The organism is Burkholderia sp. Bp9143, assembly GCF_003853645.1.
GTDB lineage: Bacteria > Pseudomonadota > Gammaproteobacteria > Burkholderiales > Burkholderiaceae > Burkholderia.
In genome coordinates, this window is sequence record NZ_QTPO01000005.1 from 114,763 (window position 1) to 171,729 (window position 56,967).

The 56,967-nt window shown below is 66.8% G+C and carries 52 protein-coding genes and 1 tRNA gene (1 of these 53 only partly in view); 23 read left to right on the forward strand and 30 right to left on the reverse strand.

Going from position 1 to position 56,967, the window contains the following annotated elements:
* Together DIE23_RS05260 and DIE23_RS05265 are read right to left on the reverse strand one after the other, a co-directional pair.
* On the reverse strand, nt 1–1,820 hold the 5' portion of the coding sequence (locus tag DIE23_RS05260) for a glycosyl transferase family protein (protein ID WP_124611224.1). It extends 139 nt beyond the left edge of the window; 1,820 of the gene's 1,959 nt are visible here — the first part of the coding sequence; the start codon lies at nt 1,818–1,820; its stop codon lies beyond the left edge, outside the window.
* A gap of 137 nt (nt 1,821–1,957) precedes the next feature.
* A complete protein-coding gene (locus tag DIE23_RS05265; protein WP_124611136.1) occupies nt 1,958–2,320 on the reverse strand; it encodes a hypothetical protein in 363 nt (120 codons plus the stop codon).
* A gap of 344 nt (nt 2,321–2,664) precedes the next feature.
* On the opposite strand from DIE23_RS05265, the gene DIE23_RS05270 reads away from it, so the two are divergent.
* From DIE23_RS05270 to DIE23_RS05280, 3 genes are all read left to right on the forward strand, one after another.
* On the forward strand, nt 2,665–2,970 hold the full coding sequence (locus DIE23_RS05270; protein WP_260435977.1) for a hypothetical protein: 306 nt from the start codon (nt 2,665–2,667) through the stop codon (nt 2,968–2,970).
* Between the two features lie 12 nt (nt 2,971–2,982).
* Entirely contained in the window at nt 2,983–4,626 is a 1,644-nt protein-coding gene (locus DIE23_RS05275) for a DUF2334 domain-containing protein (RefSeq protein WP_124611137.1), read from the forward strand.
* Between the two features lie 106 nt (nt 4,627–4,732).
* On the forward strand, nt 4,733–5,704 hold the full coding sequence (locus tag DIE23_RS05280; RefSeq protein WP_124611138.1) for a hypothetical protein: 972 nt from the start codon (nt 4,733–4,735) through the stop codon (nt 5,702–5,704).
* 179 nt (nt 5,705–5,883) lie between these two features.
* Here the strand turns inward: DIE23_RS05280 and DIE23_RS05285 are convergent, their stop codons facing one another.
* Nucleotides 5,884–6,546 carry a glutathione S-transferase family protein gene (locus DIE23_RS05285; RefSeq protein ID WP_124611139.1) on the reverse strand — a complete coding sequence of 221 codons (663 nt, stop codon included), beginning with the start codon at nt 6,544–6,546 and terminating at the stop codon, nt 5,884–5,886.
* A gap of 313 nt (nt 6,547–6,859) precedes the next feature.
* Between DIE23_RS05285 and DIE23_RS05290 the strand changes: the two genes are divergently transcribed.
* The gene (locus DIE23_RS05290; protein WP_124611140.1) at nt 6,860–8,218 is read left to right on the forward strand and encodes a polyhydroxyalkanoate depolymerase; all 1,359 of its coding nucleotides are present in this window, start codon (nt 6,860–6,862) and stop codon (nt 8,216–8,218) included.
* Between the two features lie 123 nt (nt 8,219–8,341).
* Here the strand turns inward: DIE23_RS05290 and DIE23_RS05295 are convergent, their stop codons facing one another.
* From DIE23_RS05295 to DIE23_RS05315, 7 genes are all read right to left on the reverse strand, one after another.
* The gene (locus DIE23_RS05295) at nt 8,342–8,803 is read right to left on the reverse strand and encodes a DUF3761 domain-containing protein (protein ID WP_124611141.1); all 462 of its coding nucleotides are present in this window, start codon (nt 8,801–8,803) and stop codon (nt 8,342–8,344) included.
* 67 nt (nt 8,804–8,870) lie between these two features.
* A complete protein-coding gene (locus DIE23_RS39395; protein WP_167359252.1) occupies nt 8,871–9,008 on the reverse strand; it encodes an HHHH-motif protein in 138 nt (45 codons plus the stop codon).
* Between the two features lie 259 nt (nt 9,009–9,267).
* On the reverse strand, nt 9,268–9,405 hold the full coding sequence (locus tag DIE23_RS39400; RefSeq protein ID WP_185646386.1) for a hypothetical protein: 138 nt from the start codon (nt 9,403–9,405) through the stop codon (nt 9,268–9,270).
* A gap of 54 nt (nt 9,406–9,459) precedes the next feature.
* On the reverse strand, nt 9,460–10,227 hold the full coding sequence (locus DIE23_RS05300) for an ABC transporter ATP-binding protein (RefSeq protein WP_124611142.1): 768 nt from the start codon (nt 10,225–10,227) through the stop codon (nt 9,460–9,462).
* A 20-nt stretch (nt 10,228–10,247) separates the two neighbouring features.
* Nucleotides 10,248–10,961 (reverse strand): ABC transporter permease, encoded by a 714-nt coding sequence (locus DIE23_RS05305; protein ID WP_124611143.1) that lies wholly within the window; start codon nt 10,959–10,961, stop codon nt 10,248–10,250.
* Nucleotides 10,958–11,647, reverse strand: coding sequence for an ABC transporter permease (locus DIE23_RS05310; RefSeq protein WP_124611144.1), 690 nt, complete (start codon nt 11,645–11,647; stop codon nt 10,958–10,960). Before DIE23_RS05310 ends, DIE23_RS05305 begins: the two co-directional genes overlap by 4 nt.
* Before the next feature lie 175 nt (nt 11,648–11,822).
* The gene (locus DIE23_RS05315) at nt 11,823–12,596 is read right to left on the reverse strand and encodes an ABC transporter substrate-binding protein (RefSeq protein ID WP_124611145.1); all 774 of its coding nucleotides are present in this window, start codon (nt 12,594–12,596) and stop codon (nt 11,823–11,825) included.
* Nucleotides 12,597–13,089: 493 nt separating this feature from the next.
* Between DIE23_RS05315 and hutC the strand changes: the two genes are divergently transcribed.
* Complete coding sequence (gene hutC, locus DIE23_RS05320) at nt 13,090–13,785, forward strand: histidine utilization repressor (RefSeq protein ID WP_124611146.1); 696 nt, start codon at nt 13,090–13,092, stop codon at nt 13,783–13,785.
* Between the two features lie 11 nt (nt 13,786–13,796).
* Here hutC and DIE23_RS05325 read toward each other — a convergent pair whose 3' ends face one another.
* Nucleotides 13,797–15,038 carry a glycosyltransferase gene (locus tag DIE23_RS05325; protein ID WP_124611147.1) on the reverse strand — a complete coding sequence of 414 codons (1,242 nt, stop codon included), beginning with the start codon at nt 15,036–15,038 and terminating at the stop codon, nt 13,797–13,799.
* Nucleotides 15,039–15,132: 94 nt separating this feature from the next.
* On the opposite strand from DIE23_RS05325, the gene DIE23_RS05330 reads away from it, so the two are divergent.
* The gene (locus tag DIE23_RS05330; RefSeq protein WP_124611148.1) at nt 15,133–15,753 is read left to right on the forward strand and encodes a TetR/AcrR family transcriptional regulator; all 621 of its coding nucleotides are present in this window, start codon (nt 15,133–15,135) and stop codon (nt 15,751–15,753) included.
* A gap of 105 nt (nt 15,754–15,858) precedes the next feature.
* Here the strand turns inward: DIE23_RS05330 and DIE23_RS05335 are convergent, their stop codons facing one another.
* Nucleotides 15,859–16,473 (reverse strand): TetR family transcriptional regulator, encoded by a 615-nt coding sequence (locus DIE23_RS05335; protein ID WP_124611149.1) that lies wholly within the window; start codon nt 16,471–16,473, stop codon nt 15,859–15,861.
* Nucleotides 16,474–16,841: 368 nt separating this feature from the next.
* Between DIE23_RS05335 and DIE23_RS05340 the strand changes: the two genes are divergently transcribed.
* From DIE23_RS05340 to DIE23_RS05350, 3 genes are all read left to right on the forward strand, one after another.
* Nucleotides 16,842–17,504, forward strand: a complete 663-nt coding sequence (locus DIE23_RS05340; protein WP_124611150.1) for a DUF3313 domain-containing protein — start codon at nt 16,842–16,844, stop codon at nt 17,502–17,504.
* Nucleotides 17,479–19,122 carry an intermembrane transport protein PqiB gene (locus DIE23_RS05345; protein WP_124611151.1) on the forward strand — a complete coding sequence of 548 codons (1,644 nt, stop codon included), beginning with the start codon at nt 17,479–17,481 and terminating at the stop codon, nt 19,120–19,122. Before DIE23_RS05340 ends, DIE23_RS05345 begins: the two co-directional genes overlap by 26 nt.
* Before the next feature lie 179 nt (nt 19,123–19,301).
* Entirely contained in the window at nt 19,302–19,655 is a 354-nt protein-coding gene (locus tag DIE23_RS05350; protein WP_124611152.1) for a hypothetical protein, read from the forward strand.
* 57 nt (nt 19,656–19,712) lie between these two features.
* Here the strand turns inward: DIE23_RS05350 and DIE23_RS05355 are convergent, their stop codons facing one another.
* From DIE23_RS05355 to DIE23_RS05370, 4 genes are all read right to left on the reverse strand, one after another.
* Entirely contained in the window at nt 19,713–20,555 is an 843-nt protein-coding gene (locus tag DIE23_RS05355; RefSeq protein ID WP_124611153.1) for an alpha/beta fold hydrolase, read from the reverse strand.
* Between the two features lie 111 nt (nt 20,556–20,666).
* The gene (locus tag DIE23_RS05360; protein ID WP_124611154.1) at nt 20,667–21,584 is read right to left on the reverse strand and encodes a LysR family transcriptional regulator; all 918 of its coding nucleotides are present in this window, start codon (nt 21,582–21,584) and stop codon (nt 20,667–20,669) included.
* 266 nt (nt 21,585–21,850) lie between these two features.
* On the reverse strand, nt 21,851–22,096 hold the full coding sequence (locus tag DIE23_RS05365; protein WP_006761486.1) for a DUF3717 domain-containing protein: 246 nt from the start codon (nt 22,094–22,096) through the stop codon (nt 21,851–21,853).
* Between the two features lie 263 nt (nt 22,097–22,359).
* Nucleotides 22,360–23,895 carry an amino acid permease gene (locus DIE23_RS05370; RefSeq protein WP_124611155.1) on the reverse strand — a complete coding sequence of 512 codons (1,536 nt, stop codon included), beginning with the start codon at nt 23,893–23,895 and terminating at the stop codon, nt 22,360–22,362.
* Nucleotides 23,896–24,481: 586 nt separating this feature from the next.
* Here DIE23_RS05370 and DIE23_RS05375 point away from each other — a divergent pair.
* The 4 genes from DIE23_RS05375 (at nt 24,482) to DIE23_RS05390 (ending at nt 29,589) form a co-directional block, all read left to right on the forward strand.
* Entirely contained in the window at nt 24,482–26,014 is a 1,533-nt protein-coding gene (locus tag DIE23_RS05375; protein WP_124611156.1) for a diguanylate cyclase, read from the forward strand.
* 150 nt (nt 26,015–26,164) lie between these two features.
* Complete coding sequence (locus DIE23_RS05380; RefSeq protein ID WP_124611157.1) at nt 26,165–27,232, forward strand: FUSC family protein; 1,068 nt, start codon at nt 26,165–26,167, stop codon at nt 27,230–27,232.
* Nucleotides 27,233–27,561: 329 nt separating this feature from the next.
* Nucleotides 27,562–28,899 carry an argininosuccinate synthase gene (gene argG, locus DIE23_RS05385; RefSeq protein ID WP_124611158.1) on the forward strand — a complete coding sequence of 446 codons (1,338 nt, stop codon included), beginning with the start codon at nt 27,562–27,564 and terminating at the stop codon, nt 28,897–28,899.
* Between the two features lie 204 nt (nt 28,900–29,103).
* Nucleotides 29,104–29,589, forward strand: a complete 486-nt coding sequence (locus DIE23_RS05390; protein WP_124611159.1) for a shikimate kinase — start codon at nt 29,104–29,106, stop codon at nt 29,587–29,589.
* On the opposite strand, the gene DIE23_RS05395 is transcribed toward DIE23_RS05390, so the two are convergent.
* Both DIE23_RS05395 and DIE23_RS05400 read right to left on the reverse strand, forming a co-directional pair.
* The gene (locus DIE23_RS05395; RefSeq protein WP_124611160.1) at nt 29,583–30,893 is read right to left on the reverse strand and encodes an MFS transporter; all 1,311 of its coding nucleotides are present in this window, start codon (nt 30,891–30,893) and stop codon (nt 29,583–29,585) included. The two genes, DIE23_RS05390 and DIE23_RS05395, sit on opposite strands and share 7 nt — an antisense overlap.
* Before the next feature lie 193 nt (nt 30,894–31,086).
* Entirely contained in the window at nt 31,087–32,169 is a 1,083-nt protein-coding gene (locus DIE23_RS05400; RefSeq protein ID WP_124611161.1) for a tartrate dehydrogenase, read from the reverse strand.
* Between the two features lie 108 nt (nt 32,170–32,277).
* On the opposite strand from DIE23_RS05400, the gene DIE23_RS05405 reads away from it, so the two are divergent.
* The 3 genes from DIE23_RS05405 to DIE23_RS05415 all read left to right on the forward strand — a co-directional run bounded on the left by DIE23_RS05405 (nt 32,278) and on the right by DIE23_RS05415 (nt 34,712).
* Nucleotides 32,278–33,186 carry a LysR substrate-binding domain-containing protein gene (locus tag DIE23_RS05405; RefSeq protein WP_124611162.1) on the forward strand — a complete coding sequence of 303 codons (909 nt, stop codon included), beginning with the start codon at nt 32,278–32,280 and terminating at the stop codon, nt 33,184–33,186.
* Nucleotides 33,187–33,311: 125 nt separating this feature from the next.
* Nucleotides 33,312–33,938: a LysE family translocator gene (locus tag DIE23_RS05410; protein WP_124611163.1), complete on the forward strand. Its 627-nt coding sequence runs from the start codon at nt 33,312–33,314 to the stop codon at nt 33,936–33,938.
* A gap of 12 nt (nt 33,939–33,950) precedes the next feature.
* Complete coding sequence (locus DIE23_RS05415) at nt 33,951–34,712, forward strand: bifunctional 2-polyprenyl-6-hydroxyphenol methylase/3-demethylubiquinol 3-O-methyltransferase UbiG (RefSeq protein WP_124611164.1); 762 nt, start codon at nt 33,951–33,953, stop codon at nt 34,710–34,712.
* A gap of 20 nt (nt 34,713–34,732) precedes the next feature.
* Here the strand turns inward: DIE23_RS05415 and rtcR are convergent, their stop codons facing one another.
* Entirely contained in the window at nt 34,733–36,349 is a 1,617-nt protein-coding gene (gene rtcR / locus DIE23_RS05420; RefSeq protein ID WP_124611165.1) for an RNA repair transcriptional activator RtcR, read from the reverse strand.
* Nucleotides 36,350–36,685: 336 nt separating this feature from the next.
* On the opposite strand from rtcR, the gene DIE23_RS39405 reads away from it, so the two are divergent.
* The 4 genes from DIE23_RS39405 to DIE23_RS05435 all read left to right on the forward strand — a co-directional run bounded on the left by DIE23_RS39405 (nt 36,686) and on the right by DIE23_RS05435 (nt 40,837).
* A tRNA-Arg gene (locus DIE23_RS39405) sits at nt 36,686–36,758 on the forward strand.
* 258 nt (nt 36,759–37,016) lie between these two features.
* Nucleotides 37,017–38,156: a slipin family protein gene (locus DIE23_RS05425; protein WP_124611166.1), complete on the forward strand. Its 1,140-nt coding sequence runs from the start codon at nt 37,017–37,019 to the stop codon at nt 38,154–38,156.
* A 60-nt stretch (nt 38,157–38,216) separates the two neighbouring features.
* The gene (locus DIE23_RS05430) at nt 38,217–39,440 is read left to right on the forward strand and encodes an RtcB family protein (protein ID WP_124611167.1); all 1,224 of its coding nucleotides are present in this window, start codon (nt 38,217–38,219) and stop codon (nt 39,438–39,440) included.
* A gap of 242 nt (nt 39,441–39,682) precedes the next feature.
* Entirely contained in the window at nt 39,683–40,837 is a 1,155-nt protein-coding gene (locus tag DIE23_RS05435; RefSeq protein WP_124611168.1) for a DUF1176 domain-containing protein, read from the forward strand.
* 19 nt (nt 40,838–40,856) lie between these two features.
* Here DIE23_RS05435 and DIE23_RS05440 read toward each other — a convergent pair whose 3' ends face one another.
* Nucleotides 40,857–41,525 (reverse strand): O-methyltransferase, encoded by a 669-nt coding sequence (locus DIE23_RS05440; RefSeq protein WP_124611169.1) that lies wholly within the window; start codon nt 41,523–41,525, stop codon nt 40,857–40,859.
* 133 nt (nt 41,526–41,658) lie between these two features.
* On the opposite strand from DIE23_RS05440, the gene DIE23_RS05445 reads away from it, so the two are divergent.
* Nucleotides 41,659–42,954, forward strand: coding sequence for an O-acetylhomoserine aminocarboxypropyltransferase/cysteine synthase family protein (locus DIE23_RS05445; RefSeq protein WP_124611170.1), 1,296 nt, complete (start codon nt 41,659–41,661; stop codon nt 42,952–42,954).
* A 272-nt stretch (nt 42,955–43,226) separates the two neighbouring features.
* On the opposite strand, the gene DIE23_RS05450 is transcribed toward DIE23_RS05445, so the two are convergent.
* Together DIE23_RS05450 and DIE23_RS05455 are read right to left on the reverse strand one after the other, a co-directional pair.
* Complete coding sequence (locus tag DIE23_RS05450; RefSeq protein ID WP_124611171.1) at nt 43,227–43,733, reverse strand: hypothetical protein; 507 nt, start codon at nt 43,731–43,733, stop codon at nt 43,227–43,229.
* Between the two features lie 23 nt (nt 43,734–43,756).
* Complete coding sequence (locus DIE23_RS05455; protein ID WP_260435981.1) at nt 43,757–44,101, reverse strand: DUF4148 domain-containing protein; 345 nt, start codon at nt 44,099–44,101, stop codon at nt 43,757–43,759.
* 241 nt (nt 44,102–44,342) lie between these two features.
* Here DIE23_RS05455 and DIE23_RS05460 point away from each other — a divergent pair, with 241 nt between their 5' ends.
* On the forward strand, nt 44,343–45,503 hold the full coding sequence (locus DIE23_RS05460; RefSeq protein ID WP_124611172.1) for a porin: 1,161 nt from the start codon (nt 44,343–44,345) through the stop codon (nt 45,501–45,503).
* Between the two features lie 204 nt (nt 45,504–45,707).
* On the opposite strand, the gene DIE23_RS05465 is transcribed toward DIE23_RS05460, so the two are convergent.
* Nucleotides 45,708–45,947: a hypothetical protein gene (locus DIE23_RS05465; protein WP_260435978.1), complete on the reverse strand. Its 240-nt coding sequence runs from the start codon at nt 45,945–45,947 to the stop codon at nt 45,708–45,710.
* Between the two features lie 294 nt (nt 45,948–46,241).
* Between DIE23_RS05465 and DIE23_RS05470 the strand changes: the two genes are divergently transcribed.
* Nucleotides 46,242–46,526, forward strand: coding sequence for a DUF4148 domain-containing protein (locus DIE23_RS05470; protein WP_124611228.1), 285 nt, complete (start codon nt 46,242–46,244; stop codon nt 46,524–46,526).
* 97 nt (nt 46,527–46,623) lie between these two features.
* On the opposite strand, the gene DIE23_RS05475 is transcribed toward DIE23_RS05470, so the two are convergent.
* The 7 genes from DIE23_RS05475 to pnuC form a co-directional block, all read right to left on the reverse strand.
* Nucleotides 46,624–48,051 (reverse strand): heavy metal sensor histidine kinase, encoded by a 1,428-nt coding sequence (locus DIE23_RS05475; protein ID WP_124611173.1) that lies wholly within the window; start codon nt 48,049–48,051, stop codon nt 46,624–46,626.
* The gene (gene irlR / locus DIE23_RS05480) at nt 48,048–48,731 is read right to left on the reverse strand and encodes a heavy metal response regulator transcription factor IrlR (RefSeq protein ID WP_124611174.1); all 684 of its coding nucleotides are present in this window, start codon (nt 48,729–48,731) and stop codon (nt 48,048–48,050) included. The genes DIE23_RS05475 and irlR overlap by 4 nt, the downstream gene beginning before the upstream one ends.
* The gene (locus DIE23_RS05485) at nt 48,731–51,943 is read right to left on the reverse strand and encodes an efflux RND transporter permease subunit (RefSeq protein ID WP_124611175.1); all 3,213 of its coding nucleotides are present in this window, start codon (nt 51,941–51,943) and stop codon (nt 48,731–48,733) included. Before DIE23_RS05485 ends, irlR begins: the two co-directional genes overlap by 1 nt.
* A gap of 137 nt (nt 51,944–52,080) precedes the next feature.
* Nucleotides 52,081–53,544: an efflux RND transporter periplasmic adaptor subunit gene (locus tag DIE23_RS05490; RefSeq protein WP_124611176.1), complete on the reverse strand. Its 1,464-nt coding sequence runs from the start codon at nt 53,542–53,544 to the stop codon at nt 52,081–52,083.
* Nucleotides 53,545–53,570: 26 nt separating this feature from the next.
* Nucleotides 53,571–54,878: a TolC family protein gene (locus DIE23_RS05495; protein ID WP_124611177.1), complete on the reverse strand. Its 1,308-nt coding sequence runs from the start codon at nt 54,876–54,878 to the stop codon at nt 53,571–53,573.
* 242 nt (nt 54,879–55,120) lie between these two features.
* The gene (locus DIE23_RS05500) at nt 55,121–56,311 is read right to left on the reverse strand and encodes a phosphotransferase enzyme family protein (protein WP_124611178.1); all 1,191 of its coding nucleotides are present in this window, start codon (nt 56,309–56,311) and stop codon (nt 55,121–55,123) included.
* Nucleotides 56,312–56,347: 36 nt separating this feature from the next.
* Nucleotides 56,348–56,959, reverse strand: coding sequence for a nicotinamide riboside transporter PnuC (gene pnuC / locus DIE23_RS05505; RefSeq protein WP_124611179.1), 612 nt, complete (start codon nt 56,957–56,959; stop codon nt 56,348–56,350).
* Between the last annotated feature and the right edge of the window lie 8 nt (nt 56,960–56,967).

A 56,967-nucleotide genomic window follows, 5' to 3' on the forward strand; every position in this document is an offset into this window, starting at 1 on the left:
TAGGCAACGTTCGATCGGGCTCCCCGCCGCACGACATCCTGTTCGTCCTGCGTGAGCGGCCGCCCGACCGCGATGTTCAGCGTCCCGTCATCCGAGGTTGAAAACGGAACGGCCAGGTATGCGTACTGCAGCTCGAATGCCAGCGAGTCCGCGAAGTGGCCCACCGCGATGTTGCCCAGGCTCACCCGGGGCAGCTCCGCCTGCTCGGCGATGGCATCGGCCAGCGATTCGGCGGATAGCGCGCTGCCTTCGAGCAACAGTTCGCCCAGCCGCTTGCCGCATGTCAGTTGTTTCTCGAGGCTGGCCTGCAACTGCTCCAGCGTGACCACGCCCCAGCCGACCAGGAGTTCACCGATCTTGAGGCGCGCCTTGCCGAGCGCTTCGTTCGACAGGTAGGTGTGACTGGTCTTGTCCCATGCAATCGGCTTGCCGCTCACCAGGTGGCCGATATAGATGCGCCAGGCCCGGCAGACCGCGTAGAAATTGATCAGGTTGTTGACGAGCATCCTCGGGATCGAGAGCAGCCCCTGGACCGGACCGTTCAGCTTGCTGACGAAGTGGTAGCGTTGCACGGCCCGGACGCACAGCATGACGGTATTCACCCATAGCAACGGCGCGACCCATGCGCCGATGGTGACGAGGCGCGCGCCGACGGGGATCACATGGCCGGCTCTCTGAAGGGCGGCAAGCAACAGGAAGTTGATCAGCACTCCATAGGCAATGACCGAAAACAGCGACGTCACGATGCCCTTGCGATCGTGGAAGAACATGTAGCGGGTGAGGAGGTCGCCCTTCCAGCCGAGTTGCTCCCAGCCCTGGAAGGCGATGCCGACGATCCAGCGCGCGCGCTGCCGGTATGCGGCGCGAAACGTCTCCGGAAAATACTCGCGCGTGGCCAGCAGGTTTTGACTGGCGCCTCCACGCTCTGAATGCCCGCCGCCGGCATCGCGTGCGACATCCGAGAGCGGAAAGCGGGCAAAGGTTTCCTTCATGCCGAGGTCTCTCAACCGGAAGCTGAAGTCGTAGTCCTCGGTCAGGGAACTGGTGTTGAACGGAGCGCCGCCACGGGCCTTCGTCGCTGCCTCGATCGAGCGCCGGCTGTAGCACGATGCAACGCCCGCGCCCGGAACGATACCGGTCAGGCGGGCCCGCACCGGCACGTCCTTCTGGTGCGTTTCGCTGAAATCGTCGAGATAGCAGCCCGCCACGAACTCGTTCCATTTCCGCGGCAATGACAGGACCGGAAGCTGGACCAGGTCGCTGTCCGCCACCGCATGGTTGAGGTACTTGAGTTCAATCGGATGAACGACATCTTCGCAGTCGTGCATGACGACGCCCGCGAACCGAATATGGTGGACTTCTTCGTAGCGCAGGATCGCTTCGACGATCCAGTTCAGGCAATCGGCCTTGCAGGTCGGCCCGTCGTTCATGACCGTCGCACGCGTCACCCGCCCCGGGTACCTGCGCACCATCCGCTCGACTTCCGCCGTGGTTTCCGCGTCGTTGTGATAGGTTCCGACGAAGATGACATAGCGCTCGTACTCGATGGTCGCCAGGGTGTTCTCGATCATCTTGGCGATCACGTCGTACTCTTTCCATGCCGGCACCATGAGTGCCAGATGGCGCTCCTCCAGCGCGCGCAGCATGCCGACATCGATGGTCTGCGATTTCTCGCGACGCAGGATTCGCCCGATTTCGAATGACCAATAACAAGCGTCCAGCGTAAGGTCATCCAGCGTGCTGACCAGGATGACGATGGCGGTCACAATGGCGACGAAGTTGAATGCATACAAATATGCACTCCATATCATATTATCCATTTCCGCGGCTTTCTCTTGTATGTGCTTCTTCCCCGTCATACCAACGCAAGACGAAACGCTCCCCGTCCCCGTCGACCCCGTCACGTCCACTCCGCGGCTGACGCCACATCAATTCATGTCGCACTCGAAATAATCGATCAGGTATCGAGCGCTATTGATACGACCACGTAGCAGCACCAGGAATGCAACGTGCCGAGTGGATGACTTTTGAGAGCCGGTTTCCCCCGCTTGCTTGCCCCCGTCCCTGCATTCGCCAACGCGTTCAGCCATTCCTGATCCTGCGTCTCGCGGTGCTCCCCGGGCACCGTCTTCTCGACGCACCTCGCTTCAAGCAAGTCGCGCGCCATCATCGCGCCACCCTTGAGCCTTCCGGGCTCCGCGCATGCGCTATACGCAATCGGTGAATCGATCCGAGCCAAATGTTTCAATGCTGAAACGCGGTCGGGCGATCCGCTGAAAGGTGTTTGGCAGGTGCGCTGCAGCGCATCGGTTACCGCCATCGGCGGGGCGTCACGCAATTCCGGCGGTGACTGGCTTTCCGTGAACCGGCCTTGCGGGCTTTACGCGTGCCGGATTAAATTCGGCGACCCAGGCGGCGTTGCATGCGTGAAACGTTTATCGAAACAATTTTTGACTGCCGTAACGCGCCGATTTCGGCGTCGCGGCCAGGTGCACATTTGCGGCGGATGGTACGAATCTAGCTTGAAAGCAAAGCCATCCGGTTTTTCATTTTTTTATCCGATATCAAGCACGCAATAAATCACGACATAACACCCCGATTTTAAAGGGGGAATTCGCCGTGCTCGTCTCGTTAACGAGATGAACGCAATTTGCATATCAAAGGATGAAAATCATGCCTGCGCGTCGCAATCAATCTTTTCGAAACGGGTTAATCACCGCCGGGATACTCGTCGCATTGACTTCCACGCTCGTCGTCACCGTCGCGGTTCGGGACACGAGCGCGCAGCAGGCGAACACGCCGTCCATCGGCAAGGTCAAGCCCCCGCCATTGCCGAACGGTTCTGCTCACGTCAACGTGAAACCCGGCATGTCCGACGAGGATTGGGAAAAGGCCTACAAGGAGACGGGACGCCCCAAGTTCGACAGGAAGTCCGTCAAGAACGCCAATGGCAACGTGGAACGTGACTAGGGAGAAACGGCCATGAAAAAGATCTTGATCGTCATTGCCCTGCTCGCCGGACTCGCACAAATGACCTTGCCGGGCACAGCGCACGCGCAGGCCACCACGGCCCATACGCTCGTGCTCTACGACAATCCGGCCAACGACCCGTATTCGAAGCTCGGCCTGATATACAGCATCATGTTGAGGAACCTGCTTGGCCACTTCAATACGACGGTCGATCTGGTTCCGATACAGAACTATACGTCCGGCATGGTCGCAAACCACGACGTCACGTTCTACATCGGCGACTACTACAACAACCCGATTCCGACGGCATTCATGAGCGACGTGATGACCGCCACGAAGACGGTGGTCTGGTTCAAGTACAACTTGTGGCAGCTCGCGTGGAACACGGCCTATACGTTCAACCAGACCTACGGGTTCGGCTTTCAAGGCCTTGCCGGGATGAACGCGACGCCTTCGTCGAGCAATCCGAATCCCGGCTTCTACGACACGGTCACGTACAAGAACCTGTCGATGGTCAAGTATTACGCGTATAACGCATCGACCGGCGCCATCAACGCGGACCCGGATGTCGGGCTGACCCAGGTCATCGATGCCACCAAGGCGCAGGTGCTCGTCACCATCAAGAACAGCCAGAGCGGTGCAACCGCGCCATACGTCATGCGCTCAGGCAAGTTCTGGTACTTCGCGGACATGCCGTTCTCCTATATCGGACCGACGGATCGATATCTGGTGATATGCGACATGCTGCACGACATCCTGCAAACCAATGCACCGGTGAATCATCGAGCGCTCGTGCGTCTCGAGGATCTCGACGCGTATACGACGACGAGTTCGATGAAGCAGCTCTCGGACTACCTGTACTCGAAGAGGATCAAGTTCACGATGGCGACCATCCCGCTGTATACGGATCCGAACGGCTTTTACAACGGCGGCGTGTCGGAGACGATCCATCTCGCGCAGGCAACTGGCCTCAAGAGTGCGTTGAACTATGCACTCTTGCGCGGCGGCTCGATCGTGATGCACGGCTACACGCACCAGTACGACTCGACACCGAACCTTCTGAACGCAGTCAGCGGCAGCGACTTCGAGTTCTGGTATGCGGTGCAGAATCGTCCGGTCGATGAGGACTCCGTGCAATGGGCGAAAGGCAGAATGGCCGATGGCCTGCTCGAGTTCACGCTCAACGGCTACAAGATAGTCGGCTGGGCCGCGCCGCAGTATCAGATGTCGCCGAAGGCAGCTGCGGCCACGGCGCAGACGTTCCCGACCACGTTCCAGCGGGCCGTCTACTACACGTCGACCAATCCGCAAATCGGAACGGGGGCGGCCAACCAGGACTTTTCGGCCGGGCAGTTTTTCCCGTACATCATCAACTCCGATTACTACGGGCAGCGGATCATTCCCGAGAACCTGGGCAGCGTCCAGTACAACATCTGCAATATCGACCCGTTCTCGTGCATCACGTACACGTGGCAGCAACTCATCACCAACGCCACGTATGGCCTGGCGGTGCGGGACGGCTTCGCGTCGTTCTTCTTCCATCCGTACTGGCTTGAACCCGATCTTCGATTGCCGGCTTACCAGGACTTCCAGAGTCTCGTGACCGGCATCACGAATCTCGGCTACACGTGGGTAGACGGCACGACGGCGAAGTGACGCGGGCTGACGGCAGCCTCGTGCGACCCGCAGCGGCAACGCGGGTCGCACGTTTGCGTTTGATCGGCTACGATGACGCGGGGGAAATGCTTCCGGGGAGGTCGCGATGATCACGTACGCCATCCCGGCCTTGCGCAGGCTCCAACAGCGTCTGGGCTGGTTCCGACAGGCCCGCCGGCCGCGCCGGCGCTCGCACGCGTCGCGTTCTTTCCGCGCGGCGACGCTCGCGGTCGTCGGTGCATCGCTTGCCATGGCCGCGTGTAGCTGGACGGCGCACGACGTCTACGCTGACGGAATCGTCTGGCAGGTGGACAACACGACGACGAATCCCGTCGGAAACTGGCAACAGCTCGGCGTGCACGATCTGTTGATCCAGTGGGTCGTCGTCGACGATACCGCGTACGTTGCCAACACCCGCATCCGTCCCGCGGCGCACCTTCCCGACTGGGAACGCATCGGTCGCGAGCCGTGGGCCAGAAACGTCATCCTGGGCCTGGCCGGCTACCAGGACGAAGCGCGGGCACGCACCCATCTGTCGACACTCGCGGATCAGTCCGTGGAAGTCGCACGCGTACCTGTCCCGTTGCATGTCACCGGCTACTACTTTCCGGTCGAAATCGATCCGACCTGGCAGGACGCGCCCAAGCTTGCCGAGATCCTGAAGGGGCTGCCGCGCCCGCTGTGGGTGAGCGTCTACGACCAGACCAACATCGGCGGAAAGGCACTGGCGGACTGGCTCGCGTCGTGGCTGCCTTCGGATGTCGGGGTGTTCTTCCAGGACGGCTGCGGCGTATATGCGCGCGAAGCATACGTCGCTCGCACCTATCTCGATGCGCTGGTTGCGCGCCTGGGAAAACGACGCGTGCGGATGATCGCCGAGGCCTTCCGGCCAGCCGAGCATGGTGGATTCCGTGCGGCCAGCGCCGAAGAATTGAGCAAGCAGCTAGCGGCTTATCGGGGCAATCCGGTCTACCTGTTCGATGGCCCGCACTATGTATCGGACAAGCTCACCCGTGAACTCGTCACCAGACCGGCCGAGCCGCCGGCGGTCGAGCCCGCCAGAACGAGTAGCCCCTGATCGTGGCTGCACCGGAGCGCCAACGCAGACGGCAAACCCCAGGCCGGCTGCCGTTCGGTAGAAAAACAAAACGCCCCGCCGAAACGGCGAGGCGCAATGCGGATCGCTCGGCCGCATCGGCGGTTCGTTTCGATGCGCGCGCCTGTCGTCCGGTTGAAAGCACGAACAGGCCTTGTGCGTCAGAACTCCATGTCGAGTTCGTCGATGTCTTCATGCTCCGCTTTCGCGGCCTCGATCCACTCCGCAACGAACGGATGCGCGAGCATGCGCATGCAGTACTCGGCGATATCGGGCTCGAGTTTCACGTCGTAGGTCAGGAATCGCGTGACGACCGGCGCGTACATCGCATCGGCGACGCCGATCTGTTCGCCGAACAGCCAGGGGCCGCCATACGCGGCCAGGCACTCGCGCCAGATCGTCACGATGCGCTCGATGTCGTGCTGCGCACGCGACCAGATCCGGAAACCCGGAAAATGCGCACGCAGGTTCATCGGCAGCGCGGAGCGCAGCGCGCTGAAACCGGAATGCATCTCGCCGCAGATCGACCGGCAATGCGCGCGCGCACGCCGGTCGCCGGGCAGCAGCCGCGCCTGCGGCCGGATTTCGTTCAGGTATTCGGCGATCGCGAGCGTGTCCCACACCGTGCTGCCGTCGTGCGTCAGGCACGGCACGAGAATCGACGGCGACAGCAGCAGCAGCTCCGCGCGCGACGCCGCATCGATCGGCACGCTGACCGTCTCGAACGCGAGCCCGCTCAGCTTCGCGAGCAGCCAGCCGCGCATCGACCACGACGAGTAATTGCGGCTGCTGATGGTCAACGTCGTCTGTCCGGTAGATTCCATGTCGCTCCCCTGCCGATTGCCGTTCGTGCCCCTGCACCGAAAACGCGCGCCGCACCATGCGAACCGCACCACGCCTGTGCGACGCGTTCGCCGATCTGGCGCAACGACGCACGGTACTGCGGCACGGCCTGCGGGCCGAACCGCGGCGGCAGCGCATCGCGTTCGGTCGTCCGGCTGCACGCGCCGCATGAATCGCCGCGCGTATCGCCAGGCATACCGCCGCGTTCGCGAACCGCGTGCAACGTGCGTGCCAGCCGCACGCTGGCACACGGCTTGCCTCGCTCAACTCAACGTGACGCAACGAGCAACGGTCATGAATCTGCTTGCCTATCCGTTCTACCAATGGTCTGCCGAATGCCTGCGCCCGGCGCGCGCATGGGCGGCCGCCACACGCGCGACGATGTCGCTGTGGCCGCCCGCCACGTCGACGCCGACGGGCCGCATGGTCGACGCGCTGTGCGAACTGCTCGAATGCTGCGCGTTCTCGCACCGGCGTCCGCCGTTCGGCATCGCATCGATCGTCGTCGATGGCGAACCGGTGCCGATCGTCGAGGAAACCGCGGCGGCCACGCCGTTCGGCACGCTGCTGCATTTCCGCAAGGCGCGGCCGGTTGCGCGCCAGCCGCGCGTGCTGATCGTCGCGCCGATGTCCGGGCATTTCGCGACGCTGCTGCGCGGCACGGTCAGCACGATGCTGGCCGATCACGACGTGTACATCACCGACTGGCACAACCCGCGCGACATCCCGCTCGCGGCCGGGCGCTTCGGCTTCGACGAATACGTCGGGCACGTGATCGATTTCATTCGCCAGATCGGCCCGGACGCGCACGTGCTCGCGATCTGCCAGCCGACCGTCGCCGCGCTTTCGGCGGTCGCGCTAATGGCTGCCGCCGGCGATCCGGCCCAACCCGCGAGCCTGACGCTGATGGCGGGGCCGATCGACTGCCGCGTGAATCCGACGAAGGTCAACGCGCTCGCCACGAGCCGGCCGATCGAATGGTTCGCGCACAACCTGATCAGCGTGGTGCCGGCCGGCTTCGCCGGTGCGCAGCGTTGCGTGTATCCGGGCTTCGTGCAGGTCGGCGCGTTCATGTCGATGAATCCCGACCGCCATGCCGCTTCGTTTGCCGACCTGTACTACGAGCGCGCGAAAGGCGACCCCGCGAAGGCCGACACGCTGCGCGACTTCTACGACGAATACTTCGCGACGGCCGACCTCACCGCGGAGTTCTATCTGGAAACGGTCGAGAAAGTGTTCCAGCAATACGCGCTCGCGCGCGGCGAACTGACGGTCGGCGGCCGGCTGGTGGAACCGGCCGCGATCCACCGCACCGCGTTGCTGACGATCGAGGGCGAGAAGGATGACATCTGCGCCGTGGGCCAGACGGTGGCCGCGCAGGAGCTGTGTTCGGGATTGCCGCCCTACCTGAAAACGCACCACGTGCAGACGGGCGCAGGCCACTATGGCGTGTTCAACGGCAGCCGCTGGGAAACGCAGATCTATCCGATCGTGCGTGCGACGATCCATGACAACGAGCCGTACGATCGCACTGCCGATACGGACGGCGGAGCGAGCGGCACGCACTACGTGACGCTGCGGTCATTGCTCGACGCGCGCGCGGCCGGTCACGATGCGGCGACGGCCGCGACACAATCCGATCACGTGCACTGACCTCGCGCGGGATGGCAACGATCGGCGCGGCACATCCGCGTAGCCAATGAATCGCCCCGCCGGGGTGGCGGGGCGCGATACCGGGCAGTGCGCAAGCGGCGACGCTCGCGCGGCCCGCCTGTGTTACGAACAGGCCTTGCCGTGCGACGCGTGGTAACCCTTCGACTTCGCATCGGCTTCCGACATGTAGCTGCCGTGCTTCGTCTTGCCGTAGTACTTGTCGGTCGAGCAGTGGTAGACCTTCGTGCTGTCGTTGACCCACACCTTGCCCGCGCCGCCGCCAGGCGCCGCTGCGGCGGTCGTCGCGGGCGCGCTCTTCGCCGGTGCCGCGCCGGATGCAGCGGAAGCCGCGGTCGCGGGGGCCGCGGCCGGTGCGCTGGCCGCGGCTGCCGACGATGCGCCGTACCACGTCTTCACGCCCTTGTGACCGGCGCATGCGCCCTTCTTCGACGCGCCCGAGTAGAACGAGCCGTCCTTGCACAGCCCGGTCGTGCCGGCCGGCGCGCTGGCCGGAACCTGTGCGAACGCACCGATCGACACGCCCATGCCCGCGACGAGCGCGGCGATCAACATTGTCTTTTTCATCATCCTCTCCTGATTTGCCTGAACGGGAAAAACGGCCCGACGCGATGCCGGGAATACCGCGCCGGGGTCAACGTACCCAGCGGCACACGCGGTGATGGTGGTGATCGAAATGGCACACGCGGTGCGAATGGGCTTCGGCCAGCGCCGGCACGAGGGCGGCGCAGGCAACGGCCGTCACGGTCAGAATCTTCGCGATGCGGGTCATGGACATTCTCCTGGGTAGGCCAGCCGGTGGTCCGGCTGTTACGTCCTTAACGCCGGTCGCCGACGCGCCGTGCACCGCACCTGCATCGAATTGACGATCTTTGACACCGTGTAACGAAACGTCACGCAAGGCTGACAAACTGCCGTCTTTTTTTTGATTTTCCTTACGCGTGAATGCTTCGGAAGACGAATGATCCAAGCAGGACCAGATGCGGGAAAAGGACCCATAAAAAAAACCGCCCGAAGGCGGTCTGTCGTGGCTACGCGGATGCCTCGCATCCGGGACGACCGGGCCATGCGCCCGCATCGCCCCACGGCGTCGGCGCGGGCACGTCGCGTGGCCCTTCGACGTCGATCGACTTGAAATCGGCCGGCCCGACGATCTCCAGATGCTCCATGTCGGGCGAGTGGTCGAACAGGTAATTGGCGTTCCAGGTTGCAGCGGCGCCCGCTTACTTGAGCCGCCCCGACAGGAACTGTCCGAGCCGCTCGCTCTTCGGATTCACGAGAATCTGCTGCGGATCGCCTTCCTCTTCGATCTTCCCCTGGTGCAGGAAGATCACGTGGTTCGACACGTTGCGCGCGAAGCCCATCTCGTGCGTGACGACGACCATCGTGCGCCCTTCCTCGGCCAGCTTCTGCATCACCTTCAGCACTTCGCCGACGAGTTCCGGATCGAGCGCCGACGTCGGCTCGTCGAACAGCATCACCTCGGGTTCCATCGCGAGCGCGCGCGCGATCGCGACGCGCTGCTGCTGGCCGCCCGACAGGTGCGACGGATACATGCCCTCGACGCGCGGCGCGAGGCCGACCTTCTCCAGATACTTGCGTGCCCGCGCAACGGCTTCATCCTTGCCGATCCCCAGCACGGCCATGGGTGCCTCGATCACGTTCTCGAGCACCGTCATGTGCGCCCACAGGTTGAAGTGCTGGAACACCATCGACAGCTTCGTGCGCATCCGCTGCAGCTGCTTCTGGTCGGCCACGCGCAGCGAGCCGTTGCGGTCGCGCGCGGTCTGGATTTGCTCGCTGCCGATCGTGATCTGCCCCGAGCACGGCTGCTCGAGGAAGTTGATGCAACGCAGGAACGTGCTCTTGCCGGAGCCGCTCGAGCCGATGATGCTGATCACGTCGCCGGCCTTCGCCTTCATCGAGACGCCCTTCAACACCTCGTTGTCGCCGAACTTCTTGTGCAGGTTGTCAACGGTGAGCTTGTACATGCTTGATCCTTTCTTGCGAATTAGTGGCCGCGCGGCGAGAGGTACGCGAGCCAGCGCGTCTCGAGCTTGCGGAACGCCCAGATGAGCGTGAACACGACGATGGCGTACAGCACGGCGGCGATGCCGTAGGCCTGGAACGACATGTACGTCGCGGAGTTGACGTCGCGCGTGACCTTCAGGATGTCGGGCACGGTCGCGGTGAACGCGAGCGTCGTCGCGTGCAGCATCAGGATCACTTCGTTGCTGTAGCTCGGCAGCGAGCGGCGCAGCGCGGACGGCAGGATGATGCGCGTATAGAGCTTGAAGCGCGACATCCCGTAGGCCATCCCGGCCTCGATCTCGCCGGCCGAGGTTGCCTTGATCGAACCCGCGAAGATCTCGGTCGCATACGCGCATTCGTTCAGCACGAACGCGAGCAGCGTGCAGTTCATCGCGTTGCGGAAGAACGCGTCGAGCAGCACGTGGTTGTGCACGACCTGCAGGCTGTAGATGCCGGTGTAGCACATCAGCAGCTGCACGTAGAGGGGCGTGCCGCGGAACACGTATGTATAGAGCCATACCGGGCCGGAGATCCAGCGGTTCGACGACGCGCGCGCGATCGCGAGCGGCACGGCCAGCGCGAAGCCGAGCGCGATCGACACGACCAGCAGCCACAGCGTGATCGCGAGGCCGCTGAAGCGGTAGCCGTCGGTATAGAGATAGCTTTGCCAGTACTGGCTGACGAGTTCGATCACAGTGCAAGCCTCCGGACGCCGACGGAATAACGCTTCTCGAGGTGGTGCAGCACGACGTTCGACACCGTCGTGATCGCGAGGTAGATCGCGCCGGCCGCGAGCGTGAAGAAGAAGAAATCGAGCGTGCTCTTGCCGGCATCCTGCGATGCCTTCACGACATCGGCGAGACCGATGATCGACACCAGCGCGGTGGCCTTCACGAGCACCTGCCAGTTGTTGCCGATGCCCGGCAGCGCGAAGCGCATCATCTGCGGGAACAGGATCCGGTGGAACACGCGCCAGCCGCTCATCCCGTACGCGAAGCCCGCTTCGAGCTGGCCGCGCGGCACCGCGAGGAACGCGCCGCGGAACGTCTCGGTGAAGTACGCGCCGTAGATGAAGCCGAGCGTGATCACGCCGGCCACGAACGGGTCGATGTCGATCTGGTCCCAGCCGAGCACATCGGTCACGTCGTTCAGCAGGATCTGGATCCCGTAGAACAGCAGCAGCATCAGCACGAGATCGGGCACCGCGCGGATCAGCGTCGTATAGAACGTGCCGACCGACTTGAATACGCGGTGGGTCGACAGTTTCGCGGCCGCGCCCGCGAGGCCCAGTACGAGCGACGCGGCGAGCGACAGCACCGCGAGCTTCACGGTCTCGACCGTGCCGGCCCACAACAGCGGGCCAAATCCTTGGAAGATCATATAGGGGATCCAGAACGATGTGGCTGGATTGTCAACAGCCATTAACCGTGCATCAAACGATATCTGCGCACTACCTGATGCAACCTGCTCATCAAGCCGGACGCATCGCGCGAAGCGGGTTGCACCCGGCAACAGACGCGGCGCGCGCCACAGCCGATGCGCGCCGCATGGACGGTCAGCCGCCGTAGACGTCGAATGCGAAGTACTTCTTCTCGAGCTTCTTGTACGTGCCGTCCTTGATCATGTCGGCGATCGCATGGTCGATCTTCGCCTTCAGGTCGGCGTCGTCCTTGCGCAGCCCGATGCCGGCGCCGTTGCCGAGCGTCTTCGGATCGTCGATGTCCTTGCCGGCGAATTCGAAGTTCGCGCCGCGCGGCGCCTTCAGGAAGCCGATGTCGGCCTGCACCGCGTCCTGCAGCGCGGCGTCGAGGCGGCCGGACATCAGGTCCTGGTACACGCCGTCCTGGTTCTGGTAAGGCACGACCTGCACGCCCTTCGGCGCCCAGTAGGTCTTCGCGTAGGTTTCCTGGATCGTGCCCTGCTCGACGCCGACCGACTTGCCCTTCAGCGATTCGGCCGTCGGCTGCAGGCCGGTGCCCTTCTTCGCGACGAGGCGCGTCGGCGTGTTGAACAGCTTGTCGGAGAACGCGATCTGCTCGGCGCGCGCCGGCGTCATCGACATCGACGACAGCACGCCGTCGAACTTCTTCGCCTTCAGCGCCGGGATCATCCCGTCGAAGTCGTTCTCGATCCACACGCATTTCGCCTTCAGGCGCGCGCAGATCTCGTTGCCGAGATCGACGTCGAAGCCGACGACCTTGCCGCTCGCGTCCTTCGATTCGAACGGCGGATAGCTGGCGTCGACACCGAACCGGATCGTCGACCAATCCTTGGCGTGGGCACCGACCGCGATGCAGGCAAGGGCAATACTGAGCGCGAGTTTCTTCATGGCGTTCCTGTCATAGGCAAACTGGGCACGGGTCCCGTCGGGCGTCGCCGCCGCGAACCCTTCCAACCCGAAAGCCGCCCGTCTGGCGACCTCCGAAGTTGTACATACAACTTTGCCTTTTCCAGGTCACTCCCAGCAATCCGTGTTTATCTCTAATTGTCGGTTGATTGTTTCCATGAGCGAATATCCCTTATATTTCAATTAACTACACATTACATGTAGATAAAATCCAGCTTTCAGAACGAGTCTGCCGCGCCGAAGGCACGATCGCATTTGTCTATACTTTTTCGTTTGCCGCGTGCGTCGGCACGGCGGCCGCGGTCCGTGCTGCGTTGCGGGCCCACGATCCGCAGTCCGGATGCAGGCCGGGATAACCCGAATCACCGGTCCGCAGTCCGGCCCGTTCGTCGTCGAACCCGGTACACTCCGCCCGGACACCGCACGAAGACCGACCGCGACGGCACGCGGCAGCCGTCTCTTGAACAGCCATGCAATGACCACACCGATCTATCAGGAAATCAAGGACTTCATCCTCGCGCGCATTCATGCGGGCGAATGGGCGGAAGGCGACCAGGTGCCGTCGGAGAACGAGCTCGCGCGCGAATTCAACGTCGCGCGGATGACGGTCAACCGCGCGCTGCGCGAGCTGACGGCAGAACAGGTGCTCACGCGCACGCGCGGCTCCGGCACGTATGTCGCGTCGCCGAAATACGAATCGACGCTGGTCGCGATCCGCAGCATCTCGGATGAAGTCGCCGCGCGCGGCCATGCGTATCGTGCGCAGGTGCTGGAAGTCGGCGCGGCCGTCGCCGACGTGAAGCTCGCCGACGAGCTGCAGCTCGACACCGGCAGCCCGATCTTCCATTCGCGCGTGCTGCACTTCGAGAACGACACGCCCGTGCAGCTCGAGGAGCGCTGGGTCAACCCGGCCTGCGCGCCTGAATACGCATTGCAGGACTTCACGACGACGACGCCGAACCAGTACCTGACGCGCGTCGCGCCGCTGCAGCGGGTCGAGTACCGGATCGAGGCCGCGATGCCCGATGTGCCGACGCGCCGCCACCTGACGATGGACGAACGCGAGCCCTGCCTGCTGCTGCATCGGCGCACGTGGTCGCAAGGGATGGTCGCGGCGGTCGCCAACCTGTGGCACCCGGGCAGCCGCTACCGGTTCACCGGGCATTTCTGACGCGCGGCGCGTCAGCGCGCGCCGGGGCGCCCCCAGCGCACGATCGCGTCGACCGCCCGCCGCAATCCATCCTCCCGCGCGATTCGCGCACCGAGTTCGGCGGCACGCGCTTGCGTGTCGGCACGTGCCGCGAACGCGATCGCGCGTGCGAGCGCAGCGGCCTCCACGCGCCGCCCCGCCACCGGCGCATCGGCGACACCGAGCCGTTGCAGCCGGTTCGCCCAGAAGAACTGATCGCCCGCGAACGGCACGACGACCGACGGAATGCCCGCACGCGCGGCCGAATGCGTGGTGCCCGATCCGCCGTGGTGAATCGCCATCGCGACATGCGGAAACAACCGGTCGTGCGGCGTCTCGCCGATCACGCACACGTTCTCCGGCAGCATCGACGCATCGATGCCGCTCCAGCCCGGATGGAACAGCGCGCGCCGGCCGTCGAGCGCCTGGTCCAGCGCACCGACCATCGCTGCCCGGTCGAACCCGGCCATGCTGCCGAAACCGATATACACGGGCGGGGCGCCCGCTTCGAGAAATGCCGACAGCGCGGGCGGCGGCGTCCACGCCGGCGCATCGACGCGCCACTGTCCCCACGCCAGCACGTTCGCCGGCCAGTCGGCCGGATCGGACAGCAGTGCCGGCGACACGCCGTACAGCATCGGATGATCGGTCCACACGCGCCGGCGCGACGACAGCCCGCACATGCTGGCGCGCGCCGCATTGGTCGCGTTCCTGAACGCGTGCCACAGCAGCGCGTTCACGAACCGGTGGCTGGCGCGATTCAGCCAGCGCGGCACCTTGCCGGGCGGCAGGAACGGCGACGCGAACGCCGCGGTCGGCGTGATCGGGATCATCCCCGTGCCGATCGCCGGCACGCCGCGATACTCGGCGACCGACAACCCGACGAACGATGCAAGCCCCGACACGAGGATCGCATCGCAACCGGCGGATGCGTCGGCGACTTCGCGCATCCATGCCGCCGTGTTCGCATTTGCGATCGCCGCGAGCGCCTTCGACGTGTCGTTGAAGCCGCCGCGCCCGCGCACCGCGTCGGACAATGCGCCATCCGGCGCGATCGCCGCACGGATATCGCCGGACAACGGCGCGGACGGCACGCCGAGCGCGGCGGCCGAGCCGAGCGTCGCCGAGTCAGCCAGCAACCGGACCTCATGGCCGGCATCCAGCAGCGCACGACCGAGCGCCGCGAGCGGGCGCGTGTCGCCTTCGGTGCCGTAGGTGGCGATGACGAGCTTCATGCGTGACTCCTCGTGCGCGATGCAGGCGAGTGGATTCATAAAAATGCACGTCGTATACTAATGCAATTCGTACACTTTCCGTCGATACCGAGCCATGCCGATGACGACCGACGATCCGGGCCGCCGCGCGCGCAAGCGCATCCAGATGCTCGCGCATCTCGCCGCCACCGGCGCACGCCTGTTCGATGCGCACGGCTACGATGCCGTGACGATGGAGCAGATCGCCGCGCGGGCCGACGTCGCAAAGCGTACGCTGTACAACCACTTTCCGACGAAGGAAGCCGTGCTCGCGCACTGGCTCGAAGGTGAACTCGCGCGCGATCTCGCGCATCTGCAGCGCGACGTCGCGCGACGGAAGACCTTCGCGTCGCGAATCGCGTGCGTGCTCGATGCATCGGCCGCGTGGTGCGAGCAGCATCCGGGGTACCTGCTCGCCTACCTGCGGCATCGGTTCCTGAGCATCGGCGCGGTGGAAGCGGAAGGCGGGAAGGAGAACGGCAGCGACATCGCGCTCGTGTGGCAGCAGCTGATCGCGGCCGGCCAGCAGACCGGCGAACTGAACCCCGCGCTGGCGGCCGACCAGCTCGCCGCGTGGTTCCATCACCTGTATCTGGCGGCGATGCTGCGCTGGCTGACCGTGCCGGGGTTGTCGCTGAAGCGGGAATTCCAGTCGATCGCGAAGCTGTTCGTCGAAGGCGCGCAAGCGAAGCCGTAAGCGGCCGCCGCGGCCCGCCAGGCGCTCAGAGCCGCCCGAGCACGACCGCGAGCAGCGTGCGACCGAAGCGGGCGACCGCCACGCCGCATGCAACGAACGTGCGCTTCATGGCTTCCTCGACGATCTGGCCGCCGGCGCACGGCGCTTCGGCGTCCGCGCGCCGCCGGCCGGCCATTGCGTCTCGTCGAGCAGCCGGTCGAACAGGCGCGCGCGCTCGTCCGCCGACAGCGGGCACAGCCCGAACATCGCCGACAGCGCGATGCCCCACGCCGCCTTCCAGCGCAGCAGCGCCAGGTCGGGATCGTCGGATTCGGCGGCAATGCGCCGCACATTCTTCGCATCGGTGTCGCGGACCTTCTGCAACGGCTCGGGATCCTCGACGAGCGCCGCCATGATCGCGAGCGCCGCCGACGGCTGCTGGTCGATCACCTCGCGCATCGTCGCGATCTGCGCGGACAGCGTCGGCTGCGCTTCGCCCGGATCGCGCGCGGCCAGGTAGTCGCGCTGAAATCGTTCGTAGTAGTCCTGCTGATGTTCCATCAGCGCGTTCAGCACGTCGCCTTTCGTGCGGAACTGATGCATCAGCCCGCCCTTGCTGATGCCGCTTTCGCGCGAGATCGCATCGAACGTGAGCTTGCCCGGGCCATCGCGCTCGAGAATCGCGAGCGCCGCCTGGATCGCGGCAGTGCGCGTTCGCTCGGAACGCGTCGGGTTGTCCATGACCTTTTCCCGGTATGAAGTGACACGATGCGGCGGCGCCGAACCGGCGCGGCCGCATGCAGGAAGTGCGCGGAGTCTATCACAAACAAACCGCCTGGTCGGTTTACATCCAAAAACGGCGGTGCTACGATCGGCTCCCGCGTCACCCGTGGCGGCAACGCAATGGCTGCGAGGACCGGCCATCGGCACACGAGCATCGCCTGCGGCGGGGCTGTCCGGCCGATGACCGACGCCGGAAGGCCCTGTCGCGCCCCGAATTCATGGGGCAACCTCGTCCCAATAACAAACCGCCTAGTCGGTTTTTTTAGAAACCCGCTGCACCACCCTTCGCGCCGATCGACGGCGCTAACCCGAACCCGGAGATATGCATGAACCGATCGACCGCCTCCCGCCACCTGACCCACGTCGCGCTTTGCGTCGCACTCGCCGGATGCGCCGGCGTCCAGCCCGCCCGCTATACGGGCATCGAATCGTCCCCTTACCTGCGCAGCGATCCGCAGGACAAGTCCGGCCGCATCCCGTATCGCTACGCGCTGCCGACGGACTGGCATAGTTACCGGAAGCTGATCCTCGATCCGGTCGCCGTATATCGCGGCACGGACAATCAGTTCGGAAGCCTGAGCGATCAGGACAAGGCGACGCTCGCCGCCTACATGGGCGACACGTTCGCCAAGAAGCTCGGCAAGCGCTTCGAGCTGACGAACGCGCCGGCCCCCGACACGCTGCGCGTGAAGCTGACGCTGACGGGCGCGGTGACGACGACGGCCTTCGCCGGCGCGTTCGCGCATTTCGACCTCGCGGGCAATCTCTACAACGGCGTGCAGGCGATACGCGGCCGCGAAGGCGCATTCACGGGCTCCGTCATCTATGCGGTGGAGATCCGAGACGCAGCGACGAACCGGCTGATCAACGCATACGTGACGAAGCAGTATCCGAACGCGATGAACGTCGGCGCGAGTTTCGGCGCGCTGAGCGCGGCGAAGACCGGCATCGACAAGGGTGCCGATGCACTCGTCGCGCAGTTCGAGTAACGCGCGAGCCTGTGCCGCACGCGTCTGGGCCCGCTGGCCGCGCGCGACGATCTGGCTCGTCCCGCTTGCAGCCGCGGCGTGCTTCGTCGCGTGGGGCGTCGCCCTGCTCGACAACCGCGGCCCGACGATCACGATCGCGTTCGCGACCGCCGACGGGCTCGAAGCCGGCCGGTCGACGCTGCGGCTGCGCAACGTCGAAGTCGGCCGGGTCACGCGCGTTCGCGCATTGCGCGGACAGGCCGGCGTGCGCGTCGACGTGCGGCTGAACGCCGACGCGCATGCGCTTGCGAGCGCCGGCGCCCGCTTCTGGATCGTGCGGCCCCGCGTCGGTCCCGACGGAATCTCCGGGCTGGATACCGTACTGTCCGGCGCGTATATCGCGGCCGCACTCGGCGGCGGTGCCGGCGTACCGCGCGCGACGTTCGCGGGACTCGATGCGCCACCGGGCGACGAAGACGGCGGCGGGCGCCGCTACACGCTGCGCGCGGCATCGCTCGGCACCGTCGGGATCGGCTCGCCCGTCTATCACCGGCGCGCACGCGTCGGCCAGGTGACCGGCTATGCGCTCGATCCGGATGGACACGGCGTATCGATCGCGGTGTTCGTCGCCGCGCCGTTCGATCGCTACGTCGACACCGACGCGCGCTGGTGGCAGGCCGGCGGCGTAGGCCTGCGGCTCGACGCGGACGGCATGCAGCTCGGCACAGCGTCGCTCGCCGCGCTGTTCGCCGGCGGGCTCGCGTTCGCGGCACCGGCCGGACGCACGGCGATCGTCGCGGCACCGGACGGCGCGCGCTTTCGCGTAGCCGACGACGAAATCGACGCAATGCGCACGCCGAACGCACCGGCCGCACCGGTCGTGATGCGTTTCGACCGCTCGCTGCGCGGCCTCGACGTCGGCGCGCCGGTGGATTTTCGCGGCATCGAGCTCGGCCGAGTGACCGCAGTCGGCACCGAATACGACCCGCAACGCGGCAACGTCACGATGCGCGTGACGATGGCCCTGTATCCCGATCGCCTCGGGCAGCGCTATCGCGACCTGCTCGGCAACGGCGACTCCGAGGCCGGCAAGACGCTGCTGCGCACGCTCGTCGCGCGCGGACTGCGCGGCCAGCTGCGCGTCGGCAACGTGATCGCGAACCGCTCGTACGTCGCGCTCGACCTGTTCCCGAACGCGCCGCCCGCGTCGGTCGACACGAATCGGTTGCCGATCGCGCTGCCGACCGTACCCGGTACGCTCGACGTGCTGCGGGTACGGATTACCGACATCGTCGGCGCACTTTCCCGATTGCCGCTCGATCGCGCGGGCTTGCGCATGAACGCGGCGCTCGCACACACCGCCGCGCTGTTCGCGCAGCTCGATACCGAACTCGCGCCGCATGCGTGCGACAGGCTGGTTGCCGCGCGACAGGCGTTCACGGCCGCGCGGGCGACGCTCGGGCAGGACGGTGCGTCCGCATCGAACGTGCACCGCGCGCTGACGCAATTCACGCGTACGTCGAGCGCGCTGCGCGCGCTGGCCGGCGATCTGGAGCGCCATCCGGAATGGCTGCTGCCCGGCACCGCGGGCGACGCACGGCCGGCCGACGCATCGCGCACCGCGAGCGAGGACCGCTGAACGCATCGCGCGATGCGCAGGGATTTTTACAACGAATGCACGGACGGGATGCCAAATTTTCCGCGCAGCAGTATGCTGGTGTCGTACGGCCCCGCACGATGCCTCGGGCAATCCCCTAGTCCGCACGTCGTCGCACCGCCGTCGCGACCGCAATCATGCGTTGCAAGGAGGGCTTCGTGATGACTACCACGCATCAGCACTTCCACCTCGAACTACGGCACGCCACCGCGCCGACGTATTTCATCAGCTACCTGTTTCCCGCGTTGTTGTTCGTGTACGAACTGCTGCGCGTCGGCCAATGGATCCGCGATCACGGGATGCAATTCGCCGCGTTCAAGCAGATGGGTTACGAGTATTTGCTGATGCTGCTGTTCGTCGGGCTGCAGATCATCGTCGAGGCGATCTTCCTGCTCGGCGCCGCGATGCGCCGCGATCATCGCGATTTCGAGCATCGCCTGCCGAACGTGGTCCTCGGCATCGGCTGCTCGATTGCGCTGCTCGCGATCGATCTCGCGATCCAGCTGTCGTTCTGAGCCTGCGCACCGGCGGGTTCGGCCCGCCGGTCACATCGCGCTTCGGCGCTCGAACGTTCAGGCGAGCGCGTCGCGCAGGAACGTCGCCACGGCCGCGAGTACGTCGTCGGTCCGCTCGCGATGCGGCATGTGTCCGCATCCGTCAAGCAGCAGGAACGACGACGGCCCCGTGACGCGCGCGACGATCCGCTTCGGATGCACGTCCGACCCGTATTCGTCCTGCTCGCCGTGAATCGCGAGCGTCGAACAGCGCACGCGCGGCAGTTCGTCGTCGAGACTCCAGCCGCGAAACGCCGGCGACAGCCACGTGTCGACCCACGCACGCAGCACCCATTCGGCCTTGTCGCCGTGATAGCGCACGAGCCGGTCGAGTTGGCCGGGCGCGTCGAACTGCTGCCCCGCATCGCGAATGCCGTCGAGCGTGCGATCCTCGACGAACGCCTGCGCGGCGACCGTCACCAGCGCGCGGCACCGCGCGGGATACGCCGCCGCGCATCCGACCGCCATGCCGCCGCCGACGCTGTGCCCGAACGCCACGAACGCATCGGTCCCGAACCATTCGAGCAGCGCGTGGAAGCCATGATCGGCCTCGTCGCGCACGAACGTCGTGCCGAGTTGTCCCGGATGGCGATCAGACCGGCCGAAGCCAAGCCGGTCGTATGCGATCACGTCGCGCCGGGTGGCGCGCGCGAGCCGCGCGGGGAAGTCGCGCCATAGGTCGACGCAGCCGAGCGAATCGTGCAGCAGCACGATCGGTGCGGCCTGCATAGGCGCGGCCGGCTCAGATGCGGCCGGCTCAGGCGCGGCCGTTGCCCGCGCGGGCACGCCGCGCCAGCGCTTCGCGAAGAGACGCCCTTGCGGCGTCTCGACCCAGGTCTCCTCGGTCACGATTTCAGTCATGTGTGTATCGTCTGCATGAAGGCGGCCGCACGCGGGCGTGCCGCATCGAATGCCGACGATGGTGGCCCGGCGACGCGCGCGGCGTCAAGCCAGCCCCCACCGCCCGCACGCTCATTCGGGCTGCGGCGGCAGATACTCCATCTGCGACTCGTCGTACAGCCGGTAGATCAGCGCCTGCATCGCGCGGATGTCCTCCGATTCGTCGAGCATCCGCATGCTCATGATGATCGGCGACACGAGGTTCGGATCGTCGAGCGGCTTGTAGCTGATGTCGTCGCGCTTCAGGCCGTACACGCTGTGCGGCACGACCGACACGCCCTCGCCCATCGCGACGAGCCCGAGCGCGATCTGCAGTTCGCGCGTCTCGTAGATGCGCCGCGGCTGCAGCGCGCGATCGTGGAATGCCGCGAGCACCTGGTCCGCATAGCTCGGCCGCGGCGCCTTCGGGAAGATGATCAGCGTCTCGTTCACGAGATCGTGCAGCGACAGCACGGGCTTCGCGCCGTCGAGCACATGACCGACCGGCAGCGCGACGATCATCCGCTCCTCGCGCAGCACGACGCGCCGCACGCTCGGATCCTCGTGACGGATGCGCCCGAACCCGACGTCGATGCGCCCTTCCTTCAGCGCCTTGATCTGGTCCATCGTCGACATCTCGTGCAGGCTCAGCTCGACGGCCGGATACTCGCTGCGAAAGCGCCGGATGATCTTCGGCAGCATCCCGTACAGCGTCGAGCCGACGAACCCGACCGACATGCTGCGCTCGATCTTGCCGACCCGCTTCGTCATCGATTCGAGCTCGGTCGTCTGCGCGAGCAGCTGCACCGCGTGCGAATAGAAGAACCGCCCCGCGTCGGTCAGCTTCAGCGGCCGCGCGTTGCGCTCGAACAGCGGCACGCCGAGCGCCTCCTCGAGCTGCTGGATCTGCCGGCTGAGCGGCGGCTGCGCGATGTGCAGGCGCTCGGCCGCACGCGTGAAATTCCGCTCCTCGGCAACCGCGACGAAGTAGCGGAGGTGTCTCAACTCCATGTTCGAACCCTCCCGGACAGGCAACGGACGTTCATTCGGCCCCGCACGGACACATCCCGCGCCGGTCGTCCACGCTGGTCGCCCACGCTGGTCGCCCCGTGATCGCCTGCTCCCGATGCCATGACGATACCTCAGCCCGCGCCGATACCGGCGCGAGCAGCGTCGCGCCCGCCTTCGCTTCCGGCACCGCGCAAAGCAAAACGGGAAGCCGCCAGGCTTCCCGTTGCTTCATCGACGCCGCGTCGCGGCAGCGTCCCGACCGCACGTCATGCCTCGGTCGCGTACAGCGCATCGCGCTGCGCGTCGCTCAGCGAGTCGAGCGGCACGTCCGGTAGCCGATAGCAGATCATCGCGCCGTACAGCTCGGCCAGGCAGTTGCTGCCGGCGTCGAGCGCGTAGCCGTCCTCGCCGTCCGGCGCCGGCGGATACACTTCGCGCCACGCATTGATCGCGGCTTCGATTCGCACGATGGAAACGGGTCCGGCCTTCCGCTCGGCGGGTGATGCGCTCATGGATTCCTCTGGATTGCGCGCTCCGCGGGCCGGGCCGGCCTCGGCGGAACGATGGAAACGCCGGGCGCCGCCGGCCGCCGCGAGAAGCACGCGCCGGATGCCCGATCCGCGCCGCGCTCGTCGCGCCGGCCGGGCCGTGGCCCGGTAGGGTCGGGCAATATAACCGGCTTTGACCCCGTGCAGGGGAAAGCGGACAAAAAAAACGGAAAGCGCGCGGCTTCCCGTTTCGTTGCGCAGTCGCGCGGCGGCACGCCGCACCGGCATCAGCTCGCGGTTTCGCGGTTCTCCACGCGCAACGCCTGCGCGCCGCGGTTCGCGGCCATCCACGGCGCGATCTCCATGTCCTCGTAGCGCACGAGGCGGCTCTTGTTCAGGAACCGGTAGCCGAGCCACACGACGAGGAACAGCGGAATGCCGACGTAGGTCGCGGCCACGCCCGCCCAGTCGATCCGGTTCGCGAGGAACGCCTGATAGTCCTGGCCGAGCGCGATCATGAGACACAGCACGAACGCGAACATCGGGCCGAACGGGAACCACTTCGACTGGTACGGCAACTGGTCGAGCGTGTAGCCCTGCTTCACGTAGCCCTTGCGGAACCGGTAGTGGCTGATCGCGATGCCGAGCCACGCGATGAAGCCGGTCATGCCGGACGTGTTCAGCAGCCACAGGTACACCGTCTTGTCGCCGTACAGCGACGTGAAGAAGCACAGCGCGCCGACGGCGGTCGTCGCGTACAGCGCATTGCGCGGCACGCCGCCCGGCGACAGCTTCGCGAACAGCTTCGGCGCGCGGCCTTCCGTCGCGAGGTTGTAAAGCATCCGCGTCGACGCGTACATGCCCGAGTTGCCGGCCGACAGCACGGCGGTCAGGATCACCGCGTTCATCACGCCGGCCGCGAACGCGAGGCCCGCGTGGCGGAACACGAGCGTGAACGGGCTCACGCCGATGTCGGTCACATCGCTCTTCAGCAGGTTCGGGTCGGTATAGGGAATCAGCACGCCGATCACGAAGATCGCCAGCACGTAGAACAGCAGGATGCGCCAGAACACCTGACGCACCGCGCGCGGGATCGTCGTGCGCGGATGCTCCGATTCGCCGGCCGCGACGCCGATCAGCTCGGTGCCCTGGAACGAGAATCCCGCGATCATCGCGACGCCCATCAGCGCCGGCAGGCCACCCGCGAACGGCGCGTCGCCGATCGTCAGGTTGCCCCAGCCGTTGCCCGGCGCGCCCTTCAGAATGCCGAAGATCATCAGCAGGCCGACGCCGATGAACGCGACCACCGTGACGACCTTGATCAGCGCGAACCAGTATTCGGCCTCGCCGAAGCCGCGCACGGTCAGCGCGTTGAGCAGGAACATCACGCCGAGGAACGCGGCACTCCACCAGACGCCCGGCACGTCCGGGAACCAGTAGTGCATCACGAGCTGCGCGGCGACGAGTTCGACCGCGATCGTCACGGCCCAGTTGTACCAGTAGTTCCAGCCGAGCGCGAAGCCGAAGCCTTCGTCGACGTATTTCGCGCCGTAGGTCGCGAACGAGCCCGACACCGGCATGAATGCGGCCATTTCGCCGAGGCTCGTCATCAGGAAGTAGACCATCAGGCCGATCAACATGTACGCGACCATCGCGCCGCCGGGGCCGGCCTGCGAGATCGACGCGCCGGACGCGACGAACAGGCCCGTGCCGATCGAGCCGCCGATGGCGATCATCGTCAGATGGCGCGCCTTCAGCGCGCGATGAAGCTTGGGTGGGTTCGCGGACGAACCGGGTTGGTCGGAATTCGGAATTGCGGACATAAACGAGACGAACGTTGAGCGGGCCGGCATCCGGAGCCGGCGCATGCGGGATCGGGGCGCGGCGCGCCGCCTGCTGCGATGCATTCGATGCGGCCCCGATACGCGTTGCGCGCCGGGCGCCTGCGGCGAAGCGCGGATTCTACCCGATTCGTCGCGGGGACAGCTCGGGTCCGAACGCTCGTGCCAATACGGGCGGCCCCCCGCAGAATCAACGAGTTGGATGCGGCATGGGGCGACGACATGCCGGCGCAGCCGTGCACCGCGCCAAAAAGCCATGCACACAGAGCGGTTATTCCGCGATCCCCGGATAGCCAATACGCGATCGTTCCGGCAATGCCGTTTTAAAACAACAGATCGACCGCCATATGCGGTAATAATCAGACAAAAACCGCCGCCATAATTGACTCAAGTCAAATCGAACATATACGGTAACGCGGCGTAATCGTTCCGAATCGCCGTATACGCATGCATGTTTGCATCTCGCGGCCAAATTCGGGAATTCGCGAGATAATGCGGATTAATTCGAAATAATCAGCGCGTCGGAGCCGTCGACGACGTGAATATCCCCGCCCCCGCCGCCCCGAGGATGAATCCACAACCGCTGCTCGCTACGCTGCGCCGTCATACCGCGTCGGCCGTGGCACGCATACTGTCGCCCCGCGGCGTACTCGTCGCCGGCATCGTGCTGCTGCTGTTCAGCTGGGGGCTCTCGACGTCGCTTTTGATCGAGGCACGCCACGACGCGTATGACCATGCGGTCGAAAATGCGCGCAACCTGATGCTGCTGATCGAGCGCGATATTTCCCGCAATATCGAACTGTATGATCTGTCGCTGCAAAACGTCGTCGACGGTCTCGCCGATCCGGAACTGATGACATTGCCGCCGCGCCAGCGTCACCGGCTGCTGTTCGACCGCGCCGCGACCGGCACGTATCTCGGCGCCATTTTCGTGATGGATCCGCACGGCAATATCGTGATCGATTCGGCCGAATCGCCGCCGCGACAAGGCAATTTCGCCGACCGCGACTATTTCGCCGTGCATCGCGACCGGCTCGCGCAGGGCCTCTATATCAGCCGGCCCTATGCGTCCCGGCTGCGCGGCGGCGCCCTGACGATCGCGCTCAGCCGCCGGATCACGCTGGCCGACGGCCGCTTCGGCGGAATCGTCGTCGGCACGCTCAACATCGACTACTTCCGCGCGCTGCTCGACGGTCTCGCGGTCGGCAAGCACGGCAGCGCGGCGATCGTCGAGGACAACGGCGCGCTCGTATCGCGCCTGCCGTACGATGCGCGCGTCGTCGGCCTCGACCTTCACGACGCCCCGCTCTTCATCGAGGCGCAGCGCAGCAGCGAGGGCGCGTTGACGGGCGTCGGCGCGATCGACGGCGTGCGGCGCATCTATGTTTACAAGCATCTCGCGAATCTGCCGCTGGTCGTCGACGTCGCGCCCGCCGAGATCGACATCTACGCGTCGTGGCGCCATCGCACGATCTGGACCGCCGTGCTGATGGGCCTGTTCACCGCGTTCATCACGTGGGGCTCGCTCGCGCTGTCGCGCGAACTCAAGCGCCGGCAGGTCGCCGAGTCGAAGCTGTACCGGCTCGCGCACACCGATTCGCTGACGGGCCTCGACAACCGCGGCACGTTCGACACGGTGCTCGCGAAGGAAGCGCAGCGCGCGTCGCGCAGCGGCCGCCCGCTGTCGGTGCTGTTCGTCGACGTCGATCATTTCAAGGCGTTCAACGACTACTACGGCCACCTTGCCGGCGACGACGTGCTGCGCCGCGTCGCGCAATCCGCGTCGCGCTGCCTGCGCCGCGACAGCGACCACGTCGCGCGCTACGGCGGCGAGGAATTCGTCGTCACGCTGCCCGACACCGATGCGCGGGGCGCGGCGACCGTCGCCGAAGGGATCCGCCGCGCGATCGCCGGGCTCGACATCGCACACGGCCGCAGCCCGTACGGGCACGTGACCGCGAGCATCGGCGCCGCGACCGCCGCCGGCGGGCGCGTCAACGCCGCGACGCTGCTGCGGCAGGCCGACGAGGCGCTGTACCGTGCGAAGTCCGGCGGCCGCAATCGCGTGTCGAACGCCGAGGCGAGCGCGCTAGACGCGTGACCCAGTGGCCGGCGAGGCCACGCCGCCTCGCCGTGGACAGCCCGCGCGCGTTCGGCTAGCGTTACGTCAGCTGCGCGTGCGGCGCGGCGCCGGCCCGCGCGGACCGCCCGCGCGTATCCCGGCCACCCCGCCGGCCACTCCCGTTCCGTCATGACCGCCCAGCTCCCTGCCCGACTGCCGCCGCTCCTGCGCCACGCGCTCCGTCCCCTGCTCGATCCGTACCGCCGCTACCGGCACGCGAAGCTGATCCATGCGGCGCGCGTCGCGCTCGCGATCCTCGTGTCGATCGGCTTGTCCACGGGCCTGCGCGTGCCGCACGGCGAATGGTCGACGATCACCGTGCTGATCGTCGTCGGCGGGCTGCAGCACCACGGCAACATCCGCAAGAAGGCGGCCGAGCGCGCGCTCGGCACGTCGATCGGCGCGCTCGCGGGGCTCGGGCTGATCCTGCTCTACTCCGTCCTGCACGCGCCGCTCGCGATCTACCTGCTGATGGCAATCGCGTGCGGGTTCTGCGCCTATCATGCGATCGGCAAGGCCGGCTACATCGCGCTGCTGTCGGCGATCACGATGGTGATCGTCGCCGGGCACGGCGACAACGAGATCGTCGACGGCCTGTGGCGCGCGGTGAACGTGCTGACCGGCATCGCGATCGCGCTGGCGTTCTCGTTCGCGCTGCCGCTGTACGCGACCTACTCGTGGCGCTACAAGCTCGCCGACGCGCTGCGCGCGTGCGCGGCCGTGCATGCGCGGCTCGCGGGCGACCGCCACGTGAGCGACGACGCGCACCTGAAGGAAATGGCCGCGCTGAGCGCGCTGCTGGTGCAGCTGCGTTCGCTGATGCCGTCGGTGTCGAAGGAATGCGACATCCCGGTCACGCAGCTCGAGGCGATCCAGCGCGGCCTGCGCCTGTGCATCGGCTACCTGGAGATCCTGTCGAGCACGGTGCCGGCGCGCGACGACCTGGCCGCCCGCGAGTACATGCGGGTCGACATGAAGGCCGTGAACCGGCGCATCCGCGACACGCTCGCCGGCGCGAGCCGCGCGCTCAAGTTCGGCACGCCGAGCCGGCTCGCGGCACGCCGCCGGCCGGTCGAGCCGCCGCACGACGTGCCGCCGCAGTTGTCGGGCTACGTGTCGATCACGGCCAAGCTGGCCGGCGAAGTGGATCAGTTACGCGAGAAACTGCTCGATACCGCGCAGGCGTGGAATATCTGAAGGTCGACGGATTCCGGGCGATACCGGGTCGTCTTTCACATTCCTTTCATGACGGTGAGCCGGCAGCCCGGTGGCGGCGGCCGCGTCGCCCGACCGATCCGGCCCCGTCAACCGGGCCTGCGCGCCGGCGCGTTCCCGCCGGTTTCGACCGCCGTCCGGGGCCGGTCCGCGGCGGATTCTCCGGCCGGTTAACCGCCCGCCAGGCCCGCCGCGACAGGCCCGAAGACGTATTGGCGCGAAAATCAGGTCTTGCCCCAACTTCCCGGACAGCCGATACTCGCATATTCCGCGAAATACGATCCCACCGGCTTCAATCCACGGTAATTCCTATGAGCACGATTCTCGAAAGCCTCCCGACCGGCCAGAAGGTCGGTATCGCCTTCTCCGGCGGCCTGGACACCAGCGCCGCGCTGCACTGGATGAAACTGAAGGGCGCCGTCCCGTACGCATACACGGCGAACCTCGGCCAGCCCGACGAAGACGATTACGACGCGATCCCGAAACGCGCGATCGAATACGGCGCAGCCGGCGCCCGCCTGATCGACTGCCGCGCGCAGCTCGTCGCCGAAGGCATCGCCGCGCTGCAAAGCGGCGCGTTCCACATCACGACCGCCGGCGTCACGTACTTCAACACGACGCCGATCGGCCGCGCCGTGACGGGCACGATGCTCGTCGCCGCGATGAAGGAAGACGGCGTCAACATCTGGGGCGACGGCAGCACGTACAAGGGCAACGACATCGAGCGTTTCTACCGCTACGGCCTGCTCGTGAACCCGGATCTGAAGATCTACAAGCCGTGGCTCGACCAGACGTTCATCGACGAACTCGGCGGCCGTGCCGAAATGTCCGAATTCATGAACCAGGCTGGCTTCGCATACAAGATGTCGGCCGAGAAGGCGTATTCGACCGACTCGAACCTGCTCGGCGCGACGCACGAGGCGAAGGACCTGGAAAGCCTCGAAAGCGGCATCAAGATCGTGAACCCGATCATGGGCGTCGCGTTCTGGCGCGACGACGTGAAGATCGCCGCCGAGGAAGTGACGGTGCGCTTCGAAGCCGGCCAGCCGGTCGCGCTGAACGGCGTCGAGTTCAAGGATCCGGTCGAGCTGCTGCTCGAGGCGAACCGCATCGGCGGCCGCCACGGCCTCGGCATGAGCGACCAGATCGAGAACCGCATCATCGAGGCGAAGAGCCGCGGCATCTATGAAGCCCCGGGCCTCGCGCTGCTGTACATCGCGTACGAGCGTCTCGTCACCGGCATCCACAACGAAGACACGATCGAGCAGTACCGCGAGAACGGCCGCCGTCTCGGCCGCCTGCTGTACCAGGGCCGCTGGTTCGACCCGCAGGCGATCATGCTGCGCGAAACGGCCCAGCGCTGGGTCGCACGCGCGATCACCGGCGAAGTGAAGATCGAACTGCGCCGCGGCAACGACTACTCGATCCTGAGCACGAAGTCGCCGAACCTCACGTACCAGCCGGAACGCCTGTCGATGGAGAAGGTGGCGTCGACGTTCTCGCCGCGCGACCGGATCGGTCAGCTGACGATGCGCAACCTCGACATCACCGATACGCGCGACAAGCTGCGCGTGTATTCGCAAGTCGGCCTGCTGACGCCGGGTGAATCGTCGGCGCTGCCGCAGATCAAGGGCGATAGCGAGCAGTAAGCTGTTTCGTTCGAAGCCGGAGCGCGTAGCCGATACGCGGTCCGGCCGGGCAGGCCGTGTGTGCGTCGTTGCATGCGCGGCCTGCTGCTTCTCCCCTCCGCTTCTCCCTTCCTGCTCTCCCCCTCCCCGCGTCACGCGCAAACGGCGCTGCAACGCTGCGGCAATCATGGCAAGCTGCCGGTCGTTCGATTCTCGACCCGGCTCATGACTCCCCTCACCGTCATTCACGTGAACGGCCCGATCAACAGCGGCAAGACGACGATCGGTCGAGCACTCGCACGCGTGCTGCCCGACGCGCGCTTCATCGACGGCGACGATCACGACGCGCCCGACGACGTCCCGTTCGACGTGCAGTGGGCGATCGCGCTGGAGCGCCTCGTCACGCAGATCGCGAACGCGCGCGAGCGTCATCTGGTGATCGCCTATCCGATCGGCGACGCGGAATTCGAACGACTGCGCGCGGCCTGCGACGCACGCGATGCGCGCCTCTTCGTCGTCACGCTCGCGCCGCCCGAAGCGGTCGCGGCGTCGGATCGCGGCACGCGCGCGCTGACGGACTGGGAGCGGAAACGTATCGCCGAGATGTACCGGGAGGGATATGCGGCGCGCGTGTTCAGCGATTGCGTGATCGATACGTCGAAGGCGTCGGCCGATGCGTGCGCGCGGGAGATCGCGCCCCGCCTTCAATGATGCTGCTGCACACCCGACACGACCTGCTCGCGCGCCCCCTTGCGGCTCAGCATCAGCGTGACGACCGCCGACACCGCGAGCGTACCCGCCACCACGTACAGCCCGGCCGCATACCCGCCCGTCACATGCTTGAGCCAGCCGATCGCGAACGGCCCGACGAACCCGCCGAGGTTGCCGATCGAGTTGATCATCGCGATCCCCGCGGCCGCGCCGGCGCCTGACAGGAACGCGCTCGGCATCGCCCACAGCGGCGCCTTCGCGGCGCTGATCCCGATGTTGACGACGACCAGCGCGAGCACGGTCAGGAGCGCGGTGCTCGCCTGCCCCGCGAACACGAAGCCGATGCAGGCCAGCACGCACGGAATCACGACGTGCCACGTGCGCTCGCCGGTGCGATCCGAATGCCGCGCCCATCCGATCATCGCGACGACTGCGGCAATGCTCGGGATGCCGGTCAGCAGGCCCGTCTGCAACGCAGTGAAGCCGAACTGCTTGACCATCAGCGGCGCCCACAGGCCGAGCGTATAGAGCCCCGCCGACGTGCCGAAGTAGATCAGCGCGAGCGCCAGCACGCGCGGGTCACGCAGCGCCTGCCACGCGCCGGCCGTGTGTCCGGCGTGCGTGTGCCGGGCGTCAGCCTCGGACTTCAGCTTCGCGATCAGCCAGTCGCGCTCGTCCGGCTGCAGCCACGCCGCCTTCGACGGCGCATCGGTCAGGCACTTCAGCACGACGAAGCCGAGCGCGACCGCGGGCAGCGCCTCGACGATATACAGCATCTGCCAGTCGGCGAGCCCGAACATCGGCGGCATCTGCATGATCGCGCCCGACAGCGGCGAGCCGATCGCGGTCGAAATCGGCGCGGCCGCCATGAACCACGCGGCGGCCACCGCGCGCTGCTTCGCGGGAAACCACAGGCTCAGGTACAGGATGATGCCGGGGAAGAAGCCGGCTTCCGCCATGCCGAGCAGGAAGCGCAGCACGTAGAAGCTCGTCGGCCCGGCAGCGAACGCGGACACCGCCGACACGATGCCCCACGTGACCATCACGCGCGCGATCCAGATGCGTGCGCCGACGCGGTGAAGAATCAGGTTGCTCGGCACTTCGAACAGAAAGTAGCCGATGAAGAACAGGCCGCCGCCGAGTCCGAACGCGGTCGGCGACAGGCCGATCGCCTTGTTCATCGTCATCGCCGCGAAGCCGACGTTGACGCGATCGAGAAAGCTGACGAAGTAAAGCAGCATCACGAACGGAATGATGCGCCACATCAGTTTCCGCGCGACGCGGGTTTCCAGATCCGCTTGCATGTGTCTCCTCCTTCGAGGTCGAGCCGCACGCTGTCCGCGCGTGCCCGGTGGGTGCTGGCCGGCGACACGACGAAGCGTGTGCGCCGGCGCCCGGCTCGCGTCGAATGCGCGAGTCGCGGGCAGAAAATTCGGGGGCGGTGAATCAACGACGAACGGCTGTGCATGCGCGCGGCCGTCACCGTCGTCGTTGCCGTCAGGCCGCGACCGCCGCGTGCGCGACGCGCTCGCAGACGGCGGCCGTCACCTGCGCGGTCGTCGCGTTGCCGCCGAGGTCACGCGTATGCAGCGACGGGTCGGCCGTGACGGCCTCGATCGCCTGCATCACGCGCGTGGCCGCTTCCGTCTCGCCGAGATGCTCGAGCAGCATCACGACCGACCAGAACGTGCCGACCGGATTCGCGAGGCCCTTGCCCATGATGTCGAATGCGGAGCCGTGGATCGGCTCGAACATCGACGGATAGCGGCGCTCGGGATCGATGTTGCCGGTCGGCGCGATGCCGAGGCTGCCGGCCAGCGCGGCGGCGAGATCGCTGAGGATGTCCGCGTGCAGGTTGGTCGCGACGATCGTGTCGAGCGACGCCGGGCGGTTCACCATGCGCGCGGTCGCGGCGTCGACGAGTTCCTTGTCCCACGTGACGTCGGGAAATTCCTGCGCGACCTGCTTCGCGATCTCGTCCCACATCACCATCGCGTGACGCTGCGCGTTGCTCTTCGTGATGACGGTCAGCAGCTTGCGCGGACGCGACTGCGCGAGCCGGAACGCGAAGCGCATGATGCGTTCGACGCCGGCGCGCGTGAGGATCGACACGTCGGTCGCCGCCTCGATCGGATGCCCCTGGTGCACGCGGCCGCCGACGCCCGCGTATTCGCCCTCCGAGTTCTCGCGCACGATCACCCAGTTCAGGTCGTCCGGCCCGCAGCGCTTCAGCGGCGCGTCGATGCCGGGCAGGATGCGCGTCGGGCGCACGTTCGCATACTGGTCAAAGCCCTGGCAGATCTTCAGGCGCAGGCCCCACAGCGTCACGTGGTCGGGCACGTCGGGGTCGCCCGCCGAGCCGAACAGGATCGCGTCCTTGCCGCGCAGCGCGTCGAGACCGTCGGCCGGCATCATCGCGCCGTGCCGGCGATAGTAATCGGCGCCCCAGTCGAAATCCTCGAACTCGAACGCAAAGCGGTCGCTGCCGCGGGCCAGCGCTTCCAGCACCTGCTTGCCGGCCGGCACCACTTCCTTGCCGATGCCGTCGCCGGGAATGGTCGCGATACGGTAGGTCTTCATGCTGACATCCTCGATTGATCGTAAGCGTGAAGGCACTTTACCCAACTTGAAGTGCGGGAACCGGTGCTAGAATCAAAGCATCTTTAACTTCAATTCACGAATCCCGTCATGGCGGATACCGTCCAGCCGTCCGATCTCGGCTTCTTCTCGACGCTGGCCGCGTCGGGCAGCCTGAGCGCGGCCGCGCGCGAACTCGGGCTGACCGCGGCGGCCGTCAGCAAGCGGCTCACGCAGATGGAGCACCGCGCGGGCGTGACGCTCGTCAACCGCACGACGCGGCGCATGATGCTGACGCCTGAAGGCGACGTGTACCTCGACTACGCGCGCCGGATCCTCGATCAGATGGACGAGCTGGGCGAACTGCTCGGCAGCGCGAAGCAGCGGCCGAAGGGCCTGCTGCGCGTGAACGCGACGCTCGGCTTCGGGCGCAGCCACGTCGGCCCGGCGATCTCGCGCTTCGTCGCGCGCTTTCCGGAGGTGTCGGTGCAACTGCAACTGTCGGTGATGCCGCCGCCGCTCACCGACGACGCGTTCGACGTGTGCATCCGCTTCGGCGAGCCGCCCGATACGCGCGTCGTCGCGCGGCGGCTCGCACCGAACCGGCGGCTTCTGTGCGCGGCGCCCGCGTATCTCGCACGGCACGGGACGCCGGGCACGCCGCACGAGCTGACGCGGCACAACTGCATCGGCATCCGGCAGGGCGACGAAGGCTACGGGATCTGGCGGCTGACGAGCGGACGCGGCGCGGCACGCAACACGGAAGCCGTGCGGATCAACGGCAACCTGACGACGAACGACGGCGAGATCGCGGTGAAGTGGGCGCTCGACGGGCACGGGATCCTGATGCGTGCCGAGTGGGATATCCGCGACTATCTGGCCGACGGGCGACTGGTCGTCGTGCTGCCCGACTATGAGACGCCGAGCGCAGATATCTACGCGGTGTATGCGCAGCGGCATCAGATGTCCGCGCGGATACGGGCGTTCGTGGATTTTCTGGCGGGGGAACTGGGCGGGTGACGTGGCGTGGCGGGAACGGCATCGTTACCGAAACGCGAGTATTCTGGCGAATGGTTCAATCAATTGTCAGAGTATTTGCACCGTCTCGTCATCCCCGCCGCCGCACCAACCTTGCCGGAGCCGCCATGTTCGACCTGACCACGCTCACCACCTTCACCGCCGTCGTACTGGGTCTGTTCCTGATTCCGGGCCCCGCCGTGCTGCTCGTGCTGAGCCGCACCGTGCAGGGCGGCCGCAAGACCGGCATCCTGACCGGGCTCGGCGTCGCGAGCGGCGACTTCGTGCATACGCTGTTCGCGGCGGTCGGGCTGTCGGCGCTGCTGATGACATCTGCGCTCGCGTTCAACGTCGTGAAGCTGGTCGGCGCCGCGTACCTGATCTACCTCGGCGTGCGCGCGCTGCTCGACAGGCCGTCCGATCCGTCGCTGCCGAAAGTATCGCCCGTCACGCCGCTGAAGGCATACCTGCAGGCGATTCCCGCTGAAGTGCTGAACCCGAAGACCGCGCTGTTCTTCCTCGCGTTCATGCCGCAGTTCGTGCATCCGGAGCGCGGCTCGACGTTCGTGCAGTTCGCGGTGCTCGGGCTGATCTTCGTCGTGCTCAGCTCGCTCTACACGACGCTGATCGCGTGCTCGATCCGCCCGCTCGGCCGTCTCGTGAAGCGGCTCGCGTGGCTCACGCGCTGGCAGGGGAAGATCATCGGCTCGATCTTCATCGCGCTCGGGGTGCGCGTCGCGGTGCAGCAGCGCTGACGCGCGTTTCGCATGACGTCCCACGCGGCGACCGCCGGGGAAATCCTCTATACCGATCCGCGCCTCGTCGCGGTCTACGACCGGTTCAACGCAGGCGATCGCGACTTCGCGTTCTACGCATCGCGCATTGGCGCCACGCGGCAACGGATTCTCGATCTCGGCTGCGGCACCGGCACGTTCGCGCGCCGGCTCGCGGCGACCGGGCACGACGTCGTCGCGATCGATCCGGCACCCGCGATGATCGACCATGCGCGACGTCAGCCAGGCGCCGGGGCGGTGCGCTGGCTCGCGTGCGATCTCGACGGCCTGCCGCCCGGCGCGCCGTTCGATGCCGTCGTGATGACCGGGCACGCGTTCCAGTGCCTGCTGACCGATGCGGCCATCGACGCGACGCTGCGCGGCGTGCGGCGCGTGCTGGCCGACGACGGCCGCTACCTGTTCGAGACCCGCAACCCGCGTGTCGAGCCGTGGCTTGGCTGGACGCCGCAGGCGTCCACATCCCGCATCGATTCGCCCGAATTCGGCATCGTCGAACTGCACCACGCGGTGACTGCCGTCGACGGCCCGATCGTGTCGTTCGACACGGTCTACCGCTTTCACCGTGACGATATGCGGGTAAAGAACGCGAGCCGGCTGCGCTTCATCGCACAGCCCGACCTGCAAGCGCGCGTGGCGGCCGCCGGCTTCTCGTCGGTCGACTGGTGCGGCGACTGGCAAGGCGCGCCGTTCGACGACGCGGCCAGCGCGGAGATCATCGCGATCTGCCGTGCGTGAGCGGTTGACTACACCGCCGACTACCTGGCGCCCAGCGCGTCCCGCACGCCCTCCCAATCGAGCCCGAACCGAGCGAGATACTTGCGCAGCCGGTCCGCATCGTTCGGCTGCTTCTTGTTCTGCCGCGACACCGCGAACAGTGTGCGGCCGGCCTCCGACAAACTCGCCGAAACGCGGCACACGTCGAGCACGCGGTCGAGCTGCACGCGGTCGAACAGGTCGAGTTCCGCCGCGCGCGCGCCGAACACCGCATCGACGTATCCATTCAACGCTCCCTCACCGCCCGGCGACGACCACGTGCGCGTCAGCCGCTCGACCTCCTGTTCCGCAATCGCCTCGGTAATCCGCCCCGCATCGGCGAGCGTCGCCATCCGCGTGATCGATGCGGACAACTCGCGGAAGTTGCCCGCCCACGCCGCGCGCGGCGACGCCGCGAACGCGAGATAGCGCCGCTTCGCTTCCACGTTGAACCGCACCTGCTCGCCCTGCTCGCGGCCGAAACGATCAAGCTCGAATTCGAGGTTCGGCTCGATGTCCTCGCGCCGCTCGGCGAGCCCCGGCAATTCGTACGTCCACAGATTGATCCGCGCATACAGATCCTCGCGGAACGTGCCGGCCGCCACCATCTGCCGCAAATCGCGGTGCGTGCCGGCGATCAGCTCGAAATCGCTGGTCGCCTCGACGTCCGCACCGACCGGCAGGAAGCGCTTCTCCTCGATCGCCTTCAGCAGCATCGCCTGCTCGTCGAGCCCGAGTTCGCCGATCTCGTCGAGAAACAGCAGGCCGCCGTCCGCCGCGCGCAACAAGCCCGCACGCGCGGACTGCGCGCCGGTGAACGCGCCCTTCACGTGGCCGAACAGCGTCGACATCGCCGCGTCGCCGCGCAACGTCGCGCAATTGATCTCGATGAACGGCCCCGCGAGCCGATGGCGGCCGCGCTTCAGTTCGTACACGCGTTTCGCGAGAAACGACTTGCCGGCGCCCGTCGGACCGACGAGCAGCATCGGCGCGCGCGAGCGCACGGCCACGCGCTCCAGCTGTTCGATCAGCACGTTGAAGCGCGCGTTGCGCGTCGCGATGCCGGCCTTCAGGAACGACACCGTCTCGTCGCGCTCACGCGTGAAGCGCTGCGCGATCCGGTTGTAGCGCGACAGGTCCAGATCGATCACCGATATCGTGCCCGGCCCGCTCGGCCCTTCGTCGGTCTGCTTCGGCGGCCCCGTCTGCACGAGGCGCGCGGGCAGGTAGCGCGCTTCCGCGAGCAGGAACCAGCAGATCTGCGCGACGTGCGTGCCGGGCGTGATGTGGATCAGGTAGTCCTCGTGTTCGAGGTCGAACGGATACGCGCGCGCGTAGTCGTGCAGCGTCGCGTAGACCTCCTCGAAATCCCACGGGTCATGGATCGTGACCGGCGTGAGCCGCACCTCGGTATGCGGCGACAGCCGCGCGAGGTCGTCGCGCACGTGATTGGCGAGACGCACGTATTCCTGCGGATACAGCAGTTCGAGCCGGTCGATCTTCAGGTCGGACTGTTCGCACAGCGAAATCGTCGGCCGCCATTTCGGGTAGCGACGCGCCGTGCGGTCGCCCTGGTCGAGCACGATGCCGAGGAAGCCGATGGCGACAGTCTTGCGCATGTTTATCTCATTGGATAAGGAGCGATCTGATTGTATCGAAACTTCGTGTTGGCGCAATGCGGCACGCATCGACCACCAACGCTTCGATATGAATAATTTCCTTTTATTTTCAATGGACTAAGAATTTTTTCGAACATGGACGTGCCCGCTGGCACGCTCCTCGCTAAATAGAAGGCGCCGGATGTCCCGCTGGCCCGCGAGCCAGGGTTCACAAAGCCCTGCTGGTGCGCCGCCGCCGAACCTCGTTCGTCGCGGCAGCGCATGCCGCCATGGACAGACGAAGGCAAAGGGGCGCGCGAGGCAGCCTTGTCCGGGTTCGAATCCCGGGGCGCCCACTGTTCGGAAGCTCATTCAGGTGGAGCAGCCGGCGCGAGCCGGTGTGTGGCGGGTTCGAATCCCGTCCGAACGCTGTCCGCAAGGACGGTCTATCGAGAGAAGCAGTACCCGCCGGTGCGGGCCGACAGGCCCGCCGCGCGTCGGACCGGTTGCGGTTCCGCGCGATCGGCCGGGCGGCCGGACGGCCCGCGCGAACGCGCACGACGACGCGATGCAGGATGCGTCGCCGCGTGCCGCCGCGCCGGACCCACGCGCCGCCCGCCCGATCGCGTCGCACCCCGATCCGTGCGATGCGTGTCGCCCGGCGGCCATTGAAGAAAAGGACAAGAATATGTGGAAGCGTCATGTGGTGAAAAAGAACGAACGCGCGCTGCTGATGAATGAGGGCGATTTCGTGAAGGTGCTGGAACCGGGCGTGTTCAAGGCCTTCGATCCGTTCAAGCGTCTGTCGGTGCAGACCGCGCGTCTCGACGCGCCGCTCGCCGACGCCGCGCTGGCCGACTACCTGCGTCACGACGCCCCGGACGTGCTCGCGCAACACTTCGTCGCGATGGATCTGGCCGACGACGAAGCGGGCCTGCGTTATGAAGACGACGTGCTCGTCGAGATCCTGCCGCCGGGCACGCGCCGGCTGTACTGGCGCGGCCTGATCGCGCATCGTCTGGCGCGCGTCGACCTCACGCAGGACAGCATGCTGCCGGCCGCGCTCGCGAAGCGCATCGCGCAACCTGCGCTGCGTGCCCGCGGCGTGGCGGGCCTGACGGGCGTGCTGCTCGCGCAGGTGCCGGCGTATCACGTCGGCGTGCTGAAGATCGACGGCAAGATCGAGCGGCTGCTGGATCCGGGTGTTGCAGCGTTCTGGCGCTTCAACCGCGACGTCGCGGTCGAGCTCGTCGACCTGCGCCTGCAAGCGCTCGAAGTCGCCGGCCAGGAAATCCTGACGCGCGACAAGGTCGCGCTGCGGCTGAACCTGTCGGCGACGTGGTGCTATGCGGACGTGCTGCATGCGTTCGGCCAGCTGCAGAAGCCGGTCGAACACCTGTATCGCGAGCTGCAGTTCGCGCTGCGTGCGGCGGTCGGCACGCGCTCGCTTGACGAGCTGCTGGAGGACAAGCAGGCGATCGACGATGTCGTGATCGCCCAGGTGCGCACGCGCCTCGCGCAATCGGGCGTGGACGTGCGCAGCGTCGGCGTGAAGGATATCGTGCTGCCGGGCGACATGAAGACGATCCTCGCGCAGGTGGTCGAAGCCGAAAAGGCCGCACAGGCGAACGTGATCCGCCGCCGCGAGGAAACAGCGGCGACGCGCTCGCTGCTGAACACCGCGAAGGTGATGGAAGAAAACCCGACCGCGTTGCGGCTCAAGGAGCTGGAAACGCTCGAGCGCGTCGCGGAACGGATCGACCGCATCTCGGTGTTCGGCGGCCTCGATCAGGTGCTGAACGGGCTCGTCAGCATCAAGGGCGCTTGATGGATGAGGCGGCGCGGCGCATGGGTGCCGCGCCGGATGAATGAACGAATGGTGAAGCAAATGAGCAATGACGATTTTCAGGTGATGGAACTGGCGAACGGCAAGCCGGTGAAGATGTGGACGCAAGGCGTCGCGGTCGAGGACGACGCGCGCGCGCAATTGCGCAATACCGCGCAGATGCCGTTCATCTTCAAACACGTCGCGGTGATGCCGGACGTCCACCTCGGCAAGGGCTCGACGATCGGCAGCGTGATTCCGACGAAGGGCGCGATCATCCCGGCCGCGGTCGGCGTCGACATCGGCTGCGGGATGATGGCCGCGCGCACGACGCTCACGGCAGCGGACCTGCCGGACTCGCTCGGCGGGCTGCGCAGCGCGATCGAACGCGCGGTGCCGCACGGCCGCGTGCCGGGCCGTCGCGATCCGGGCGCATGGGGCGATCGCACGCCGGCCGCCGTAACCGAGTCGTGGAAGTCGCTGCTGCCGGGTTTTCAGCGGATCGTCGACAAGTATCCGAAGCTGGAAAAGACAAACCACTACGCGCATCTTGGCACGCTCGGCACGGGCAACCACTTCATCGAGGTATGCATCGACGAAGCCGGTCACGTGTGGTTCATGCTGCACAGCGGCTCGCGCGGCGTCGGCAACGCGATCGGCAGCCTGTTCATCGAACTCGCGCAGGCCGACATGCGGCAGCACATCGCGAACCTGCCGGATCGCAACCTCGCGTATTTCACCGAGGGTAGCCGGCACTTCGACGATTACGTCGAAGCGGTCGGCTGGGCGCAGGACTACGCGCGCCGCAACCGGCAGGCGATGATGGACGCCGTGATCGGCGCGGCGCGCGGCGTGATCGCGAAGCCGTTCGCGGTCGACGAGCACGCGGTGAACTGCCACCACAACTACGTACAGCGCGAACGCCACTTCGGCGAGGACGTGCTCGTGACCCGCAAGGGCGCGGTGTCCGCGCAGAAGGGGCAACTCGGGATCATTCCGGGCTCGATGGGTGCGAAGAGCTTCATCGTGCGCGGGCTCGGCAATCCGGAAAGCTTCTGTTCGTGCAGCCACGGCGCCGGCCGCGCGATGAGCCGGACCGAGGCGAAGCGCCGCTTCACGGTCGACGACCAGGTGAGAGCGACGCGCGGCGTCGAATGCCGGAAGGACGCGGGCGTCGTCGACGAGATCCCGATGGCCTACAAGGACATCGATGCGGTGATGGCGGCGCAACGCAGCCTCGTCGAAGTGGTGCACACGCTGCGTCAGGTGGTGTGCGTGAAAGGATAGCGGGCATCACACAGTCGAGCCATCGACGCCCACTGACGAACGAACGGCGTGGTGCCCTCAGGCATCGCGCCGTTTCCCGCCGTTTCCGTATCGGCCTGCATTCGACCATCGTCACACGAATCGCCACGACAGCGGCGGTATACTCGATGCTGTCCGGCCGCGCTCGATCCGCATCGCGCGCTTACGATGCGCTTGCTACCGGACATCCGCCCTTCGCCCCGTCATCACCGATACGAACCGTCATGTTTCGTCATCTCCCGCTTGCCATCGCCGTCACCCTGCTCACCGCGTCGCTCTCCGCCGCCGCGCGCGATCCCGCGCAACACTCGGTCGCGCGCGACTTCAAGAACTGGTCGGTCGTTTGCGACAACGCGAACCGCTGTATCGCCGAAGGCGGCAACGACGACATCGACGACACGCGCACCAGCATGATCGTGCGGCTCACACGCGATGCCGGCCCCGATGCGCGGCCGTCGCTGGAGATCTTCGCATCGGCGCCGCTGGACCTGCGCACCGCGCGCGCGGACGGCCAGCCGTTCGACGCGGTGCCGGCCGAGTGGCACGCCGTCACCCGGACCGGCAACGCAGATGACGACGTCTATCCTTTCCGCATCCGCACCAGCGATCCGACGACGGTCGACGCATGGCTGACCGTGTCGCACAACGCGCAGAGGGTGAGCTTCGGCGACCCGGCCGCCGCGCAGGCACCGCGCGTCTCATTGTCGGGACTCAATGCCGCGCTGCTGCTGATCGACGACACGCAGGGCCGCATCGGCACGGTCACCGCGCTGCTGCGCAAGGGCACGCGGCCCGCGTCGTCGGTGCCCGCCGCGCCGCCGTTGCCGCCCGCGCCCGTTCCCGCACCGCGCGTGGCCGACCTCACGCCTGCCGAACAACGGCCGCTCGTCGATGCGGTATTCGACAAGTTCAGCGGCGCCGTGAAGCGTTGCGCGGCCGATGCCGGCGACGAAATGTCGACGCAGGACCGCCGCAAGACGGCATCGGCCACCGCGATCTCGGCCACCGACGCGATCGTGTCGATCCCGTGCCAGACGAGCAGCGCCTACAACCATACGGACCTGTGGTATCGCGTGCATCGCACCGCGCCGTACGCGCCGACGCCGCTGGATTTCGGCGAGCACGCGAGCGCGGGGCTCGATCCGGCGTCGTTCGCGAACCAGCTGACCGAAGCAAGCTACGATCCCGCGCATGCGATGCTGTCGAGCCTCGACCGCGTGCGGGGCGCCGGCGATTGCGGGTCGAGCGCGTCGTGGGTGTTCGACGGCCGGCGCTTCGTGCTGAACGACGTCGCGATGCACGGCGCCTGCAACGGTCTGTTCGTGGATCAGTGGCCGCGGCTGTATCGCACGGCCGGTTCGATCGACAACCCGCGCTGATGCAGCGGCGTCGGCGCGCTCACGCGCCGACGATCGAGATCGAGAACCCGTCCCAGCCCTTCAGCCCGACCGTCTGCACCGCCGTCGTCATGAGATTCGGCTCGGCGACGAGCCGCGCGAACCCGTTGCGCACGCCGACGACGTCCGGCTCGCGGTTGTCGGGGTCGGCCACGCACCCGCGCCGCACGACGTTGTCGACGACGATTACCGTGCCGGGCCGCGACAGTTTCAACGCGGCGTCCAGATAGACGGCGTTGTTGTCCTTGTCCGCGTCGATGAAGATGAAGTCGAACGGCGCCTCGCCCGCATCGACGAGCCGCGCGAGGCTGTCCTTCGCGCTGCCGACGACGACCGACACGACCTCCGCGAACCCGGCGCGCGCGATGTTCTGCGTCGCGACCTTCGCGTGGTCGGGGTTCAATTCGAGCGTCACGAGCCGGCCGCCCGGCGGCAATGCGCGTGCGAGCCAGATCGTGCTGTAGCCACCGAGCGTGCCGACCTCGAGGATGCGCCGGGCGCCGCGAATCGTCGCGAGCAGCTGCAGCAGCTTGCCCTGGTTCGGCGCGACGTTGATCGCGGGCAGCCCGGCCGCGTCGCTCGCCGCGAGCGCGGCGTCGAGCGCGTCGTCGGACGGCACGAGCGTCGCGGAGAAATACGCATCCACCTGGTTCCACTGATCCTGATCCATCGCGCACCTTTCATCGTCGGAAAAAGGCATTCTATGCGCGGCCTCCCCATAAGCAACCAACCATTCGTTCTAAAGAAAGCGGCGCACGCGCTCCTATAATCGGCCGACCATCACAACAACACGCGGAGCACCCATGACCGATCAGGCCTCTTCGAACTGGCGCCTCGAAACCATCGCCGTGCACGGTGGCTATCGCCCCGACCCGACCACGCGCGCGGTCGCGGTGCCGATCTACCAGACCGTTGCGTACGCATTCGACGACACGCAGCACGGCGCGGACCTGTTCGACCTGAAGGTGCAGGGCAACATCTACACACGGATCATGAACCCGACGACGGACGTGCTCGAGCAGCGGATCGCCGCGCTCGAGGGCGGCATCGGCGCGCTCGCGCTGGCGTCGGGCCAGGCGGCCGTCACGTACGCGATCCAGACGATCGCGGAAGCCGGCGACAACATCGTGTCCGCCAGTTCGCTGTATGGTGGCACCTACAACCTGTTCGCGCACACGCTGCCGCAATACGGGATCACGACGCGCTTCGCCGATCCGCGCGATCCCGCATCGTTCGAGCCGCTGATCGACGCGCGCACGAAGGCGATCTTCGCGGAATCGGTCGGCAACCCGCTCGGCAACGTGACCGACATCGCCGCACTCGCCGCCATCGCGCATCGTCACGGGATCCCGTTGATCGTCGACAACACGGTGCCGTCGCCGTACCTGCTACGCCCGTTCGAGCACGGCGCGGACATCGTCGTGCACTCGCTGACGAAGTATCTCGGCGGCCACGGCACGAGCCTCGGCGGCGCGATCGTCGATTCCGGCAAGTTCCCGTGGGCGCGGCATGCGGACCGCTTCAAGCGGCTCAATGAACCCGACGTCAGCTATCACGGCGTTGTATACACCGAAGCGTTCGGACCGGCCGCGTACATCGGCCGCGCGCGCGTCGTGCCGCTGCGCAACATGGGCGCGGCGATCTCGCCGTTCAACGCGTTCCAGATCCTGCAGGGCATCGAGACGCTCGCGCTGCGCGTCGAACGCATCAGCGACAACGCATTGAAGATCGCACAGCATCTGGCGCGCCATGAACACGTCGAATGGGTGAACTATGCGGGGCTGCCCGATCACCCGGATCATCCGCTCGTCGCGCGCTACCTGTCGGGCCGCGCGCCGGGCATCCTGACGTTCGGCGTGAAGGGCGGCCGTGACGGCGGCGCCCGGTTCCAGGATGCGCTGAAGCTGTTCACGCGGCTCGTCAACATCGGCGATACGAAGTCGCTCGCGACGCATCCGGCCTCGACGACGCACCGGCAACTGTCGCCGGCCGAACTCGCGAAGGCCGGCGTGAAGGAGGAAACGGTGCGGCTGTCGATCGGGATCGAGCATATCGACGACCTGCTCGCCGATCTCGACCAGGCGCTCGCGCAGCTGTGATCCGAAGCGGGCGTGCCGATACGCCCGCGTTCAAATATCCCGACCCTGGAACGCCTACAAGGTGTGCAATCCCGGTTGATGCCGGGGCAACGTCCAGCACGAAACCGCCGTGCATTGCGGTGCCTGCTGCAAGCACGCTCGACTGCCTAGGCCATTGCTGGTCGAAGCACACGAAGCGGCAGGGATGCCGTTCGCGACGGCCGCGTTCTTCATCGGCTTCATCGTGTTCTTCCTGATCGAGGGCTCGGTGAAGGCCGGCCAAGGCGCGACCGTCACCACGTCGTCGCGGCCGCCGGATACGTGTCGACGATGCGCGTGCCGTTGACGGGCGTCACGCCCTCGTTGCGCAACGCGGCCCACAGGTCGATCGCATGCTCGCGCGACTTGCGGCTGCCGTCGTCGGTCAGCACGTTCAGCGCGATCACCTCGTCGCGCGTGGTCAGTTGCAGTTGCTCCTTCAGCTTGCGTGACTGATGCGACGCGGTACGGACCTCGCGAAGCATGATTCGCTGCTCGGCGAGGGGTGCCGGCTCGGCGCCCGCATCAGCGGGCAAGAACGTCAGCTGCCCGTTCCCGACTTCGCATTGCCCGCGCGTGAACGTCGCGCTCCACTCGCCCGCCGGCACGGCCGCGAACTCGCAGCGCATCCGTTCGCTCGCGCGGCGGCCGACGTCGTGCGCCGGTGCATGCGACAGCGCGCGCTCCGGCCAGCCCGCTGCCATTGCGGCCGTCGACACCAGACAGACGGCCGTGATGATCCCTCTCGCCAGGTTGCGCATTGCAGCTTCCTCCCCGTAGAACATCAACGCACCGCGAGGCTGTTGTCGTGCGCATCGACGAGCGGCGCCGCTTCGCCGCGATGCACCGTCGAACGATGGATGTCCTGATTGCGTGCGATGGTGGCCCGGCTCGGCGGATAGTCGTGCTTCGGACTCGGGATCACGCCATCGTGGCGGGCGCGCAGCAGTTCCTGGCGCACTTCCAGTCGACTCCTGGACTGTGCCGCGGCGGACTGCGAGAAAGCGGCGATCGACAGCGCGGCAACGACGATGGAAATCAGCGGTCGAGAAATGTTCATGTGGTTGGCTCCTTGTCCGAAATCGATGAGTCGAGCCTCAAGATTGATACGGCGGCGGTGCGCGATCATGACCACGGGATGACGGTTTCATCATCGCTCCGGCAAGCCCGCATCGCCGTACGAATCGACGCACGCCGTGTTTCAGCACTCATGACGCGCCGATGACGTGTTTCTCATTTGTCCCTCACCACCACGATTCGAACGGTTCCCAGAATCGCCAGCGCGTTCACGACATGCGTCGCCCGCGGACAGAAGGCGCGGCGCATCGATCGACGCACGAAACGATCATCTTGAACCTCAGGGACACACCATGAAAACTCCAGTTCGGCTCGTCATGTTGTCGGGTGCGCTGCTCACGACCGCCCATGCGGCTCACGCGTCCGAAGTGAGCCTCTACGGCCTGTTCGATACGTCGCTGACGTATGTATGGAACGCCAATGCCGACGGCAGGAATCTCGTCGGCCTGGGCAACGGCAACCTGCTCGGCAACCGCTTCGGCGTGAAAGGCGCGGAGGATCTCGGCGGCGGACTGAAGGCGATCTTCACGCTCGAGAACGGCTTCAATCCGAATACCGGCGCGCTCGGGCAAGGCAACCGGATGTTCGGCCGGCAAGCGTTCGTCGGTGTCGACAGCGCGCGCTGGGGTTCGCTGACGCTCGGCCGCCAATACGACGCGCTCGCGGACGTCGCGTGGCCGGTGACCGGCGACTTCTACTTCGGCAGCGTTTATGCGACGCCCGGCGACGTCGACAATTACGACACGTCGTCGCGAACCGACAACGCGGTAAAGTACACGTCGCCCGTGATCGCCGGATTCCAGTTCGTCGGCATGTATGCGCTCGGCGGCGTGGCCGGCAAGAGCGGCGCCGGGCAAACCTGGTCGGCCGGGCTTTCGTACAGCAACGGTCCGGTCGATGTCGCGGGCGGCTACTATTACGCGGCCAACAAGTCACCGCTCGCCAACGGCATCCGCACCGGCTGGAACGGCACCTCCGACGGCACCTTCGATGGATCGCTGGTCAACGGTGGCTACATCTCGGCGAAATCGATCGGCATTGCACGCGGCGCGTTGCGCTACAGCTTCGCGCCATTCGCGGTTGGCATCGATTACAGCAACGCGCAGTACAAGGTCGATGCGATGTCATCGTTCCGCGCCACGCAGAAGTACGATACCGCACGCGGCTTCTTCAACTATCAGGCGAGCCCGAGCCTGCTCGTCGGCATCGGCTACAGCTATACGAAAGCCCGCGGCGATACGAGCGCGACCTATCACCAGGTGTCCGCCGGCGCCGATTACGTGCTGTCGAAACGCACCGATCTCTATGCGGTCGGTGCATGGCAACGTGCGAGCGGGGAACAGCGCACGCTCGACGGCGGCACGCAAACGGCGCAAGCGTCGATCGGCTCCTATGGCTACGGCGGCACGCGCACGCAAGGCATCGTCAATCTCGGGCTGCGTCATCGCTTCTGATCGCGACGACGGCGGCATACGGATACGCACATGACGAAAATTTCATCTTTCGATCAGGTTCGCGGCGGATCGTATCGCTACGATCGAATACGTGACGGGTGATACCCGTTGCAAACCACGCAAGCGTATCGCTGTCGCACGGCACGATCACGCGTTGGGCCCGGACGCTGCCAGCGCCGGGCCTTTTTTTCGTGCGCACCGCGATCAGGGGGTGACGTCGCGCTTCGGGAACACACACGGATGCGTCTTCACGTGGAAGTTCGGATTGCCGCAGCGATGCCCCGCGTAATCGACCTGCTCACCGGGCAGCAGGTCGACCGGCGCCGGCTTGCGCGCGGCGGACGGGGCGGCCGCAGCGGTGTCGGGGCGCGTCGAGACGCAGCCGACGAGCAACGGGACGACCAGAACGGCAATCAACGACAGGCGAATGGCGGGACGATGCACGGTTTGATCCGGAATGAAAGTGGAAACGGGATCGCCTCGCCTTCCGTGCTGCCACGGCGCAACGAAGCGACTGCCGTCGGCGACGTCGCCATCGGCAAATCGCATGTTCCGTTTCCCGTTCATCGCGTCGATGACCCGAATATGACGATTGCGTCATGTCGACCGGACCCGCACGTCATCCGCCCCGCCACGCAATCTGACGCATTTTTCATCTTGCGATCACGGTCACGCCCGGCTGTTTTCGCATACTGGGTCCATGGATCGCCACCCGGCGGCCTCATCACGGAGAACCCCATGAAAACGGCAAAACTCACGACCCTGTTCATCACCGCCACGCTGTCGCTCGGCGTGGCCTCGCAAGCCGCGTTCGCACAAACGCAAACGCAGGGCAAGACCCGCGCCGAAGTTATCAACGAACTGAAGCAGGCGCAGCACGACGGCACGCTGCCGACGAGCAAGACGCAGTACCCGCCGACCGCCGAGATCGTCGCGCGTAACAAGGAGCTTCACGGGATTTCGGTGCATGCCGGCGAGAAGGCACCGCAGGCCGACAATCACGACAGCCTCGCGACCCGCTGATGCCGGTCAGGCGCGGGCGCTGTTCCGCGATCGCGGGCAGCGTGCCGCGCGCCGCCTTGTCGCGGCGAACGTGCGGCCGTGCCGGATTGCCGCCGACTCACGCATGGGCTGCAGGCACAGCCTTCGGCACGACCGGCGGACGCTGCGGAAAGCGCAGCCAGAATGTCGTACGCCGGCCGGGATCGCTGGCGACGCCGCATTCGCCGCCGTGGTTGTCCATGATCGACCGGACGATCGCGAGGCCGAGGCCCGTGCCCGACGCGGAATTGTGACGTGACGGATCGACGCGATAGAACCGCTCGAAAATCCGCGCGACATGCTGCGCGTCGATGCCCGGCCCCGTATCCGACACAGCGATCGTCGTCACGCCGCCCTTCTCCGAGCAATCGATCGTCACGACGCTGCCGCGCGGCGCGTAAGCCAGCGCATTGGACAGCAGGTTGCTCAACGCGCGCTGGTACAGCGTGAGATCCGCATCGACCCACGCATGGCCGTCGACCTTCACCGACACGCCCGCATCCTCCGCGAGCGGCTCGTAGTAGCCGGCGACACGCGACGCTTCCTCGGCCGCATCGAGCCGTCGCACGTCGATCGACGTGCCGGCCTGCTCCGAGCGCGCGAGGAACAGCATGTCCTCGATCATCCGCGACAGCCGCTGATACTCGTCGATGCTCGACTCGATCACGTTCCGGTATTCATCCGCGCTGCGCGGCTGCGACAGCACGACCTGCGCGGCCGCCTGCAGGTTCGTGAGCGGCGTGCGCATGTCGTGCGCGAGATTCGACGAGAACTGGCTCAGCCGCGTAAACGATTCGTTCAGGCGCGCGAGCATCCCGTTGAACGCGTGTTCCAGTTCCTTCAGTTCGCCTGACGTATCGAGTTCCGGCAACGGATGGGCCAGCCGGCTCGTCGACATCTGCTCGGCCCGCGCCGCGAAACGACGCAGCGGGCTCAGCCCGAGCGCCGCGATGCCGTAGGCGATCGCGGCTGCCAGCACGACGCCGAACACCTCGATCACGACGATCGTGTACGCATGCGTGCGCAGCAGCAGCACGTCGGCGCTGCGGTCGTACTGCACCGCGACGCGCACGACGGGCGCGCCCGCGCCGGCGAGCGGTACGGTCATCACCAGATACTGGTGCCGCACGCCGGGCGGTGCGACGAACACCGGGATGCGGCCCGCGTCCGTCGACAACAGCGGCGCATAGGTCCGGAACCCCGGCGTGCCGACGATGCGCGTGCCGGCCGCATCGTAGATCGCGAGATCCATGTTCGGATGCCCATGCAGCTGGTCGACCCAGATATCGGTGTTGCGCGCGACGTCGGCGGTCGAACGCGCTTCGGCCAGGTGCGTGCCCAGCGCGGCGGAAATGCCGGCCATCTGCTCGGCCGCCGTCGTCCCGATGCGATTGCTCAGCGCCTCGTACAGCGCGATGCCGCTCGATGCGAGGATCACCGACGTCGACAGGATGATCAGTGCGGTCAGGCGTCCGCGCAGCGTGCGCGGCAGCAGGCGCGCGATCATGTCGCCGCGCCGTCGCGCACTTCGAGCACGTAGCCCATCCCGCGCACGGTGTGGATCAGCTTCGGTTCGTATGCGTCGTCGATCTTCGAGCGCAGCCGCCGGATCGCGGAATCGACGACATTCGTATCGCTGTTGAAATTCATGTCCCACACCTGCGACGCGATCGTCGCGCGCGGCAGGATCTCGCCCTCGCGACGCATCAGCAACCACAGCAGCGCGAATTCCTTCGCGGTCAGCAGGATCGTGTCGCGCTGACGCGTCGCCTTGCGACGCGTCAGGTCGAGTTCGAGATCGGCCACGCGCAGCGTGTTCGAATCGCGCGGCTGGCCGCGCCGGAGGATCGACTTGATGCGCGCGGTGAGCTCGACGAAGTCGAACGGCTTGGCCAGGTAATCGTCGGCGCCGAGTTCGAGCCCCTTCACGCGATCGCCGACGTCGTCGCGCGCGGTGAGGAACAGCACGGGTGTCAATTTACTGCGGCGCAGGTTCTGCAGCAGCGTCCAGCCGTCCTGCCCCGGCAGCATCACGTCGAGCACGAGCAGGTCGTACTCCTCGGTCTCGGCCTGGTGCTGGCCCGTGATGCCGTCCTCCACCCAGTCGACGACATAGCCGGCTTCGGTCAGGCCCTTGCGCAGATAGGCGCCCGTTTTCGGTTCATCCTCGACAATCAGAATTCGCATCACACGTTACCCTTGAAGAAACCCAGCCGGCGCCGCACGACCGCGCCGAACCCGCCGCGCAACACGGCGCGCCACGACACCGAATGGCTCACGCGGTACAGCACCGGCAGCACGAGCAGCGTCAGCGCCGTGGACGACAGGATACCGCCGATCACGACCGTCGCGAGCGGGCGCTGCACCTCGGCGCCGGTGCCGGTCGCGAACGCCATCGGCAGGAAACCCAGCGACGCGACGAGCGCGGTCATCAGCACGGGCCGCAGCCGCGTGAGCGCGCCCTCGCGCACGGCCGTGTCGAGCGGCATCCCTTCGTCGCGCAGGTTGCGGATGAACGAGATCATCACGAGACCATTGAGCACCGCGACGCCGGACAGCGCGATGAAGCCGACCGCCGCGGTGATGGACAGCGGAATCCCGCGCAGCCACAGCGACACGACGCCGCCGCTCAGCGCGAACGGGATACCGGTGAAGACCAGCAGCCCGTCCTTCACGTTGTTGAACATCACGAACAGCAGCACGAACACCATGAACAGCGCGAGCGGCACGACGAGCTTCAACCGTTCGCTCGCGCTTTGCAGCTGCTCGAACTGGCCGCCCCACGACACCCAGTAGCCGGCCGGCACGCGCACGTCCTGCCGCAGTTGCTCGCGCGCGTCGGCGACGAACGAGCCGACGTCGCGGCCGCGCACGTTCGCGCTGACGACGACGCGCCGCTTGCCGTCCTCGCGGCTGATCTGGTTCGGGCCCGGCGCGACCTCGATCGTCGCGAGTTCCGCAAGCGGCACATACGGCGCTTGCGCGAGCGGCGCGCTGGCGCCGGCGGCCGGCGCGGGCAGCGCGATCGGCAGCCGCTTGATCGCCTCGATGTCGGAGCGCAGCTCGTCCGGCAGCCGCACGACGATGTCGAAGCGGCGGTCGCCCTGGAACAGCGTGCCGGCCTTCTGCCCGCCGACGGCCGCGGCGACCGTGTCCTGCAGGTCCGCAACCGTCACGCCGTAGCGCGCGAGCTTGTCGCGGTCGAGGTTGACAGTCAGCACCGGCAGCCCGGTGGTCTGCTCGACCTTCACCTCGGAGGCGCCCGGCACCTTCTGCAACGCGGCCGCGATCTGCTCGCCGGTCTGGTTCAGCACGGCCATGTCGTCGCCGAAGATCTTCACCGCGACGTCGCTGCGCACGCCCGAGATCAGCTCGTTGAAGCGCAACTGGATCGGTTGCGAGAACTCGTACGCGTTGCCCGGCAGTTCCGCGAGCGCTTCCTCGATCTCGCGCACGAGCTGGTCGCGCGGCTTGTTCGGGTCCGGCCACTGGTCGGCCGGCTTCAGCATGATGTAGCCGTCCGACAGGTTCGGCGGCATCGGGTCGGCCGCGATCTCGGCCGTGCCGGTGCGTGCGAACACGCGCTCGATTTCGGGGAAGCGCGCCTTCAGCGTCTTCTCGATCGCCTTCTGCATTTCGACCGACTGCGACAGGCTCGTGCCGGGAATCCGCAGCGCGGCGACCGCGAGATCGCCCTCGTTCAGGCTCGGGATGAACTCGCTGCCGAGCCGCGTCGCGAGCCCGAGCGTTGCCAGCACGATCGCGCCGGCGCCGAGCATCACGCGCGTAGGACGCGTCATGAACGCGGCGAGCACCGGTTCGTACGCGCGCCGCGCCCAACCCATCAGCCGGTTCTCCTTCTCCTCGACGCGTTCGCCGATGAACAGCGCGACTGCGGCCGGAATGAACGTGACGGTCAGCACCATCGCGGCGGCGAGCGCCATCACGACGGTCACGGCCATCGGATGGAACATCTTCCCTTCGACGCCGGTGAGCGCGAAGATCGGCAGGTACACGACCATGATGATCAGTTGCCCGAAGATCAGCGCGCGGCGCGCCTCCTGCGACGCGCCGAATACTTCCGCGAAGCGCTCGTCGCGCGTCAGCGGCCGGCCGGCGACGGCCTGCGCATGCGCGAGCCGACGCACGCAGTTCTCGACGATCACGACCGCGCCGTCGACGATGATCCCGAAGTCGAGCGCGCCGAGACTCATCAGGTTCGCGCTGACCTTCGCGTTGACCATCCCGGTGAAGGTCATCAGCATCGACAGCGGAATCACGAGTGCGGTGATCAGCGCCGCGCGGATGTTGCCGAGGAACAGGAACAGCACGGCGATCACGAGGATCGCGCCTTCGAGCAGGTTCTTCTTCACCGTCGCGACGGCTTTCTCGACTAGCACGGTGCGGTCGTAGACGGGAATCGCCTTCACGCCGGCCGGCAGCGTGCGGTTCACGTCTTCCATCTTCGCGGCGACTGCCTTCGCGACCGAGCGGCTGTTCTCGCCCATCAGCATGAACACCGTGCCGAGCACGACCTCCTCGCCGTTCGACGTCGCGGCGCCGGTACGCAGCTCGCGGCCGATGTCGACCTGCCCGACCTCCTTCATCCGCACCGGCACGCCGCCGACGTTGGTCAGCACGATGTTGGCGATGTCGTCGACGGTGCGCGCCTGGCCCGGCACGCGTACCAGGTACTGCTCGCCGCGCTTCTCGATGTAGCCCGCGCCGACGTTGTCGTTGTTGCGTTCGAGCGCGCGCACGACATCGGCGAGCGTCAGCCCGTACGACATCAGCTTCGCCGGGTTCGGCGCGACGCGGTATTCCTTCACGTAGCCGCCGATCGAGTTCACTTCGGTCACGCCGCGCACGTTTCGCAGTTGCGGACGGACGACCCAGTCCTGAAGCTCGCGCAGGTCGGCTGCCGTATAGCGCGTGCCGTCGGGCTTGCGCGCGGCCGCGTCGGCTTCGACGGTCCACAGGTAGATTTCGCCGAGACCGGTGGACGTCGGCCCCATCGCGGGCGCGATGCCGGCCGGCAACTTGTCCTTCGCTTCCTGGATGCGCTCGTTGACGAGCTGCCGCGCGAAATAGATGTCGGTGCCGTCCTTGAAGATCACCGTGACCTGCGACAGACCGTAGCGCGAAATCGAACGCGTCTGTTCGAGACCGGGCAGCCCGGCCATCACCGTCTCGACCGGATAGGTGATGCGCTGCTCGGCCTCCAGCGGCGAATAGCCGGGCGCCGCCGTGTTGATCTGGACCTGCACGTTGGTGATGTCGGGCACCGCGTCGATCGGCAGCTTCTGATAGCTGAACACGCCCAGCGCGGCCACGGCCGCGATCGCCAGCATCACGAGCCAGCGGTGCGCAATCGCAAAGCGGATCAGGCGCTCAAACATGGCGGGATTCCTTGAAGCGGGGAACGGTCGCCCGCACCGGACGGGCTGCCCGGCCGATGACGCGGCGGGCCGGAATTCGAGCCGTCAGGCGAATCGCAAACCGGGTGGCGAGTCGCGCAACGGCGCATACGTCATGCTCATTCATGTTCCGCGCTCCCCTTGCCGAGTTCGGCCTTCAGCACGAAGCTGTTCGAGGCCACGTATTCCTGGCCCGGCTTGAGCCCCTTCAGCACTTCGGTCGCGCGTTCGTCGCGCCGCCCCGTCTCGACAGCCTGCGCGACAAAGCCCTTCGGCGAGCGCACGAACACCGACGGCATGCCGTCGACGTCCTGCAGCGCGTCGCTCGCGACCGCGAGCGGCACCGCCTGCTTGCCCGCGTCGACCGACACGTTGACGAACATCCCGGGCCGCCATACGCCGTCCGGATTCGGCAGCACGACGCGGGCGGGCGCGGTGCGCGTCTGTTCGCCGAGCAGCGAGCCCACGTAGGCGATCGGGCCGCTCGAGCGCGATTCGAACGCGGTCGCGCTGACGGTCGCGTCGCGGCCGACGCGCACGTCGTTCAACCGATGCGCGGGCACGGCCATCTCGGCCCACACCGTCGACAGATCGGAGATCACGAACATGCTCGCGTCGGAGGCGATCGCCTCGCCGGGCGTCGCATGCTTCTCGACGATCGTTCCGGCGAACGGCGCACGCAGCTCGTAGCGGTTCAACGCGCCCGCGCCGGCCGGCGCGTTCAGCGCGGCCAGCTTCTGCCGCGCGTTCTGCACGGCGATCTCGGCCTCGCGCAACTGCACCTGCGCCTGCTGGTAGTCCTGTTCCGCCGAGATGCGCTCCTGCCACAGCGTGCGTTCGCGTTCATAGGTTGCGCGCGCACCCGACAGCCGGCGTTCGGCCGTCAGCAGTTCGCTGCGCCGGTCCGCGAGATCGGTGCTCGCGATCACGGCCAGCACCTGCCCCCTCGCGACGTTCTGTCCGAGCGACACCGACACCTGCTCGACGATGCCGGCCACGCGCGGCACGACGTGCGCGGTGCGATCCTCGTTGAACCGGATCTCGCCCGGCAGCTGGAACGGCGTGGCGATCTGCGCGGGGCCTGCCTTCGCGAGCGCGATCTTCGACGTCTGCAACTGCGCGTCGGTCAGCGCGATGGCGCCGTCCGCGCGGGCGAACGGGAACGACGCGGCCTCGACGCCGGCCTTGACGTCGATCGTCGCGTCGAACACGTGCGGCTTCGCGATCGACTGCGCCGAGACGAACTTCCGGCCCGCCGCGTCGAACCGCATCGACTCGTGCGAGCGGTCGTATCGCACGAGCGTGCCGGACACGGCGACGCCCTTGTCGACCGGCTTGCCGTCGACGAACGGATAGACGACGAGCCGTGCGTCGCCGGGCTTTTCCGTCATCACGATTTCGACCGACAGCTTGCCGCGCGTGAGCACGACGCCGCCGTGCGAACCGGTACCGTCGGCCGCTTGGGCGGCTTCGGTGCCCGCGGGCGCGGACGCGCCGCCTCGCGTGACGGCGAGCGCGCCGAGCACGATCCCGGCGCCGCCGAGCACGGCCGCCGCAATGATGAAGATTCTGCTGCGTGACATGATGATCCTTCAGGTAAGAAGCGCGGCTATTGCGCGACGGCCGCCAGCGGCGTGCCGACGAGCCGGCCGATGTCGGCGCGGGCCGCATGCGCGTCGGCAAGCGCGCGCACGTATTGCGATTGCCCCTGGAACAGCGTGCGCTGCGCGTCGAGCACGTCGAGGAAGCTGAACTTGCCGAGCTCGTAGCCGCGCGACATCGCATCGAGCGCGAGCCGCGCGCCGGGCAGGATGTCGGTCTTCAGCCGACGCGCCTCCTGTGCAGCCGCGTCGAAATTCGCATACGCCTGCGTGAGCTCGAGCCGCAGCCGCACGCGTTCGCGGTCGAGATCGGCGTTCGCGCGCTCGGCCTTGTGCGTCGCGTCGAGCAACGCGCCCTTGTTGGTGTTGAACAGCGGGATCGGAATCGACACGCCGACCACCGCCTGGTTGTCCGACACGCCGCCGGTCGTCACCCGTTTCACGCCCGCGCTGACCATCACGTCCGGGATGCGCCGCGCGCGTTCGAGCGACACGGCCGCGTTCGAGCGCAGCATCTCCGCGCGCGCGACGCGGGCGAGCGGCGCGTCGTCGAGCTGCGCGGTCAGCGCGGACAGCGGCTCGACCGCGGGCACCGTTTCCAGGTCGCCGAGCGCGACTCGCCGGTCGTCGCGCGCTTCGCCCATTACCGCATTCAGCTTCTCGCGCGCGACGTCGACGCGGCCGCGCGCGGTCACCACCTCGATCTGCACGCCGGCCGCCGCCACCTGCGCCTTGGTCGCCTCGACCGGCGACACCTTGCCCGCCTGCGCGCGGCGGCCCGCGAGATCCGCGGAGCGCGCGGCGATCGCGGCCGATTCCTCGGTGACCTGGCGCTGCCGCTGCGCGGCAAGCAATCCATAGAACGCGGCGATCACATCGGCGCGCACGGCGGCGCCCTGCTCGTCGAGCGACGCGTTCGCGGCCTCGCGGCCGTACGACGCGACGTCGAGCCGCGCACGGCGCTTGCCGCCGAGTTCGATGGTCTGGTTGATCAGCGCGGTCGATGTGCGCTCCGCGCGGCTGAAGCCTTCCTGCAGGAACGACACTTCCGGGTTGGGACGCGCGCCGGCCTGCATCAGCACGCCGGCAGACGCATCGACGTCCGAGCGCGCGCCGCGCAGTGCCGGGTTGTTGCGAGCCGCGGTCGCGAGCGCGTCGGACAGCGTCAGCGAGGGGAACGATGACGTGTCAGACGGCGGTGCGCCGCGTGGCGCCGCACCGCCGGAAGCGGCGGGAGCCACGACCTCCGGCGCTTGCGCATGGGCCGTCGCGGCCGTCGCGAAGACAACGGCCACGGCGAAGGTGAGCTTGAGCATGTTCGGTTCTGCGATAACGGATCGCAATCGATGCTACGGATCGGCCGCAGTGCGAACATGAGGCGAAGATGACAATTCCGTCATGTTAGGCGCGGCAACGTGCGGACGTGCGGTGTCCTGCTGGAGCAGCGTCCCACTTCAGCGGACAGACGGTTTCGGTGAGTGTGCGGCGCGATCGCCGCACGGCAGGAAGATGACGCTCAGGAAATTGGATTGCGTGCGCGGAAACCAGGACAAGCGCGTCAGGCACGCCCCTGCTTCGCGCGCCGACGCTGCACGAGCCAGTCGAGCAGTTGCTGCCCGTCGCGCTCGCCGAACCAGCGCGCATGCCCGATCAGATAGCCGTCGTACGCGATATCGACGATCGCCGGGGCATCGATGACGCACCCGAAATATGCGACCTCCGACAGCGCGAACTCCGTGTGCACGATCGGCAGCAGCGCGACCAGCGCCGCATATGCTTCGTCGCTCAGTGGTTCGAGCGATTCGTAGCCGTCGAGCAGCGCATCGATCTGTTCGTATTCGACACGGCGCGCATCGGGCGGCGCCATCCAGTCGACCGTATTGCGCTCGATCGCGAGCGCGAGGTCCATCACCGCACAGGTACGATCGGACAGGCCGAAGTCGAGCACGGTACGCACCTGCGCGCCGGGGCCCGCGTCGGTCCACAGCAGGTTCGACGCATGCCAATCGCCGTGCGTCCACAGCGGCGGCAGCGCGGGCAGCAGCGGCACGAGGCGCGCGTGATACGGGCCGATCGCATCCGCGACATCGCCGCGCCAGTCGCGCGTGCCGAGCGCACGCACCAGCAGCGGCTGCGCATCGACCCAACGCTCGAGCGCGCCCGCCAGATCGGTGGACGACAGCACGCGGAAACTCGACAGCAGCGTGCGCACGGGCCGCGCCGGCGCATCGTAACCGGCCGACGCGCGATGCAGCTCGGCCAGCGCGCGGCCGGCCGCGTACGCATGCGAAGGATGCGTGAACGGCTGCCACGACATCACGCCGCGATACGGGTCGACACCGGGCGCGACCACGTGCACCTCATACGTCCAGTCGCCCGACGCAAAGGCCGTCGCGCCGTGGCGATCGGCCAGCACATCGACCACCGGCATCCCGCGTTCGCGCAGATGCGCGATGAATCGATGCTCTTCCTCGAGCCCTGCGACGTCCCGCAGGCTCACGTGATGCCGCTTGACGAACAGCGCGCGCCCGTCGGTCATCCGCACCAGCGTGGCCGCCGCGAACTGCCGCGGGCTGTGCCAGGTCAGCCGCGCCGGTTCGCCCGCGCCGTCGATGCGCGCGAGCAGCGCCGCCACCTCGTCGTGCGTCATCAGCGGCCAGTCGCGTTCGGCCTGCTCGCCGTCGACGCCGAACTGCGGCGGTGCGACGTCCCGCGACAGCGGCCCGTCCGGCTCGAGTGGAAATGACATGATCGACGTCGCTCCGTAGTTGAATCGGCCGGTGAATCAGCCCGCCGGGCTCGCCGTCGCGCGCAGCGCGTCAGCCGTCCGGCTCCAGTCGCGCCAGCCGACGACGGCGAGCGCGATGAACAGCGCATAGAGTCCGGCCGTCAGATACAGTGCCTTGAACACGAACATCCCGACGTACACGACGTTCACGACGATCCACAGCCCCCACGACGCGATATAGCGCCGTGCGGTCCAGTATTGCGCGACGAGGCTGAACGCGGTCAGCGACGCATCGACGAACGGCAACGCCGCATCGGTCCAGCGCGCCATCATCCCGCCGAGCAGCGCGCTGCCGACGACGGCCGCGATCAGGTCCGGCAGCATCTGCCGCGGCCGCACGCCGGTGACGGGCGCGACGTCGCCTTGCGGCGCCGCGCCGCCGCCCGCCTCGAGCGTACGCTGTGCGATCCAGCGGCGCCAGCCGAACACCTGCAGCACCGCGAACGCGCCCTGCAGCAGCATGTCGGAATACAGCTTCGCGTCGAAGAAGATCCAGCCGTACAGCGCGACCGACGCGAGCCCGACCGGCCAGCACAGCATGCGCCGCTTCGCGGTCAGCCAGATCGCGAGCGCGCTGACGATCACGCCGGCGATTTCGAGTGGGGACATCGTCTGTG

Coding starts and splice junctions, on each gene's coding strand:
- DIE23_RS05265 (WP_124611136.1), bottom strand. CDS start 2,320: ATGGCGGTAACCGATGCGCTGCAGCGCACCTGCCAAACACCTTTCAGC.
- DIE23_RS05270 (WP_260435977.1), top strand. CDS start 2,665: ATGAAAATCATGCCTGCGCGTCGCAATCAATCTTTTCGAAACGGGTTA.
- DIE23_RS05275 (WP_124611137.1), top strand. CDS start 2,983: ATGAAAAAGATCTTGATCGTCATTGCCCTGCTCGCCGGACTCGCACAA.
- DIE23_RS05280 (WP_124611138.1), top strand. CDS start 4,733: ATGATCACGTACGCCATCCCGGCCTTGCGCAGGCTCCAACAGCGTCTG.
- DIE23_RS05285 (WP_124611139.1), bottom strand. CDS start 6,546: ATGGAATCTACCGGACAGACGACGTTGACCATCAGCAGCCGCAATTAC.
- DIE23_RS05290 (WP_124611140.1), top strand. CDS start 6,860: ATGAATCTGCTTGCCTATCCGTTCTACCAATGGTCTGCCGAATGCCTG.
- DIE23_RS05295 (WP_124611141.1), bottom strand. CDS start 8,803: ATGAAAAAGACAATGTTGATCGCCGCGCTCGTCGCGGGCATGGGCGTG.
- DIE23_RS39395 (WP_167359252.1), bottom strand. CDS start 9,008: ATGACCCGCATCGCGAAGATTCTGACCGTGACGGCCGTTGCCTGCGCC.
- DIE23_RS39400 (WP_185646386.1), bottom strand. CDS start 9,405: ATGGAGCATCTGGAGATCGTCGGGCCGGCCGATTTCAAGTCGATCGAC.
- DIE23_RS05300 (WP_124611142.1), bottom strand. CDS start 10,227: ATGTACAAGCTCACCGTTGACAACCTGCACAAGAAGTTCGGCGACAAC.
- DIE23_RS05310 (WP_124611144.1), bottom strand. CDS start 11,647: ATGATCTTCCAAGGATTTGGCCCGCTGTTGTGGGCCGGCACGGTCGAG.
- DIE23_RS05315 (WP_124611145.1), bottom strand. CDS start 12,596: ATGAAGAAACTCGCGCTCAGTATTGCCCTTGCCTGCATCGCGGTCGGT.
- hutC (WP_124611146.1), top strand. CDS start 13,090: ATGACCACACCGATCTATCAGGAAATCAAGGACTTCATCCTCGCGCGC.
- DIE23_RS05325 (WP_124611147.1), bottom strand. CDS start 15,038: ATGAAGCTCGTCATCGCCACCTACGGCACCGAAGGCGACACGCGCCCG.
- DIE23_RS05330 (WP_124611148.1), top strand. CDS start 15,133: ATGCCGATGACGACCGACGATCCGGGCCGCCGCGCGCGCAAGCGCATC.
- DIE23_RS05335 (WP_124611149.1), bottom strand. CDS start 16,473: ATGGACAACCCGACGCGTTCCGAGCGAACGCGCACTGCCGCGATCCAG.
- DIE23_RS05340 (WP_124611150.1), top strand. CDS start 16,842: ATGAACCGATCGACCGCCTCCCGCCACCTGACCCACGTCGCGCTTTGC.
- DIE23_RS05345 (WP_124611151.1), top strand. CDS start 17,479: ATGCACTCGTCGCGCAGTTCGAGTAACGCGCGAGCCTGTGCCGCACGC.
- DIE23_RS05350 (WP_124611152.1), top strand. CDS start 19,302: ATGACTACCACGCATCAGCACTTCCACCTCGAACTACGGCACGCCACC.
- DIE23_RS05355 (WP_124611153.1), bottom strand. CDS start 20,555: ATGACTGAAATCGTGACCGAGGAGACCTGGGTCGAGACGCCGCAAGGG.
- DIE23_RS05360 (WP_124611154.1), bottom strand. CDS start 21,584: ATGGAGTTGAGACACCTCCGCTACTTCGTCGCGGTTGCCGAGGAGCGG.
- DIE23_RS05365 (WP_006761486.1), bottom strand. CDS start 22,096: ATGAGCGCATCACCCGCCGAGCGGAAGGCCGGACCCGTTTCCATCGTG.
- DIE23_RS05370 (WP_124611155.1), bottom strand. CDS start 23,895: ATGTCCGCAATTCCGAATTCCGACCAACCCGGTTCGTCCGCGAACCCA.
- DIE23_RS05375 (WP_124611156.1), top strand. CDS start 24,482: ATGAATCCACAACCGCTGCTCGCTACGCTGCGCCGTCATACCGCGTCG.
- DIE23_RS05380 (WP_124611157.1), top strand. CDS start 26,165: ATGACCGCCCAGCTCCCTGCCCGACTGCCGCCGCTCCTGCGCCACGCG.
- argG (WP_124611158.1), top strand. CDS start 27,562: ATGAGCACGATTCTCGAAAGCCTCCCGACCGGCCAGAAGGTCGGTATC.
- DIE23_RS05390 (WP_124611159.1), top strand. CDS start 29,104: ATGACTCCCCTCACCGTCATTCACGTGAACGGCCCGATCAACAGCGGC.
- DIE23_RS05395 (WP_124611160.1), bottom strand. CDS start 30,893: ATGCAAGCGGATCTGGAAACCCGCGTCGCGCGGAAACTGATGTGGCGC.
- DIE23_RS05400 (WP_124611161.1), bottom strand. CDS start 32,169: ATGAAGACCTACCGTATCGCGACCATTCCCGGCGACGGCATCGGCAAG.
- DIE23_RS05405 (WP_124611162.1), top strand. CDS start 32,278: ATGGCGGATACCGTCCAGCCGTCCGATCTCGGCTTCTTCTCGACGCTG.
- DIE23_RS05410 (WP_124611163.1), top strand. CDS start 33,312: ATGTTCGACCTGACCACGCTCACCACCTTCACCGCCGTCGTACTGGGT.
- DIE23_RS05415 (WP_124611164.1), top strand. CDS start 33,951: ATGACGTCCCACGCGGCGACCGCCGGGGAAATCCTCTATACCGATCCG.
- rtcR (WP_124611165.1), bottom strand. CDS start 36,349: ATGCGCAAGACTGTCGCCATCGGCTTCCTCGGCATCGTGCTCGACCAG.
- DIE23_RS05425 (WP_124611166.1), top strand. CDS start 37,017: ATGTGGAAGCGTCATGTGGTGAAAAAGAACGAACGCGCGCTGCTGATG.
- DIE23_RS05430 (WP_124611167.1), top strand. CDS start 38,217: ATGAGCAATGACGATTTTCAGGTGATGGAACTGGCGAACGGCAAGCCG.
- DIE23_RS05435 (WP_124611168.1), top strand. CDS start 39,683: ATGTTTCGTCATCTCCCGCTTGCCATCGCCGTCACCCTGCTCACCGCG.
- DIE23_RS05440 (WP_124611169.1), bottom strand. CDS start 41,525: ATGGATCAGGATCAGTGGAACCAGGTGGATGCGTATTTCTCCGCGACG.
- DIE23_RS05445 (WP_124611170.1), top strand. CDS start 41,659: ATGACCGATCAGGCCTCTTCGAACTGGCGCCTCGAAACCATCGCCGTG.
- DIE23_RS05450 (WP_124611171.1), bottom strand. CDS start 43,733: ATGCGCAACCTGGCGAGAGGGATCATCACGGCCGTCTGTCTGGTGTCG.
- DIE23_RS05455 (WP_260435981.1), bottom strand. CDS start 44,101: ATGATCGCGCACCGCCGCCGTATCAATCTTGAGGCTCGACTCATCGAT.
- DIE23_RS05460 (WP_124611172.1), top strand. CDS start 44,343: ATGAAAACTCCAGTTCGGCTCGTCATGTTGTCGGGTGCGCTGCTCACG.
- DIE23_RS05470 (WP_124611228.1), top strand. CDS start 46,242: ATGAAAACGGCAAAACTCACGACCCTGTTCATCACCGCCACGCTGTCG.
- DIE23_RS05475 (WP_124611173.1), bottom strand. CDS start 48,051: ATGATCGCGCGCCTGCTGCCGCGCACGCTGCGCGGACGCCTGACCGCA.
- irlR (WP_124611174.1), bottom strand. CDS start 48,731: ATGCGAATTCTGATTGTCGAGGATGAACCGAAAACGGGCGCCTATCTG.
- DIE23_RS05485 (WP_124611175.1), bottom strand. CDS start 51,943: ATGTTTGAGCGCCTGATCCGCTTTGCGATTGCGCACCGCTGGCTCGTG.
- DIE23_RS05490 (WP_124611176.1), bottom strand. CDS start 53,544: ATGTCACGCAGCAGAATCTTCATCATTGCGGCGGCCGTGCTCGGCGGC.
- DIE23_RS05495 (WP_124611177.1), bottom strand. CDS start 54,878: ATGCTCAAGCTCACCTTCGCCGTGGCCGTTGTCTTCGCGACGGCCGCG.
- DIE23_RS05500 (WP_124611178.1), bottom strand. CDS start 56,311: ATGTCATTTCCACTCGAGCCGGACGGGCCGCTGTCGCGGGACGTCGCA.
- pnuC (WP_124611179.1), bottom strand. CDS start 56,959: ATGTCCCCACTCGAAATCGCCGGCGTGATCGTCAGCGCGCTCGCGATC.